Here is a 57671-nt window from a genome sequence, read left to right on the forward strand (position 1 = left end):
GTAATCGTATGAATAGTCAACTCACTACCGTACACCTCAATAGCAAGTATCTCACTCGTTTGAACCATAACGGTTCGGTCTTCCGTTGTGATTGGAATCATATCAAGCTGCTCGTTCCAATTTTCTAGTTGTTGTAGTAATTTTAAAACATCCCCGGAAAGAGAGTTAGCGCGAAGATTAATGATCACTTCATCGTTGCCTAGTTCATCATCTTGTTCAAAATTAACCTTCAAGTCGCATCCCTCTTCTCCACTAATATTCGTTAATTATACCCTACTTACAACTGACCGACGACTACTACCGGCTAAAATCAGTGCCACAATAATAAAAATCACCGTAAAAGCTCCTAAAATCAGTCCATTTTGTTGAATAGTTGTCAGTTCATTCAAATTAATGCCGATACCCATCGATTTTTTGAATTCTAATATATCAGCCACCGTTGCCTTTTGGAACGATTCATCTAATTGTTGTTTAACTAATATTTGACGGAAAATTGATGCATTATAAGGTGCTGGTGTTAACTTCATAATTAATTGGGCTGTATTGGGAACTGATCCCATTGGCATATAAACCCCCGCAAAAAAGCCAGATGCAGTTCCAATAATGGCGTTAATTTTCCCCAATGAATCAACTTTCTTCACGAATGAGAATAAAAGTAAATTAAAGGTTGTCCAAACCACACTGCTCAGTACAATAGTTCCCAGAAGTGGCAAAATGATATCTAATTGAAAGTCAATACCATCTACGGCAATAAAGTAAACTTCCATACCTAATAACATTACTACCTGCATAACAATCCCAATAATAATAGCACTCACAAAATAACTAATCTGAATGCCAATATAAGAAATATCCGTTAAATATAAATCAGATAAAGCCCCACTCTCGCGATCTTTAATCATTTGACTCAGTCCATAGGACGTCGCTGATATTGCAGTTACCACCAATGTTCCTCCGATTAACCAGGGATCCAGTAAAAGCTTTGTATCCGGAACGCTTGCCCAACTAGCTACCATATTTTGTTTCAAAAAAACAAGATATAAAATAAACGAGATAAGTGCCCCCATTAAAGAAAAAATGACCCCACTACGATTACCAAAATATAAACTCAAATGACGCTTAATTAAACTTTGCATATTAACGAATCTCCTTTCCGGTTAACGCCATAAATATATCATCCATATTGCCATGACGAAATTCAAAGTGTGTAATCATTGGTTCCACTCTCTGTAAGAAGTCAATTGCATCATGCTCATTAGGTACCTTAATTAATAAAGAGCCCTTTTCTTGTACCACACTCCAGCTTGAATCTATTTCGGCAAGTACGGCATCCTTATTCTCAGACTCAATCGTTAATAGATTTTGCGCGTAATCTTCCTTCAACTGCTTCACCGTGTCATGTGCGATGACTTCTCCGTGATCAATAACATATACAAAGTCAGCTTCCTCGGCCTCTTCTAGATAATGCGTCGTGAGTATGATGGTGAGTCCTCTTGTTTCACGTAATTTCTCTAATGTACCCCAGATAACTTTTCTCGTTTGAATATCAAGGCCCGTAGACGGTTCATCAAGAAACAATAAATCTGGTTGATGAACGAGTGCTCTTGCAATATCTACACGACGCCTTTGCCCACCAGATAAAGTATCGTATCGTTGATCCAAGATGGTGGTTAGTCCAAAATCATCAATTAATTGATTTTCAAAATCCAAATCAATATTCTTATACATTCTTGCTCGATTTTGAATATTTTGTTGTACCGTTACTTGCCCATCCAACACACTATTTTGAAAAACAACACCTATTTTGTGGTGGTATTCTTTTTGCTTTGGATCTAGCCCTGCCAGTCTAATTTCACCAGATGTTGTTTGAATTAATCCTGTCAGCATGTTAATTGTTGTTGATTTACCGGCACCATTTGGTCCAAGAAAAGCAATTAATTGTCCTTCTTTCACAGTTAAATCAATATGGTTAACAGCTACTTTTTCGCGATATGTTTTACTAATCGATTTTGCAGTTAATAATGTCATTAAAAAATCCTCCCTTACTGAATGACCTAAGTCTATTCCCAAAAGGAGGATTTGTGAGCCATATTTGGTTAAGTGGTCCTAATTCAGGGTTAAGTGGTTTAAACCGCTATCCCAAATACTAAATTAAAACGGCTCCACTGAGTTTTTTTAATTTATCAATAGACCTAAAAAAATCCTCTTAAAGTAACCAGACCTGAGCCTAGTCGCTTTAAGAAGATTACTATTGGTATTTAGTTAGTACTTTGCTTCTTTGATTTAGCTTGGATCCATAAATTAAATAGTAATCCAATAACCAATAATACTGTTGCGATAATCATAATGTTATGTAATCCTGTATACATAATTTGGCGCATTTTAGGAATTAATTGCTTCGGAAGACTTGAAACACTCTTAGAATCACTTAATTTATTTAACATATCCATTGAAATTTTCCCGTGTGACTTATTAACCCCTTCTATTAGTGCATGATTGAGAATAACCCCGTAAATTGAAGACATAAATGTTTGACTCAAAATACGTAAAAGATAGGCAAATGAAGTCGCAATTGGCACATCTCGCCCTTCGGCATCTTGCTGAACGCTCAATTGTAAGACATTGAAACACATCCCTAATCCAAATCCTTCGAAGGCGCCCATTAATAATAAATACCAAAAAGGGACGGTTATTCCAACAATTAACATCCCTGCAAATGAAATAATAAAACTAATTGTCCCAATTGTGATAACGCGATATTTCCCTAATCTGGGAATCATTGACGGACCTCCCAATGAACCTACTAAGTTAGTCAACGCACCAGGAATTTGTGTTGCTCCACCAATTAACGCACTCATACCCAATAATCCTTGCGCCCACATTGGAATATAAATATTGAATGAAATAAAGGCTCCCCATAAAAGAGCAAATAAAATGAAATCAATTATTAATTTACTATTTGTAAATAGTCGGTTGGGAATAATCGGGTCAACGGCTCTGTCTTCAACTTTAACTAAGACACCAATTAGAATGAAACCCACAACAATCAGCCCAATAACAAGTTCGATTGACCCAACACCAATCATTTGAATCCCAGTCAGTAATGTAACCAAACTAACAACCATTAGTCCAGCACCTAAGTAATCAATATTTCCTTTTTGTCGTTTTTTAACTGGTTCTTTAAAGAAAAATTGAACCGTAATAATTGAAATTAGGGCAATTGGTACATTAATATAGAAGACCCAATGCCAACTGAATGTATCAACAATCCACCCACCAACTAAAGGACCAATAATTGAAGCAATACTGTAACTGGCTGTTGCATAGCCAATTACTTGTGATCGTTTCTTAATATTTTGGTAGATATCCGCGTAGATTATAAATGGAATTGTATTCATTCCGCCCGCACCGATTCCCATAATTGTTCGTGCAATTAAAAAATAGACAATATTACTAGATGTTGCTTGAAATACTGCCCCAACCGCAAATAATAAAGTTGCTAATTGATACGCGCCACGATTTCCAACACGTTCACCAAATTTACTCCAAAGTGGTGTTGCGACTGCCATTCCTAACAGAAATACCGCGACAATCCAACCCATGTACTGAATCCCATGTAAATCACTTACAATAGCCGGTAGTGCGGTATTGATTATTGTGCCATCAAGACCTGCCATTGCATTGGAAAGTAATAATGCAACGGTCACAATCATTAAATTCTTTTTACTCACTATATATAAATTCTCCTTTTTATCAACTCATAATCATCTTGATTGTCTTTATCGTACGCCTTTGAGTGTACTCTATGACAAGGAGAATTTAAGCTCGTTTTCTTCAAATAGTAATCTATTTATGATACGGACTACCCGCATTAATCATAAATCCTCGATAAACTTGTTCTGTTAAAATCATGCGCATTAGTTGATGGGGCAGCGTAAATTTACCAAACGAAATCTGGGTATCTGCCCGTTTTAAAACGGCATCGCTCAAACCTAACGATCCACCAATCACAAATGTAATATCTGAATGTCCGTACGTCCCAAGATCGGCTATTTCTTTAGCGAAATCCTCAGATGTACGTTCCTTACCTAAAATAGCTAGTGCGTAGACATATTCTTTATCCTTAATCTTACTAAGAATTCGTTCGCCTTCTTTTCCTTTAACATCAATCATTTCTGCCGAACTTAACTTCTCTGGCGCTTTTTCATCATTTACTTCAACAATTTCAAATTTACAAAACTTACTTAATCGTTTTGCGTACTCTTCAATTCCTTGTTTAAGATACTTTTCTTTTAATTTACCGACACCAATTATTTTAATATTCATCATTTCCACCTTTTTCACAAGTTATCCACAAAGTTACGCACATATCCACATTTTAGACCACAACATATTGCGGCGAATATGTGTTCGTCACTATATTTATTTGTCACCCATTTGTCAACACTATATTAGTTATGCACAGATTTATCGCCTTTTAACGTTTCTTAATTATACGCTTTATCTACCGGTATATCAGCCTTTATTTATTTTAAAGTTTATAAAAATAAAAGTTACACACAACTTGACTACTCATTTGTGCATAACTATTTTATTAAATAAGTCCTTTTGTACTGCCCTTTTATCTTGTTACTCACACCCATCATTTTATCTGTCCACTTAGTTATACACATTCTCTAATTAAAATAAAAAGAAATATCCGTAAATAAGGAATTTACGGATATTTCTAAGTTAATTATTGTGCTGATGATGCTGATTTACTTGCTGTATCTGATCCCGTATTTGAATCAGTTGCCTCTAAGGTCAATTTAATGTTGGCTTTCTGTAACTTACCATTATGATAAAATTCAACGGCCACCGTATCACCAATTTTATGAGCATATAAAACTTCTCGTAAACTTGAAGTATCAGCCACTTTCTTACCATCTAACTTAACGATAACATCATATTTACCAATTCCAGCATTCTTAGCAGGTGAGTCACTATTAATTTTAACAGCAACAATCCCTGAATTAACACTCGTTGGTAATTTTAAAACACTCTTTTGATCACTTGCAGAAACATAGTCTAAATCAATTAGCGAGATACCCAATGCCGGACGTTTAACTTTTCCATTGGCAACTAATTGGTTAATAATTGAGACAACTTCGTTACTTGGAATAGCAAATCCCATCCCCTCTACGGAAGTTGAAGACGTTCCTGAACCAGCAGATGATTCTGTTGCTGTACTTGCCAACTTCATCGAATTAATCCCAACTACCTGTCCAGAAGTATTAATTAATGGACCACCTGAGTTACCAGGATTAATCGCTGCATCAGTTTGGATAACCGTTGCTTGACCTGTCTTAATACCTGAACTATTTGTGACATCAATTGTCCGTTTCTTGGCTGAAATAATACCTTGCGTTAATGACGTTGCATATTCAGAACCAAGTGGAGAACCAATAGCTAATGCTGTTTCACCAACAGTTATGTTATCGGAATCGCCAAATGTCGCAATTTGAGTGACGCTGTCTGCTGAAATTTTCAAAACAGCTAAATCCGTAACAGCATCTTTACCAACAACCGTGGCACTTAATTTTTTACCATTACTCAATAAAACTTCAACTTTACTTGCACCAGAGATAACGTGATTATTCGTTACGACATAAGCATTACCATCTGATTTTTTATAAATAACACCAGAACCTTCGCTCGATTCAGATTCCGTTGCGGTTGAAGAAGAATCACCCGCCGTCCCATAGATATCAGTCAGGCTATTACTTGAACTGCTTGATTTTGTATATGAAATTACTGAAACAACGGCATTTTCAACTTTAGAAAACGCCTTTGACGTTTCATTACTAGATTTAACGTTAACATTTGTTACTTTTGTTGTTCCTGACTTATTTGAAGACGTTGTTATAGCACCATTATCACCACTATTATTTTGATAAAGCTGGTAACCACCGAATGCAATTCCTCCACCGACTAAACCCGCGATAAGCGCCGTAACGATTGTTTTACCTAAACCAGATCCTGTTCTCTTTTCATCTGACATTTTTTATATACGCGACACATTTGTCGCTGCCTCCTTAAACGTAGTCTTTTTACTCTCTTAAGAATAACGATTAATTGTGAACTATTTATGAACAAATTTTGAAAAAAGATTATTTTTATAAAATAACTAATTTTGTTGCTTTTTCTGGGTCCGTATCAAAGACATTAAAGTCACTGCCAACCGCCAAATCATGTTCTTTCATCGTTGATTCTACGGTTAAATGAGCTAGTTCCTTCATATTATTATCCTTACTAAGATGACCCAAGAAGATTTTTTTCGTTCGATTACCCATGACATTCATCAACGCATCAGCACCATCTTCATTTGACAGATGACCTTTATCACCCAAAATACGTTGTTTTAACGACCAAGGATAACCACCCATCCGTAACATCTCGATGTCATGATTACACTCAAACAAGTACGCATCTGCATCAGAGATTGTCCCTTGAACGTTCTCTGAAACATATCCCGTATCCGTTAAAATAACGAATGACTTATTATTATGATGGAATTGGTAGAACTGTGGCGCAGCAGCATCGTGGGAGACACCAAAACTCTCAACGTCCAAATCATCAAATGTGATGACTTTTCCCATATCAAATATATGTTTCTTCTCGACAGGAATTTTACCAACGGTATGGGCCATAGCATCCCACGTTAACTCATTCGCGTAAACATTCATATCATACTTACGGGCCAGAATACCGGCAGCCTTAGCATGATCAGTGTGCTCATGGGTCACAAGTAATGTATCGACATCATTAATATCTCGACCAATATCAGTCATTAAACTCGCTATTTTTTTACCACTTAAGCCGGCGTCTACAAGTACCTTATGCTTCGGTGTTTCAATATAAGTGACATTTCCCGCGCTGCCACTTGCGAGAACGCTAATCTTCATGTCGTCTGTCTCTTCATTCATTACTCGTCTACGCCTCTATCCTTTAATATTCAATTAATTTAAAATACTATTACTATCCTTCATGATGGCACCAGAGAATGCGTTAACTTGTTTATACTGGATTGCGCCATTACTTGGATTCTTGATTGCCACAATCCAAACCGGAATGTAGACGCTATATTTTTTATCCAAACTCAGTAGCTCCGCATAACCCATCTCGGACCACTTCACCTTACTTGCACTGACAAATTGATTATATTGATACAATATCAGGATTGCCTGCTGTTGGCTAATAATTGACTCATTCTCACGTAATTTTTCCGTATTCGCCATATAAGTTTGCGAATATCCAACGACTTTATTTTCCTTAATTGTAAATTTTATTAAACCAACATCCGCATAGACCATTTTTCCATAAACAACTTGCGAATATACGACCTCGGTGTCCGTTGAAAGGCTGTCATTGTAACGATAATCCGCTCCGTGTAGAATCAATTTCTTATTATCTACAATTGTTTTATCAATCGTTTTATTCGGATTAACACCATCTAAAATACTGATTGGGGTCACAAAAACACTTGATAACGTATTATCTTTGTACGTTGTCACTTGCTCCTGTAACTGTGCTGTATCATTTTTTAACGAATCAGATGCCTTATTAGCAATATATACACCAGTACCAACTTTATTCGAGACACTACCATATTTAATATTATCTTCTCGCATCTCTTTAAGCGTTGTTCCCGTTTTTGTTGTCCCGGCTGAAGAGCTGCTGGATATTTCAATTTTCTGATTTTGACGCAGCGAGGTGAATAAAAAGATATTCAAACCAAGAAAAACAATAATAAAAATAATCTCAATTCGTTTAAAATCCAATTAATTCACCTCCTAGTCTATTTTTAACAACCCAGCATAATTTTTCCATTCATTTTTGTAACGGACGTACCAAGTAGGCGATAAATCAACCACTAAATCAGAATCAGAACTTGATACCCAACGATAACCTAATTGAATATCGGAAATATCCGAATCTTTATAACCCGCCGCAACCAAATCATCCAATACTTTTTCCGTACTTTGTAGCGTCACGTCTGCCTTCCCAGATGGAACGGCAATTTGTAACGTTGACAATGAAAAATTAATCTTGTTTCCACCATTGGATAATCGTTCTACTTCAATCGCACCATTCTTAGTCTGGTTGAAGATTGGAAATCCTTCAATGTAACTTCTAAATACGGTTGTCATGGTGTCACTATTAAATCGATAAAAGTGAATGTTATCTAGACCAATACCCGTATTTTTGATACTATCATAACTCTGTTCTAGCGCTTTTCCACGACCGATTTTTTGTTCTTGATTTGTATCTTTATCATCCTCAAATGACACTAAATTTGTATCATTTTGAACAGTTAATTGTCTGTCTGAACCATCGTAATAAGTACTCGTTTTTTTACTTTCCTTAATATTAACTGTTGATCCGTTTGTTTGTCCTAGTAGTTTAGCAACATACTTACTGGCCGTTTGTTTATCCACTAAGTACCGGAAGCGCGCTACTTTAAAATCTTGATTATAGTACATAAAAATATTATTATTGTGCAATTTAAATGTAACCAATAATTGCGAGAATTTCCCACTTTTTAAAACTTCATCAATCATTTTGTCTTTATTATATGATTTACTCAAAGAAATTTCGTAAACTTTTTTATCCTTGTCACTCAACAAATAAATACTGCGTTTATTATTACGAGGAATAACGATACGATCAAAAGGACGTGTTTGATAATCTTTATTTTGTTGATTAAAGACTTGATTGAACAAACTAATCGTAATCTCATCTGAATAACTGAGCATTAACTGATTTTTTTCATTCAAAAAAGAGAGGTATTCCCTTTCATCTTTAACTGGAACCTCAACAATTGAAGTTTCTTCCCATTTACGCATTTGTTTTTGAATATTGGCAATAATATTAACTTTTTCACTATATAAGACATTTTGCTCTTGATCATCATTATAAATAATCGATGTTGGTGAATAAACCTCGCTCAATTTTGCAGTTTTCGTTAAATCAGTCTGAGTTGAATTAGTCGTTCTTGTTGACTCACTTTTACCATTCCAAGTTGGATCCGTCCAAATAACCCATGATAATCCAACACTTGTCATGATTAATAAAAATAAGACTGTTGGCAAAATAAATTTACTCAATTTCATCCCACAGGTCCTCCTCATATGATTCATAAGGCAACGAGATGTAGAAGGTTGACCCTTTACCCTCTGAACTATCTAACCAAATCTTGCCCTTATGCATTTCAATCACTTCTTTGGAAATAGCTAACCCAAGTCCAGTCCCACCTTGCGCCCTTGAACGTGCTTTATCAACACGGAAAAAGCGATCAAAAATGTGAGTTAAATCTTTTTTAGGAACACCAAGACCCTCATCAGAGATACTTAAAATAACATGTTTATGCGTCTCTAATAAACGACAGGTGATTTCCCCACCGTCTGGTGAATATTTGATCGCATTATTCATAATATTATCAATTACTTGGACAATTTTATCAGTGTCCAATTCTACCCATAAATCACGTTTGGTAAAATCACGTTTAATCGTATATTTTTTACCGGTACCGTCATCAGCATTAATCATCATGTCAAATCTGTCCAGGACGTAGCCGAATAGTTCATTTAAATTAACCAATTCAAGTTCTAACTTAGATGTTCCTGAGTCCATCCGAGATAAATTAAGTAAATCATTAATCATACGCATCATACGTTCCGTCTCATTTTGTGTAACTTTTAAGAAGCCTGGTGCAACTTCTGGATCTTTCCATGCACCGTCGTTTAACGCTTCAATATAACTCTTCATACTCGTTAATGGCGTTCTTAATTCATGTGAAACATTAGAAACAAAACTTTCACGTTCACGTTCAATTTTTTGTTGTTCTGTAACATCGTGAAGTACACAAACTAGACCACTAATAAACCCAGATTCTCTCTGAATTAACGAGAAGTAAGCATTTAAAATCTGTTCGTGCTCTACGTCAGATAAATCAATCATAATTTCATCCTGATTTTCTAATAGATCACGTAACGTATATTGGTTACGTAAGTCGAGAATATCGAGGATTGATTTTCCAATTGAATCATCTTCATTCTGATCCAATAAAGTAGAAGCTGCCTCATTCATTATAATGACATTCCCACGACGATCAGTCGCAATTACACCATCCGTCATATGTGATAAAACACTATCCAAGCGACGACGTTCAGCCTCAGACGATTCTTGTGCTTCCTCAACACGAACGGATAAATTATTTACTGCATCGGCCAATTGACCCAGTTCGTCATTAGAATATACGCGGACTTTACCCGAATAATCACCACGCGAAATTCGAATCGTTTGTTTTTTCATCTCGTCAATCGGTCGAGTTATAGCCCGGGAAATAACAATCGTTATTAAAAGAACTAAAATTGCCGCAAAAAGTGAGGCGGTCACAAAAATAACGGTAATATCGTTAATATTTGAGTATAGATTTTCAAGATTGGCTTTAACGTACGTTACACCGACTGTTGTCGTGGCATTACCAGAAGTATTAACTAACGGCACAATTGAAACATAATACCGTTTATCGTTAGATTCATCATAAATCTTTTTTTCAAATGTTTTGGGCGTATATAGTACCTGTTTAATTGTTGCATCCGTTGTTTTTTGACCAACAACGGTCTGATTATTAAAGTCACTGCTCCCGCGGATGGTTCCCTTGCTATCAATGACCCGAATTTCTGTGATACTTGAATTACTAACGTCTTCCAATATCTTTTTAATATCTTTATTACCGGCAGAAGCATCCGGATTCGCTAAATCCTTTGTAATAGAATTAGTAACATAGGTTGGTAACTGCACTTGTTGCTTAAATGTGTCTAAATTCTGTTGCTCTAATTGTCTAACAAAATAAGCCCCGACAATTTCTAACGTTATTAAAATTAATAACGCAAAAATGAGGGCTATTTTAAATTGAATAGATCTAAAAAAACGAATTTTTTGATTCATTTTCATCGTTATGCTCCTGCTCTATTCTAAATCTGGATTTTTCATATAATAACCGACACCACGACGTGTTACTAACCACTCCGGATGGCTTGGATTATCTTCAACTTTTTCTCTCAAACGACGCATTGTAACATCAACCGTCCTGACGTCACCAAAATAATCGTAACCCCATACCGTTTGTAGTAAATGTTCTCTAGTCATTACTTGCCCTAGATGCTGCGCTAAATAGTGTAACAATTCAAACTCACGATGTGTTAATTCAATTTTTTCATCATGTTTCGAAACCATGTAGGCTTCAGGATGAATCGTTAATTGACCCACTTGTATTTCACTGTTTTGTGGCTGTTCCTCTGCTTGGACATTTTCAATTGTTTTTTGTCTTCTTAAGTTGGCCTTGACCCTGGCCACTAATTCACGATTTGAAAAAGGTTTCGTGACATAATCATCAGCACCTAATTCTAGGCCCAAGACTTTATCAATTTCTCCATCTTTTGCCGTCACCATAATGATTGGCATATCGTAAGTTTTTCTAACTTGGCGAGCAACTTCTAAACCATCTACCTTGGGTAACATTAAATCTAATAAAATTAAATCTGGTTCGACTTCTTTAACTTTTTCTAGGGCTTCTTCACCATCGTAGGCAGTATATACGTCGTATCCTTCTTTAGTTAAATTAAATTTAACGATATCAGAAATTGGTTTCTCATCGTCGACAACTAATATTTTCTTCATAATATGATCCTCCTTATAGGAAATCGCAAAATTAAATCCGTGTGCAACTTCTTAACCCTTCATATTATAGCCTATTCAACCGTTATTGCCAAACACGGTCATTCATCCATTAGAAGTCTTTTTTTGAAAAGTTATTGTTTTTTTCAAAAATATATGATAATATATTTAAGTTGATGAATTATTATTAACGGTTTGGGTGGTTAGCTCAGTTGGTAGAGCAACGGACTCTTAATCCGTGGGTCTAGGGTTCGAGCCCCTAACCACCCATGGGTGCCAAACCCAACATATCGCAAGATATGTTGAAGCATCTAGCTGCGGCTAGGTGCTTTTTTTGTGCCCTTTTTTATGAATGTTTCACGTGAAACAAAAGGACCATTCAATAATTGAGGTGCCTTAGAATTATCCCAACCATAGTTCTTTTTTAAAACAACTTTCCTTTAGTTAAATGACTAATCTCAAACACGTTCCGTTTCAATTTTAAATTTTTTCGCTGATATAATTAACCTATAATCTTCATACGTTATTATTGAAATGAGATAGTTCCTATCAACATAGTCAATATGAAATCCGTCCACTTGCCCTAATCCCTTTTTAAATAAAGGTTCGTTGGTCTCCTCATTCCTAAACGTATTAAGATCCATGTCATGGTTAACACCCCAAACTTCTTCAAATATTAAATTCAGGTGCTTCCCTTCAAAATCTATCATTTTAATGACTAATTTAACATTGCTTTTTTTCCTGTTATCTCCCGTATTTACATACGTCATCGCACCAATGTCAGCATTTTCTAATCCGTTCCCATAATTACGATCCAATAGATCAAACGTCTGTCTATCCAGAATTTTTTTTAACTTCATCCTAGTTTCTCCCCAAGTTATTTATTTTCTAAATGTCTCGTTTCTATTCTAAATTTTTTTGCTGACACAACTAATCGGTAGTCTCCCTGCATTCGCATTGTGACAGTATATTTTTGGTCACTGTAATCAACTCGAGAATCCATTATTTGTCCTAGTTTCTCCTTAAATACCGGCCTACCTGACTCCACATATCTGTAAGTATTAAGATCCATATTGTAATTAATACGCCAAATTTCTTCAAAGATTAAGTCAATTTTCAACTGTTCATCTTCATAATCGGTTAACTTTATAACTAATCTAATATTACTTTTTAACTCACTGTCTCCCGTATTTTCATAAGTCATCGCGTCAATATAAGCGTCATGTAATCCATATTCTCGAATCAATATCTCATAAGTTTGTTGGTCTAATAATTGCTTTAAATCCATTTTATTCTCCTCCATGAACCCCTTTTTACATCATTCATTATACTGCTAATACAGTTCAAACCATTCCAAATAGCTTTTAATATAACAAAAAAGACCTAAAAATTAATTTTAGGTCTTTCGATGATAACTTGTAATTCTCTTATGCCCAAACGTCGTCTAAAACATTTGTTTGATCACGATCGGGACCAACTGAGAATGTAGAAATTTTAACATCTACAATTTCTTCAATTCGTCTTACATAGTTTCTGGCATTTTCAGGTAATTCAGCGAGTGTTTTCATTTGAGTAATATCTTCAGTCCAGCCAGGTAACGTTTCGTAAACTGGTTTACATTGTGATAACTCTTTGAAACTTGCTGGGTAACGATGAATAATTTCGCCATTCAATTCATATGCCGTACAAATTTTAACTTCTTTTAATCCCGTTAATACATCAATACTGTTTAAACATAAATTAGTTAAACCTGAGACACGTTTAGAATGATTCATAACAACGCTATCAAACCATCCAATACGACGTGGACGCTTCGTTGTCACACCATATTCGTGACCAACTTCACGGATAGTATCTCCTATTTCATCAAGCAATTCAGTTGGGAATGGGCCATCACCTACACGAGATGTATACGCCTTGCAGACACCAACGACTGTATCAATTTGAGAAGGCCCAACTCCGGCACCAGTTGTTGCCCCACCGGCAATTGGGTTAGAAGACGTTACAAATGGATATGTCCCATGATCAATATCCAACATCACGCCCTGTGCGCCTTCGAATAAGACTTTTTTACCGGCGTCCAATGCATCATTAATAATCACTGATGTATCCGCCACATATTGTTTAAGACGTTGTCCATAAGCAAAATACGTTTCAAAGATATCATCAAATTCAAGTGGTTCATGATCATACAATTTTGTAAATTCACGATTTTTTTGTTCTAGATTAAGTTTTAATTTGGCTGAGAATGTATCTTTTTCCATTAAATCGGCAATTCTAATACCAACTCTGGCAGCTTTATCCATGTAAGCTGGTCCAATTCCCTTATTAGTTGTTCCAATCTTATCGTCTTTCTTAGCAGCCTCTTGTAGACCATCCAAAAGAATATGGTATGGAAGAATCACATGTGCACGATCAGAAATTCGTAAATTATCGCCTTTAATACCGAGCGCTTGAAGATAATCGAGTTCTTCACACAAGGCTTTAGGATTTACGACAACCCCATTACCAATCACGCTTAATTTATCTTGGAAAAAAATACCTGATGGAATCAAATGTAATTTGTAAGTGTTACCTTCGAATACAATTGTGTGTCCGGCGTTATCGCCACCTTGGTACCGTGAAATAACATCGGCATTTTGGCTCAAGAAATCTGTAATTTTACCTTTACCTTCATCGCCCCATTGGCTACCTACTACGACTACTGATGACATATTTTCATCCACCTCATAATTTATATTTTGGTAATTCATAAATACAATCCTAGGACATTGTAGCAATAAAACGATTAAAATACAAGTAAAATACGAACGTTAAGTTTTTAATAAAACATTTATAGGCTATATAACGAACTTTTATTACTTTATGCAAAAAAAATATCTCTTAACGAGATATTTTTTAACCTTCAGGTATATACGCAAGTGATGAGAATTTATTATACGATTTAACAAACAACAATTTAACCGTTCCTCGTTCACCACCACGGTTTTTTTCGATAATAACTTCAACTTCACCAACATTTTGGTCATCTTCATCCCTTGGATCAGGCAAATTTCCGTCTTCATCTTCATCTGTATCACGTTCATAATAATCGTCACGGTATAAAAATGCCACAATATCGGCATCTTGTTCAATAGACCCAGATTCACGAATATCTGACAACACTGGTCGTTTATCTTGACGTTGTTCAACGCCACGAGACAATTGAGACAAGGCGATTACCGGAACACTCAATTCTTTCGCTAACTTCTTCATTTGTCGAGAAATTTCTGATACTTCTTGTTGACGACTTTCACGACCTGAGCCTTCAATTAATTGCAAATAATCGACAACAATTAATCCCAAACCATTTTTTTCTTTCGCTAAACGACGACATTTTGCACGAATTTCAGCCATTTTTGATCCTGCAGTATCATCGATGAAAATATTTGTTTTTGATAACGAGTTCATCGCCACGATTAAGTTAGACCACTCAGATTCGTCCAGTTGTCCTGTCCGTAAATGGTTGGCATTGATACTACCCTCAGCACACAACATTCGACTTACAAGGGATTCTGCTGACATTTCCAAACTAAAAATTGCAACCGATTCTCCCGTTTTAGTTGCTACATTTTGCGCAATATTTAATGCAAAAGCTGTCTTACCAACGGCTGGACGAGCAGCTAAAATAATTAATTCATCTGCATGTAATCCGGCAGTCATCTTATCTAATTCAGGATAACCTGTCGATAATCCCGTGATCGTGTCGCCTTCTTTGGCTAACTTTTCAATATTTGTAAATGTGCTTTTTAATACATCCGCAATAGCTTGGAAGCCACTACTATTTCTTTTTTCAGAGACGCTCATAATTTCACGTTCTGCGTTATCCAAAAGTGTCGCCACATCATCGTCTTGCGATAAACCTTTTGTCGCAATTGATGTTGCCGTAGCAATTAAACGTCGAATCATTGATTTTTCTTCAACAATTTTAGCATAATATTGTACGTTAGCAGCTGTTGGGACAGATCCCGCCAACTCAACAATGTAGCTGACACCACCAACGTCATCCATTTGATTCCTGGACGTTAAATTATCTTGAATTGTAACAATATCAATTGCTTCATCCCTGTCATTTAAATCTACCATAGCGGCAAATATTAATTGATGACGTCGTTGATAGAAGTCTTCTGGCTCCAAGTATTCCATTGCTTCAATAAGGGCATCACCCTTTAAAAAAACAGCGCCTAAGACAGCTTGTTCCGCTTCAATATTTTGCGGTGGTGTTTGGTCCGTTAACAGTTCATTATTCATTGTATAGTGTTCTCCTTACTTCCAAAATCAAGAAAAAAACTGGCGCAAAATCAACTTTTGCCCAGTTTTTCAAATAAACGCTACTTTAGTTATTGGCCGAAACATGCACACGAATCATTGCTGTTACATCGACATGTAATTTCACGGGGACGTTTGTAAATCCCAAAGCGCGAATTGGTTCTGGTAGTTCAACTTTACGTTTATCAATTTTGATACCGTATTGTTTTTCCATTGCCTGAACGATTTGTTTGCTAGGAATTGAGCCAAATAAACGACCATCTTCACCGGCTTTAGCCGTTAATTCAACGATTGTTTTATCACTTTCTAAAACAACCTTTTCATCTTTAGCTTCTTGTAAAACTATTTCAGCTTTTTTTTCTTCAGCCTTTTGTTGGCCTTTTAACGAACTCATAGCTGAGTTTGTTGCCACTTTAGCTTTACCATTTTTAATTAAAAAGTTTTGTGCGTAACCGCTTGGAACTTCTTTAATTTCTCCACGTTTACCTTTTCCACGGACGTCTTCCAAAAATATAACTTTCATAATTGATCACTCCTTAATTTCATCTTTTTTTGTCGTTAATATGCTAACTAATTGTTCTGCGGCTTCGCTCACGCTCACGCCGGTTAACTGCGTTGCGGCATTTGATAAATGGCCGCCGCCACCCATTTGTTCCATAATAACCTGAACATTCGTTTCACCCGTACTTCTGGCTGAAATACTAACACGATTATCTGGTCTTTTCGTTACAACGAATGAAGCCGAGACACCCGAAACAGATAATAATGAATCTGCTGCTTGTGCTGCTGTCACAGGATCATAAATTGTATCATCCTCGCCCACACACAATGCTAAATCACTATTTATGAACTCCACTTTATCAATTAAATGATTTCTTTTCAAGTAACTATCAACATTTTCTTTCATAAAGTCTTGAACCATTGTTGCATCGGCGCCAACAGATCTTAAATAACTAGCTGCATCAAATGTTCGCGTACCCGTTCGTAATGAAAACGACTTTGTATCAATAATAATTCCGGTCAACATTGCGGTTGCCTCAATTTTATTAATTGGCTCGCTATCTTTTGATTGATATTCAAACATTTCAGTAATCAATTCACAAGTTGATGATGCGTAAGGTTCAATGTAAACCAACATCGGATTTTCGGGAAACTCTTCACCGCGACGATGATGATCAATAACCATCAAACGATTTTTAAGTTTTTCATACAGTTCTGGGCTTCCAGAAATTGACGGTTTAGAGTGATCAACCATTACTAATAAACTTTGTTCCGTCGCTTTTTCTAATGCCTCTTCAGGCGTAATAATATTATATTTAATGTCGGGATATTGATCCAACTCTTCCATTAATCGCTGTACATCGGAATGAATAGCCGTTTGATCAAGTACAATCCAACATTTCATATTATTCATTAACGCAATTCGTCTGATACCCAGACAGGCACCCACAGAGTCCATATCGGGGCTCTGATGTCCCATAACGAAAACTTGGTCCAATGGTTTCATAATTTCTTGTAAGGCTTGAGAAATCATTCTTGCACGAACTCGAGTCCGTTTTTCCATTGGGTTTGTTTTTCCACCATAAAATCTCGCTTGTTCCTCAGGTGATTTAACGACTACTTGATCGCCGCCTCGACCTAATGCCAAGTCTAAGTTACTTTGAGCCAATTTTGCGAGTGAATTTAAATCGCCATCACCATACGCAATTCCCATGCTCAATGTTAATGGGAAATTTTGTTTTGACGTTCGATCGCGAATCCGATCTAAAATTTTAAATTTTTCTTCTTCAATTTGTTGCAGAGAATGCGCATGTACTAAGATAAAAAAGCGATCTGTGTCCGTTCTTTTCAAATACATTCCATAACGACGAGCCCAGTTAGATAGCTCATTTGTGACGAAATTACTTAAATTAGAAACATTTTTATCTGACATTGATTGTGTTACTTCATCGTAGTTATCTAAGAAGACTTGTCCAATAACGACACGTTCTGCCTCAAATTCTTTCTCAATTGCCGAATAACGCGTGACATCCATCAGGTAAGCGACATGAATATCTTTTTGAATGATCATTTCAAAATCTTTTTCATGCCATGAAACCGTTGCTGCCGTTTTGTTCTCTACATTATTGGTAATAATCGTTGCCAACTCTTCATCAACGACTTCAATTTTTTTACCTAGAACATCATTTTTTTCAAAATAAGGCTGTAAGTAGGGGTTAACCCATTCTATTTCGTTTTGTTCATTGAATATTAAAATACCAATTGGCATTTTAATGAGCGCTTCTTGCTCACCACGTTTAATTCGATATGATAATTCAGATATGTACTCATTCGTATTTGCGGTAATTTGAGACATGATATAAATACTTGCACTGGTAGCACCCAATGCAATAATTAATAACATAAGTCCTAAAAAGAAATTAACCGTAAAAGACAGAACAACACTAAATAAAGATAAGATTATAATAAAAATTGCAATCCATCTTAAGCGTTCATTCTTCAAGAAGCTGGGAAGCCTCTCTTTTGAAAGGAACTTTTTCATAGTATCTCCTCATCTTTGAATCCTAGATGTTATCTATTTTATCACATTCCCCGTTTTACTGCACAAATCTTGCTAGGGCACAAAAAAAGAAGACTATTTACATAGTCTTCTTTTTTGATTACTATTCTTCTGAAACGAATGGTAATAAGCCCATAATACGTGAGCGTTTGATTGCAATTGTTAAACTGCGTTGGTTTTTAGCGCTTGTTCCCGTAACACGACGAGGTAAAATCTTACCACGTTCTGAAATGAAACGTTTTAACAAGTCTGTATCTTTGTAATCGATGTAATCGATGTGGTTAGCTGCGATGAAGTCGACTTTACGACGACGACGTGCGCCACCGCCACCACCTCTACGTTGTTGTTGTTGTGCCATGTGAGTTTCCTCCTCTAATTAGAATGGTAGATCGTCATCAGAAATATCAATTTGTTGGCCATTATTTGCAAATGGATCAACCGCTGCTGAATCGTTTGTTTGCGTTGTGTTTGAATTATTATTCGAACTTGCGCCACCGAACGGGTTAGCATTGTTATTTGATGATGAAGATGAACTTGATTGAGGAGCGCTGCTTTGATTATTAGCGTTATCTTGTTGTTGGCTTGATTGAGATTTTGATTCAAGCAACGAAAAGTTTTCTACGACAACTTCAGTAACGTAAACGCGGGTTCCTTGTTGATTATCATATGAACGTGTTTGAATACGTCCATCGACACCAATTAAAGAACCTTTATGCGTAAAGTTAGCAAAATTCTCGGCTGCTTTTCGCCAGATAACACAGCTGATAAAATCGGCTTCACGTTCGCCAGAAGCGTTCGTGAATTGTCGATTAACCGCAACTGTAAAAGTTGCAACTGCAGCACCACTAGCTGTGTAGCGTAAATCAGGGTCTCTTGTTAAACGTCCGACAAGTACTGTTCTATTAATCATAATGTATTGCTCCTCCCTGTTATTTTATTAAAAATGAATTATTTTTCATCTCTGTTAATGATCATATGACGCAAAATTCCTTCGTTGATCTTTGAAAGACGATCAAATTCGTTAATTGCGATATCATCGTTGGCTGTAGCATTAATGATATGGTAGATACCTTCATTATAACCGCTGATTTCGTATGCAAGACGACGTTTTGACCAGTCTTTTGAAGTAACGATTTCTGCACCATTACTTGTTAAGATACCATCGAAACGTTCGATTAAAGCTGCCTTAGCTGCTTCATCAAGATCGGTACGGATGATATAAGTAATTTCATATTTACTCATGACTGTTTACACCTCCTTATGGACTTTAGGTCCTTACCTCGTGGTAAGAACAAGGAAAGTTATCTATTTAATGCCATAGACACTTACGAACTAAAATTATATCACTGCCATTCGCTTAAAGCAAGAAAATCCTAATTAACTACACACTGATTAAGTACGCGGTTAATTAGGATTTTATTTTAATTTTTAAAAATTTTTATTCTGGATCAATTGTTTCGGCTTCGACATTTGGCACATCTTCATCCAAAACGACTGTTGTTTCTTCAGGAGCGGCCTCTACTTTGGCCATTGTTGCAACTTTAGCATTTTCATCAATTCGAATTAAATGAACCCCTAAAGTAGCGCGACCCGTTTTCGAGACATTTTTCACATTAAAGCGAATCATAACGCCTTGATCAGTGATTAACATAATATCTTCATCACCTTGAACGGTTTCTAATCCAGCAATTGGTCCATTCTTTTCAGATATATTGGCTGTCTTAATCCCTTTTCCACCACGCCCTTTAATTGCGTAAGCAGAAGCAGGTGTTTGTTTACCATATCCTTTTTCAGAAATAATAAAGACGTGACTATCAGCAGCTAATAAATCAGCGCCAACAACGTAATCGCCTTCTCTTAAACGAATACCACGAACACCAGAAGCAGAACGACCCATTGAACGAACATCATTCTCAGCAAATGATACAGCATACCCTAGATGCGTTCCAATAATCATATTCTGCGTGCCATCCGTAATTGCAACGTTGATTAATTCATCTTCGTCATGCAATTTAATCGCTTTTAGCCCATTATTTCTAATGTTAGAGAATTCCGAAACCGGTGTCCGTTTAACCGTTCCGTTAAGCGTTGTAAAGAAAAGATAACGTTCATCATTTTCTTGTTTGCTTACGTTAATAACGGCTTGGATTTTTTCACCAGAATTAACCCCTAATAGATTAATAACGGGAATCCCCTTAGCTGTACGACCATATTCAGGAATTTCATATCCCTTCATACGGTAGACTTTACCAGCATTGGTAAAGAAGAGTAACGTATCATGCGTTGATGTCGACACGAGATGTTCAATAAAGTCATCATCGTGAACACCCATCCCTTGAACGCCACGTCCGCCACGGTTTTGTGCCTTAAACTCATCCGTTGGAAGTCGTTTAACATAACCATTATGCGTCAATGTAATCATCACTTCTTCTTCTTCAATCAAATCTTCATCTTCAAGATTTAACACCTCGCCAATTAATAGCTCAGTACGACGTTCATCGCCAAATTTGGCTTGTAAATCTAACAATTCTTGATAGATAATGTCATGAATTCGAGAATCATTGGCCAAGATATCTTCAAAATCGGCAATTGAGGCCATTAAGTTTTGATATTCTTCTTCAATTTTTTCACGTTCCAAGCCAGTTAAACGCACCAAACGCATATCTAAGATAGCTTGGGCTTGTTTATCTGATAATCCATAGTTGCCCATCAATTGATTCTTAGCAAGCTCACCCGTATTTGAACTACGAATAATTCTGATAATTTCATCAATGTGATCAAGCGCAATTCGTAATCCTTCAAGGATATGTGCACGGGCACGAGCCTTTTTCAATTCAAATTGCGTACGACGACGGATAACTTTTTCTTGATGTTCAAGGTAATAAACAAGCATTTCCTTTAAACTCAAGACTTTAGGAATACCATTAACAATTGCCAACATGTTAAAACTAAATGATGTTTGTAATAACGTTAATTTATAAAGGTTATTCAACACAACTGAGGCGCTCATATCACGACGAATATCAATCACAATTCGTAATCCTTCACGATCGGATTCATCATTAATATCAGTAATGCCTTCAATTTTTTTATCACGAGCTAAGTCAGCAATTCGTTCAATTAAACGTGCCTTGTTGACCATGTATGGTAATTCATCAACGATAATACGTTCCTTACCATTTTTTTGTTCTTCAATTTCAACTTTTGAGCGAATTGTAATTGTGCCTTTACCTGTTTCATAAGCTTTACGAATACCAGATTTACCTAAAACGGTTGCTCCAGTAGGAAAATCAGGTCCGGGAATAGCTTCCATTAAATCAGCCACAGTTGCATCAGGATTATCCATTAAGATATGTAATCCAGAAATAACTTCTGACAAATTATGTGGTGGAATATTCGTTGTCATACCAACGGCAATACCCGTAGCACCATTGACTAGTAAATTAGGAAAACGCGCAGGTAAAACAACTGGTTCATGTTCACTACCATCGTAATTATCCATGAAATCAATCGTATCTTTATTGATATCACGCATCATTTCAACGGCAATCTTACTCATTCTAGCTTCGGTATAACGCATAGCAGCGGCGCCATCACCATCGACAGAACCAAAGTTACCATGACCATCAACCAACATATAACGATAACTAAAATCTTGAGCCATACGAACCATCGCTTCATAAATCGATGAGTCACCATGAGGATGATACTTACCCATAACATCCCCAACGATTCTAGCTGATTTTTTGTATGGTTTATCAGGCGTGATACCCAGTTCACTCATACCATATAGAATACGACGATGAACAGGTTTCAACCCATCACGAACATCGGGAAGCGCACGGGCAACAATAACACTCATAGCGTAATCCAAGAACGATTTTTTCATTTCTCCGGAAAGATTAACATCTGTTATCCGGCTTGTAGTTGGTAGTTCTTCTGCCAAAATACTCGACCTCCTTTACGACTAAATTGTTAAATATCTAAGTTTTCTACATAAGTAGCATTATTTTCAATAAATTCACGTCTAGGTTCTACACGATCGCCCATTAACATATTAAAGACATCATTGGCTTCAATTGCATCTTCAACGTTAACACGCAATAAACGACGTGCATCTGGATCCATTGTTGTTTCCCATAGTTGAGAAGCATCCATTTCTCCAAGACCTTTGTATCGTTGAATAACAGGTTTTGGTGTTGGTGATAATTGACCCTGAATTTCTTCTAATTCTTCTTCAGTATCAACATAACGAATCATTTTACCCTGACGAATTTGGTATAAAGGTGGTTGCGCGATGTACACAAATCCAGCTTCAACAAGTGGACGCATATAACGGTAGAACAGCGTTAACAATAATGTTCTAATATGCGCACCATCGACATCGGCATCTGTCATGATAATTAATTTGTGGTAGTTCGCCTTTTCGACATTAAATTCGCCACCAAATCCCGTACCCATGGCTGTAAATAATGACCGAATTTCTTCATTAGCCAAAATCTTATCTAAACTTGCCTTTTCAACGTTTAAAATCTTACCACGGATGGGTAAGATAGCTTGCGTTAAACGAGCTCGACCCTGTTTAGCAGAACCACCGGCTGAATCACCCTCAACGATGAATAATTCGCTAATTGCGGGATCTTTACTTGTATTATCAGCCAATTTACCAGGTAAATTACTAATTTCAAGTCCACTCTTTTTACGAGTTACTTCACGAGCATGCTTAGCGGCAACGCGAGCTCGAGCAGCTAATAAGCCCTTTTCAACAATGATCTTAGCTTCCTTAGGATTTTCCATTAAGAACTTAGTAAAATGTTCAGAGAAAGTTCGATCAGTCACCGAACGTGCATCGGAATTTCCTAATTTTGTTTTTGTTTGACCTTCAAATTGAGGATCAGGATGCTTGATGCTGACAACGGCCGTTAGTCCTTCGCGGACATCTTCACCAGAAAGGTTCGCATCATTTTCCTTCATCAGGTTATTTTTACGGGCATAATCATTTATAACCCGGGTTAAGGCTGTCTTAAACCCAGACTCATGCGTTCCACCTTCATAAGTATGAATATTATTTGTAAAAGTTAATAAATTACTATGATAATCGTCAGTATATTGTAAAGCGACTTCTACAATAATCCCTTTTTGTTCACCTTCAACATAAATAGGTTCAGGGAAAATGACATCTTTATTTTTATTTAAAAATTCAACATAATGCTTAATACCGCCGGCATAATGGAATTCTTGTAATCCAGGTCCACCATCACGTTTATCATCAATCGTAATTTTAAGTCCCTTATTCAAAAATGCTAATTCACGAATTCGTGTTGTTAAGATTTTAATATCGTAAACGGTTGTTTCCGTGAAAATATCAGGATCTGGCACAAAATGAACAATTGTTGCATGTTCATTCTCAGGTGCTTCACCAACAACAGACATTTCCTTCGTGACTTTACCACGAGCAAAGGCCATACCGTAAATCTTTCCCTCACGGATTACTTGAACATCCAATTCAGTTGACAATGCATTAACAACTGAGGCACCAACACCATGAAGTCCACCGGAAACTTTATATCCGCCACCGCCGAATTTACCACCGGCATGTAAGATTGTGAAGACGGTTTCAAGTGCTGGACGACCCGTTTTTTCTTGAATATCTACGGGAATACCACGGCCATTATCGCGAACCGTAATACTATTATCTTTTTCAACAACGACATTAATTTCATCAGCGAAACCAGCTAATGCCTCATCAATACCATTATCAATAATTTCCCAAACCAAGTGATGAAGACCTTGTGAGGCCGTCGTTCCGATATACATACCGGGACGTTTTCTAACAGCTTCAAGTCCTTCTAAAACTTGAATTTGACTCGCATCGTATTCTTTTGCTTTTTCTTCATGTAATTCTTCAGCTATTTCAGCCTGTTTTTCTTGATCAGTCAACTGTGTGTTCCTCCTCTTCGAGTAAATTACCTTGATTAATATGAAAAATCTTTGGCTCATTAATTAACGTTCTGGCAATACCGCTGAGATTAGGCGTTGTTAAAAACGTTTGAACCTTATTTTGAATTGTTTTTAAAAGGTGAGTTTGGCGCATGTCATCCAATTCAGACAACACATCATCCAAAAGAAGGACCGGGTATTCACCCGTTTCTTCTTTCATTAATTCAATTTCGGCTAATTTAACCGATAATGCAGTTGTTCTTTGTTGCCCTTGCGATCCATAAGTCTGGACATTTTTGCCATTAATCAAAAAACGCACATCATCACGATGTGGTCCAGCTAAGGTTGTCCCTTGAAATATTTCTTTTTTCGTTGCTTTTTTTAAATCGTTTTGGAGTTGCGCATATAATTGCTCAATCGTCTGATCTGCGGCATCCTCTAAATGAGTTGCGTACTCAAACGTTAAGGTTTCAGCTGATTGTGTAATTTCTTCTTGCAATTGGTTAGCCCAAAATTCAAGTTGTTTCAAAAATATCAATCGTTGATGCACGATCTCGGCGCCAAAAGCGGCTAATTGATCAGATAGTACATCTAAAAAAACTAAATCTTGATTTTTTTTATGTTGCAGCTGTTTCAAATATTGATTGCGTTGTTTCAAAATTGTTCGATACTGGCCTAAATTATACAAGTATCGGGCATTAATTTGACCGAATTCCATATCAACGAAGCGTCTTCTAACCGCTGGTGCCCCTTTGACAAGGGCTAAATCCTCTGGTGCAAACAAAATCACATTGAACTGACCAATGTATTGTGATAATTTAGCCTGCTCAAGGTGATTAACTTTAGCTTTTTTTCCCTTAGAATTAACTTGAATTTCAAGTGGAACGGCGCCTAATTGTTTATTCACTCGACCCTGAATGATTGCCGCCGTCTTATCCCATTTAATTAACTCTTTGTCATTGTTCGTTCGATGACTCCGAGTCATTGATAGTACATAGATGGCTTCCAACAAATTGGTTTTACCTTGAGCATTTTCACCAAGTAAAATATTGATTGCTGGAGAAAATGAGACATTTAAGTCTTCATAGTTACGATAATCCCTCAAGGTCAGACTTTCTAAATACATGGATAAGCCTACTTTTCGTCCATTGAATGCATCGTAATAATTGCAATGCCTGGTACTTCAATGACATCCCCGGGATATAACTTACGTCCACGTCGATCTTCTAATTCGCCGTTTACAAGCACTTCATTCTCACGTAAAAACCATTTTGCTTCGCCACCAGAATTAATAATTGTTTCTGATTTTAAGACCTGTTGCAACATCATATAAGGTGTTTCTAAATAAATATCTGATTTCAAATCGTCGTCAACCTCCATTTTCTTCTTTTTTCATTATACCTTTTTTTATGCAAAATTACAATTTGACATCTCATTTTAAGGCGATTTAAGCGATTTAATTTTTATTTAGTCCTTTTACTCTCAAAATGCTAAAAAGGCCGTATTTTTAATTAATTGACTAAAATCCGCTATCAGTTCTTTTTTTTTAGTAAAACCAAACTCTAAACGCTATTTCTATCAATTTTTAGGTTTAAGGTTTAATTGACAAAAAAATAGAGTGAAAAATCGTTAAATAAAACGACTTTTCACTCTATTTTCATAAATTACCGCTATCTAACGGACAATTAGAATGTACGAACGGGTGTAATTAATTGAATAAATTGTGTTGTATCTTCAGTTGGTACCAAAGTAAAAGGTCTCAATGGTTGCGTGAAGGCAACTTTAATCTCAGTTTGGCCAAATGAACGCAATGCGTCTTTCATATAATCTGGATTAAATGAAATTTCGAGATCATTTCCTGATAAGTTACTGAACTCCAATGCTTCTTCAACATTACCAACATCAGGTGAATTACTATAAATAACAACTTTTTGTTCTGCAGCGTTAATCGCAAGTTTAACAACATTATTACGACTCTCATGTGATAACAATGAAGCACGTTCAATTGCTGATAACAGTTTTGGCGCGCTAAATTCAATACCTGTAGCAGATTCATTAGGAATTAAACGACTTGTATCGGGATAATTACCTTCTAATAAACGCGAATAGAATGAAGTGTTACCAAGAATAAAGAGTACTTGGTTTTCCGAGATGCGCATTTCAATATCTGGATTTGAATCATCAATCATTCGTGATAATTCAACCAATGACTTCCCTGGAATAATAACATCATACTTAGCATCATTAGCGCCTTCTAATGTAATTTTACGTTGGCTTAATCGATGACTATCCGTTGCCACAGCTAAAAATTCACCATTTTCGATTACAAAATGGACACCCGTCAAAATAGGACGACTTTCTTGGTTTGAAACTGCGATAACGGTTTGACTAATAATCTGTTTTAAAATTGAACCAGAGAAGATTAAATTATCATCTGTATCAATTTCTGGTAAATGAGGATAATTATTAGCATCTAATCCATTAATATTAAAAGAAGCTGATCCTGAAGTGATTTCAGTTTGGTAACCATCAGTTACCGTTAATGAAAATGTATCTTGTGGTAATTTTTTAACAATTTCACTGAAAAAACGAGCGGGTAATACAATTTCGCCAGTTGATTCAATCGTTAAATTATTAGATTCATCTTCGACAGATAAAAAAGTTTCGATTGAAACATCGGCATCGCTTCCTGTTAGAAGTAATCCAGAAGCAGTTAAAACGACTTTAATACCCGTCAATATAGGAATCGTTGTTTTTGAAGAAATGGCTCTTTGAACATCTGTTAATTGTTTAATAAAAGCTGATCGATTAATTGTAAATTCCATAGTGAAACCTCCGGTGAGTTTAGTTATTAATTAAGTAATAAAAGAATAGAAGCAGTAGTAGGGCCTGTTAATCATGTTAAGAAATAGGTTGGGACCGTATGAATAAAAGCATCCACATGTGGATAACCTGTGAGTAAATAAACTGTTTTATCCACAGTCATCCACAAAATAGATTAGTTAAGTTCACTCTTAAGATCCGAAATTTGACGTTGTAATTTGTCATCTGTTTCCAACATTACGGCAATTTTTTCGTGAGCATGGATAACGGTCGTGTGATCCTTACCACCAAATTCAGATCCAATTTTTGGTAAAGAATTTTCAGTTAGTTCACGGCTTAAATACATGGCAATCTGGCGAGGCATAACAATCGCTTTGACCCGTTTCTTACCTTTTAAGTCGCTTACGGTTACATGGAAATATTTGGCAACGCGATCTTGAACGATGGCAATTGAAACCTCGTTTGATTTGTCCTTTAAACTCAAGTTTTTAAGGGCATCAGCGGCTAGGCTAGTTGTAATTTCTGAATTTGATAAGGTCGCATAAGCTTGAACCCTTACAAGCGCACCTTCAAGTTCACGAATATTTGAATCAATCTGACCGGCGATATAACTTAAGGTATCATCCGGTATCTCAAGGTTTTCGGCATCAGACTTGTTTCTTAAAATAGCAATTCGAGTTTCTAAATCGGGCGGTGTGATATCAACCGAAAGTCCCCATTTAAAGCGAGAAATTAGACGTTTTTGCAGTTTCGGAATTTCATTTGGTAAGCGATCGGATGATAAAACAATTTGTTTTTTATCATCATATAATGAATTAAACGTATGGAAAAATTCTTCTTGAGTTGATTCTTTGTCAGCAAAAAATTGAATATCATCTACTAATAGAAGATCAACGCTTCGATATTCCTTCCGGAAATCTTCCGGTGTATTATTTCGAAGTGAATTTATAAAGCCATTTGTGAAAGCCTCACTGGTAACGTACTTCACTTTAGCATCAGGGTTATTCAGCAACATTTGATGACCAATGGCGTGCATCAAATGGGTCTTACCTAAACCAACACCACCATAGAAGAATAGTGGATTATACAGACGACCTGGTTCCTCAGAAACAACTAAAGCAGCAGCATGTGCCATCTGGTTGCCTTTACCAGTAACAAAAGTACTAAAGGTGTAGCGATCGTTTAACTTAGCGTCACGCATAAAGGTAGGAACGTTGTCGTTATTTGATTGCGCGGTATTTGCTAGAGACATTTTCGTTTGTGCGCTAGCAGTGATTTCACCCTTTATCTGTAAAACGGGATTGATCTCTTCACCCGTTGTTTCATAAAGAAAAGCAACAACTTTTGGAGCTAAGTGTTGTATCCAATATGTTTTGTGCAGTTGGGAGGGTAGTTCGATAATAAGATCGTTATTAATAAATTGCTTTGGTTCAGCTGATGAAATCCAAGTTTCGTAACTAACAGGATTAAGTTGCGTCTTGAAATAATCTGTCAGCGAAGTCCATAAATTTTCGAGAGTAAGCACAAAAAGCCTCCTTGTTTAAATAAATCGTAACTTTAGTTTAGCATTTTAAGGCAGAGTTTTCCACAGGTTTAAAAAATTGTGTAAAAAAGAATAACAGGGGTATTAATAAGTTTTCCACAGGGTGGGAGTAAAAGTGAAAGTTGGCTCAAAATGAGAAGGTTATCCACAAAAGTAGAGTGAATACAAGTGTTATGTTAACAGCGTTTATACTAGTTGTTAACAATTTTTAGTTAAGGGTGTGTATAACTTGTTAACAGGGTGTTCATTGTGAAAAAGCCTGTGACCCGAACTGTGGAACGCAAGATGTGTTTCACAAGTCATCCACAGCAAAAAAATAATCATCTTAAAAATGTGGATAACTAATTTACAGTGAATTTTAATAAATTTCTTTCATAGAAGAAAGAAGTATGGTATTATATTCCGGTAAGTGAAATTGACGTCACTGGTGTCTTATTTTATAAGATACCGATTAGTTGAAACATTAAGTATTTAAGGAGGTGCCTAAATTATGAAAAGAACATACCAACCTAAAAAACGTCACCGTGAACGCGTACATGGTTTCCGTAAACGCATGAGCACAAAAGGCGGACGTAACGTCTTAGCACGTAGACGCCGTAAAGGTAGAAAAGTATTGTCTGCATAGACCACTGATTTCAGTGGTTTTTTTTATTACAAAGATACGAGTACCTATTTAACTGGAGATATCACATGAGAAAATCATATCGCGTTAAAAAAGAAGCAGAGTTTCAAACCGTCTTTAAAAAGGGTCAGTCTTGTGCAAACCGGAAATATGTTATTTATATGATGGAAAAACCAGGACAGGTTCATTTTAGGGTCGGTATTTCAGTTGGAAAACGTATTGGGAATGCGGTTGCCCGTAATTGGGTTAAGCGTCGTATTCGTCAATCGCTATTAGAATTGAAACCAGATCTTAAACAAGATTGTGATTTCTTAGTGATCGCTAGACCATCAGTTGCCTGGTTATCGCAAGAAGAATCAAAAAAGCAATTAACACACGTCTTGAAAATAGCCAAAATTTTAGACTAATAAAGTGAGCGAGGGTATTCTTGTGAAAAAGAAGAGTAAGCGATTTTTAGTCCTATTCAGTATGTTAGGGTTAATGTTAGTCCTAGCGGGATGTAGCACAACACCAATAACGGAAAATAGTACAGGTATCTGGGATGGCGGGATTATTCTTAGTTTCTCTAGAGCAATTATCTTCCTATCAAACTTATTCGGTGGGAACTATGGTGTTGGTATTATTGTCTTTACCATAATCATTAGAGTTATTTTATTACCATTAATGATTTATCAAACAAAAAGTATGCGCAAAACGGCTGAAGTACAACCTCAATTAAAGGCACTTCAAGCTAAGCATTCTGGTAAAGACGCTGCCACGGTTCAAAAATTACGTGAAGAACAACAAAAATTGTACGCAGAAGCGGGTATTAATCCAATTGCTGGGTGTTTACCATTGTTGGTACAAATGCCAATCTTATTGGCTCTTTACCAAGCTATCTTAAGAACCAATGTTTTGAAAACTGGTGAATTTTTGTGGTTACAACTTGGAGACAAGGATCCATACTTCATCTTACCTATCTTGGCCGCAATCTTAACTTACTTTGTTTCTAAATTGGGCGTTATGGCGCAACCAGAGGCAAATTCAATGTCAACAATCATGGTTTATGGAACACCTATCATGATTCTTGTTACGGCTATTAATTTACCGTCTGCTTTATCATTATACTGGGTTATCACTAACGCATTCTCAGTTGGACAAACATTATTAATCAATAATCCGTTCAAGATCACACGTGAACGCGAAGAAAAAGTTCGTCTTGAAAAAGAAAAAGCGCAAGCTATTCAAAAAGCTAAAAAGAAAGCCTATAAGGGCCGTAATAAAAAATAGTAAAATGAAGCCAATCCCGTTTAGTGGAATTGGCTTTTTATTTTGGCTATAATTAAGGAAAGAAGTAGGAAAGGGGATGTTAAAGATGAAAAAATTAACAAAATCTAATAATAAGGTTATTGCTGGGGTTGTCGGTGGAATTGCCGAATACTTTAACTGGGACCCTACGTTGACAAGAATAGGTTATATTATTTTAAGCGTCATGAGTGTCGCGTTTCCTGGTATTATTGTGTACATTCTTTGCGCCATAATTATGCCTGAAGCACCTTCAAAATATAGATAAATAAAAATGCGCAACCAGAACGTCTGGTTGCGCATTTGTTTCACGTGAAACAATTTAGAAAGTTGCTGTATCTGGATCTTGAGCATAACCAACGACGCCTTCAAGCGCGTTAATCTTCGCCATATCTTCATCTGATAATTCGAAATCGAATAAATGAGTATTTTCTTCAATTCGATCAGCATGCACAGATTTTGGAAGTGGTAAGAAACCATTTTGTAGTGACCAACGTAAGGTAACTTGCGCTACAGTACGGCCAACACGTTCAGCAATTTCAACCATTGTTGGTTCTGCAAAAATGGCACCTGTACCTAAGGGGCTGTATGCCTCTAATTGAATATTATGGTCATGAGCGTAATCAATCGTTTCTTTATTAGTGTCACCAGGAGCTAATCTAATTTGATTAATCATAGGCATAATTGTTTGTGTTTCTTCTAAAACTTTAAAATGACGAGGGCGGAAGTTAGAAACGCCGATTGCTTTGATCTTACCTTCATTATAAAGGTCTTCAAATGCACGCCATGTTTCTTGAAGATGGTTCTCCCAATTATCTTCACGGTAAGCGGCAGGATTTGGCCAATGAATCAAGAATAAATCAAGATAATCAACGTCTAAATCTTTTAACGTTTGAGCAAAAGCAGCTTGTGCTTGATCATACGTATGTTCTGTATTAGCTAACTTACTTGTTAAGAAGATATCTTCGCGGGCAATGCCACTTTCAGCAATTCCTTCACCAACACTGCTTTCGTTATGGTACATTTCTGCGGTATCTAAATGTCTGTAACCTGCAGCTAGGGCTGATTTTACAGATGCTTTAGCGACATCACCGCTGGGTGTTTGCCATGTTCCAAAACCAACAACTGGGATTTGAACGCCATTTGATAATTCATATGTATCCGTTAATTTATTCATAGAATTGAACCTCCAATTATTTTTACTTACTTTATGTGTTCCATTATAGCCCGGGTCCTATAGACCTTGTCAAATGAAAGACCTTTTCAAAAAAATGGTTCTGAAAAAGGGTTTAGGTGAAGACTCATTTAGTGCTATAATACAATGATGATAACTATACTTGGAGGATGAACATGCCCATATTTACTGGAAAAAATGTTGATCAGGCTGTAACTAACGGTTTGGCTACATTAAAGCTTGAAAAATCGCAGGTTGAGATCAAAATAATCAATGAAGGTAAGTCTGGATTTTTATTTTTTGGTCGTCAAAAAGCAGAAGTTGAATTAATTGAAAAAATAGTAACAAAAAAATCAACAAGTAAAAAAACCGTTGATGAGAAAAAAGAAGAAAATGTTGTGTCAAAACCACTTACTGCAGAAGAAAAAGCTGCTAGAAGTCAGCTTAATGAAAAGGCAGTTCATGACGTTGGTTATTACTTAGCCGATATTACTGAATTAATGGGAATTGATACGGAAATTAACGTTCAATTTGAACGTCGTCAAGTTACATATGACTTTAATACGAGTAAACAAGGCTTATTAATTGGTAAACATGGTAAAAGTTTAAATGCACTACAGTACTTAGCCCAGGTTAATATGAATCAAAAAGCGGTTAGTCGAATGAATGTCATATTAGACGTCGGGGGCTATCGTAAACGCCGCGAGGAAACTATTGAACGCCTCGCAATTAAGGTTGCTAAAGACGTCATCAGAACGGGTGAAACAATTCAATTAGATCCTATGCCAGCGAATGAACGTAAACAAATTCATTTCTATCTAGCACGGAACAGTCGTATTAAAACAACCTCTATTGGAACTGAGCCTAAACGTTCAGTCGTGGTTGCACCAAAGAAGAAAACACATTAGTCAATAATGGAAGGAAGTCCCCCACATGACCTTAAATCATAATCCTAACAAGTTAGAAGATGAACTTTGCTTCTCAATTTACACGGCACAAAAAGATTATAATAAGTTTTATACGGAATCACTGAAGGAATTCAGTTTGACGTATCCACAATATATTACTTTGCTCTCACTATGGGAAAAATCTCCAGTGATGGTGAAAGAACTAGGTGCAAAGTTACACTTAGATAACGGAACCCTAACGCCTCTTTTAAAACGAATGGAAAAAGACGAGTGGGTTGAACGAACGAGAGATCCAGAAGATGAACGTCGCGTGAACGTGTCGTTAACTGAAAAAGCAAAGAAGAGTAAGACCAAGATTATTAAACAAATGTCTAATTGTTTTGCTTCATTTGATATGACTGAGGAAGAATATCTTGGTTACGTTAACGAATTAAAAATGATTACTAGTAAATTAGAAAATCGAGTTAATCGCGACTAGTTAAACAGACTTATTGACAAATGTCGGTAAAAAAAGTATATTATTGGCATTGAACTTAATATTAGATAAAGTAGTGAAGGTGCTTTATCCACGTCTTTTTTAAGGCGTGGAGTGGGCCCTTTTTTTGTTTGAAAAAATTTAGAAAATAAGGTTACCCGAGTAATAATTCAAAATCGAAGGGAGTATTTAAAGACATGCCAGAACTAACAGAATTTGATACAATTGCCGCTATTTCAACACCACCTGGTGAAGGTGCTATCTCGATTGTTCGATTAAGTGGGGAAGACGCTGTCCAAATTGCTAACAACGTGTTTAAAGGGAAAAATTTAGCGAATGTTGATAGTCATACCATTAATTATGGTCATATTTTAAATCCTAAAACGGATGAAGAAGTTGATGAAGTAATGGTTTCCGTTATGCTAGCGCCTAAAACATTTACCCGTGAAGATGTGATTGAAATTAACTGTCATGGTGGGATTGTGCCAACGAACCAAATTTTACAGCTACTATTAAGTAACGGCGCTAGACTGGCTGAACCCGGAGAATTTACAAAACGGGCCTTCTTAAATGGTCGAATTGATTTATCTCAAGCTGAGGCTGTCATGGACTTAATCCGCGCTAAAACGGATCGCTCGATGAAAGTTGCTTTGAATCAGTTAGACGGAAATTTATCACGTTTAATTCGTAATTTACGTAAAGATATCGTGGATGTTTTAGCGTTAGTTGAAGTTAATATTGATTATCCAGAGTACGATGCTGGCGAAGAAATGACGACTAAATTATTACTTGAAAAAGCGCAAGATGTTAAGCAATATGTTCAAGAATTACTAAAAACTGCGCAACAAGGTAAAGTGTTAAGAGAAGGATTAGCTACGGCTATTATCGGGCGTCCTAATGTGGGTAAATCAAGTCTTTTGAATCACCTATTACACGAGGATAAAGCCATTGTAACCGATGTTGCCGGAACAACGCGTGATGTCATTGAAGAATACGTTAATGTGATGGGTGTGCCTTTAAAGTTAGTGGATACGGCCGGTATTCGTGATACAGAGGATAAAGTTGAAAAAATTGGGGTTGAACGTTCTAAAGAAGCCATTGTTCAAGCTGATTTAGTCATGCTTGTCTTAAATAGCAACGAACCTTTATCTGCTGAAGATAAGCAGCTCATTAAATTAACGCAAAATGATAAACGAATTGTTATTTTGAATAAAACTGATTTACCTGAGAATTTAGATCGTAAAGAGTTAGAAAGCATGGTTGATCCGGCTGAGATCATTTCAATTTCTGTCTTAAAACATGAGGGAATGAAGCAGCTTGAAGAAAAGATTGCTAACTTATTCTTTGGTGGTATTGAAAACAGTCAAACAACTGTTATGATTACAAATTCTCGCCATATTGGGTTGTTAAACCAAGCTGAAACGTCTTTAGATGATGTTATAACGGGAATTGCTGCAGGGATGCCAATCGATTTAGTGCAAATTGATATGACCAGAAGTTGGGAACTACTTGGTGAAGTCACCGGTGATAGTTACAAGGATGAATTACTCACGGAATTATTTAGTCAATTCTGTTTAGGCAAATAATGATTAACAAATAGGAGAATATAAATGGATTTTAAAACTTATAATGGTTCGGAGTACGACGTCATCGTTGTTGGTGCCGGGCATGCTGGTTCAGAAGCTGCACTTGCCGCTGCGCGAATGGGTAACAAAACATTACTTATTACAATTAGCTTAGACATGGTCGCATTTATGCCATGTAACCCCTCAATTGGTGGTCCGGCTAAAGGAATTGTTGTCCGCGAAATTGACGCCTTAGGTGGCGAAATGGGACGGAATATCGATAAAACTTACGTCCAAATGCGGATGTTGAATACTGGTAAAGGCCCAGCTGTTAGAGCGTTACGGGCACAAGCTGATAAGCATCTTTATTCCAGTGAAATGAAACATACGATGGAAAAAGAAGAAAATTTAACGTTACGTCAAGGAACAGTCGACAGCTTAATTGTTGAAGATGGCGAATGCCGTGGTGTCGTAACAAATACTGGCGCAAAATACCGTTCTAAAAGTGTTGTTTTAACGGTTGGGACGGCTGCTCGAGGTAAAATTATTATTGGTGAATTAAGTTATTCATCAGGTCCTAATAATTCTCAACCTGCTATTAAACTTTCTGAAAATCTTGAAGCACTTGGTTTTGATTTAGAACGTTTCAAAACAGGAACACCGCCTCGTGTCGATGGTAATACCATTGACTACAGTGTAACTGATGAACAACCTGGTGATATCGAACCTAACCACTTTAGTTTTGAAACACCTGATGAAGACTACATTGATGTTAAAAACCAACTCTCTTGTTGGTTAACTTACACTAACTTGAAAACACATGAAATTATTAATGCTAATCTTGATCGGGCACCAATGTTCTCAGGGATTATTAAAGGTGTGGGACCACGTTACTGTCCATCAATTGAAGATAAAATTGTACGTTTCTCGGATAAACCTCGTCACCAACTCTTTTTGGAACCAGAAGGTCGTTCAACAGACGAATTCTACGTTCAGGGGCTTTCTACGTCAATGCCAGAAGAAGTTCAACAAGAGATCATTCATTCAATTAAGGGCTTAGAAAATGCCGAATTGATGCGTCCTGGATATGCAATTGAATATGATGTTGTGGCACCTTACCAATTACGTCCAACACTTGAAACAAAATTAGTGAAGAACTTATATACTGCTGGTCAAACTAACGGAACTTCTGGATATGAAGAAGCTGCTGGACAGGGTTTAATAGCGGGAATTAACGCCGGATTACGTGCTCTTGGTCGCGAAGATTTTACGTTGAACCGTAGTGATGCTTATATTGGCGTTATGATCGATGATTTAGTAACAAAGGGAACAAATGAACCTTATCGTTTATTGACGTCTCGTGCTGAATATCGCTTAATTTTACGTCATGATAATGCCGACTTACGTTTAACTGAAAAAGGGTATGATATTGGATTAATTTCTGAAGACCGTTTGGCTATTTTTGAAGCTAAAAAAGCAGAAATAGAAGCAGAAAAAGCTCGATTACAAGCATTTCGTATTAAACCAACTGATGATGTGAATGCTTTCCTAGCTGAACATGAAAGTGCTGCTTTGAAAGATGGTGTGTTGGCTAACGAATTCTTACGTCGCCCCGAAGTAACTTATGCGGATGTTGCGAAATTTATGCCGGGTCCTGATCATGAATTGGATCATCGAATTATTGAACAGGTTGAAATTCAATTTAAATACGAAGGCTACATCAAAAAAGCGCAAGAAAAAGTTGCGAAATTAAAACGTATGGAAGCTAAAAAGATTCCAACGAATATTGATTACGATTCAATTGAAGGAATTGCGACGGAAGCTCGTCAAAAATTCATTAAAATCCAACCCGAAACGTTGGCACAAGCTAGTCGTATTAGTGGTGTTAATCCCGCTGACTTATCAATTCTCGCTGTTTATATTGAACAGGGTAAAATTGCTAAGGTTAACAGTTAGTATTACGGGGATGTAAAAAAGGTGTCAATTAAGTATGTTTTTCATACTTAATTGACACCTTTTTATTTTATATTATGTGTATAATAATTTTACAGTCCAGCTGCGTGCATGATTGAAGTTAGGTTTGAAGCCAAGCTAACGGCAAATACGGTCATAATAACGAAGACCACAAATGCTAATAGAAGTTGACCAATTACGACACCGTAAAGACGATCAATTTTGACAGGATTTGTATCAATCACAATTGCTAGGATGAATGCAACACTCATGATAAGCGCCATTAAGAAGTAAATGAAAACGGCAGCACCTTTCATACCAGACAACATTAAAACCATGCTGATAACGGATAGTCCAAGATTAACCATTAAGTAATGCGTAAAACGGTTTGTGAATGACATTAGTGTATCAGTTTTATCACCTAATACGACGTTTCGAACAAAGAAACCGATTAATACGTAAATGGCGAAGACGATTAACGTTAAGAAAAATAATTTTGCGTAAAGACCGCTCTCAAGCGTTGCTTGTCCTGCACTCACGGCATCACTGCTGCTACCTGTCGTCGTTGATTCACCAAAGGCACTAAGGAATGACTTCGTAGAGTCTACAGCTGAAGTAACTGATCTTGCAACACTGTTCATTAATAATTTTACAAAAAGGTCATTGAATAGTGCAAATAAGATAATTGTGGTGAAGCCAAAATATTTATGACCATTTTCTAAAATAGTTGGGTGTTTTACAGCATTTAAGAAGTAAAACCAGTAGTTCTTTGCAAATGATTTAGCTTGTTCAACGTTTTCGTTTTGGCTCTTTGTTTCTTGTGGTTCTGCGTATTGTTGTTGGAACTTAGTTGGTTCTTGTTCATTTTGTGGTTGTGTTTTGATTGCTTCTTGAACGGGTGCTCTGCCTGGTTCAGCCGGAAAGGCGAATCCACAGTTTGTACAAAATTTGACGTTTTCTGGTTGTTGAGAACCGCAGTTAGGACATGTTTTCATTATTATTTCCTCCAAAGGTTAGTTGTCTTCGATTTTTTCGCTAATTTGTTTACCTGGTGAAATTGAATCAATTAAGAAATCATCGTTGTTAGAATAATTAGTTTTAGCAGTAAATTCGAAAACTTGTGTCTTAGTTGAGCTCTTATCGTCATCATCGGTAATATGGAAAGTATAAGTAACATCGTAAGTCACGTTAAATTTATTTTTAGCTGTAGGCGTTACCGTTTTTACTTTAGCTTCGTAATCGACGCCTGTAAGTAAGTGATTATCATGGTATCCCATAGCAATTTTGACCCATTTTTTAGCATCTTCATTACTTTTACCATCAACGAAGAAGCTATCAATTGAACCGTAACTTTCATTTGAATACTCATCAGAATCGTCACCCTCTGAAGTATAATTATCGATATGGGTAAATAATTTGTCCATGTAGCTCTGGGCATCATCCGTCGATAACATATCTGGGAAGGCAATAGTGAATAGGTTACTATCAGAATTATCCTGAGAACCATTTTCATCAGTGTTATCTAAAGTCACGTTATTATCGTCATCATTACCTGAAATTTGGTATTTACTTGTAACAAGTGTGTTGTTGCCAACCTTTTCTTTAAGTTGTAAAAGGTTATTCCCAGAAGAAGCAATGGGGCCAATTGTGGCAGATCCAGAATCACTGGTTGTACCGACCTTTTTTGAGTTAACAAAAATATCGGCGTTTGCAATACTTTTAATTCTAAAAGTAATTGTGCTTAAATCTAGGTTCACTTTAGAAGTTGAACCACCGATAAATTGGGTTGATTTATTAGTTAATTTGGTACCATCAATGGAGCCAACGGATTCTAGTGTATAGCTTCCGGGAACTAATCCCGAGATTGTTTTGTTGTAGTCATCGGAGGTTGCTGTTGCAACTTTTTTCCCGTTTAACTTAATGTCGGCACCGGAACTATTCGTTGATAGTTTAACGGAAGCGGTTGAAAAGTCGGCCGTATATTTAGGGAATAGCAACCAATGTTTACCATTTTCTTTTAAACGGAAATAGGTTGAAGTATCCTTATTATCTGTTAGACCAGTTTTAAAGTATTTAAGTGAGCTCGCACTGTGCCAAGCGTCGGATGCGGGTTTCATGTTTGAATCAGTAATTTTGAATGACGTATCTGACGTCGAAAAATAGCTCTCCATATTTTTATTATCTTTAAGAGAATCAGTAATACGATTAATTTGATTGTCTTTTGAGTAATATTTAGTGCCAACGTAGTAACCGCCTGCAATAACAAGGACAAGAATACCAATTAAAATTCTGATAAATTTAGTCTTACCTGAAATTGGTTTTTTTGGAGCCGTTGTTCGTGTTTGTTCAACTGGCATTTCTTGTTGAACAGGCGCTTTACTTTGCGCCGGAGTGACAGAGTTTGGTTGTTGCGGTGTAACAGGACTCACCCGTAAATCGAAGTTACAGTTAGGACAAAAATTAGCACCTTGGGGCACTTTAGACCCACAATTAGGGCAAAATTTTTGCGCTGATCCGCCAGCTGTATCATCTAAAGGAGCATGATAGATATATTCTTTTTTGATCATTAGTTCCCCTTTTTAATTATTATTTGAAGCTATTTCGTAATACTGTGTTACCTATGTACCCCCGTAAGACACCCTCTTTAAACCAGATTTAATGGCTAAAATCAATAAATAGAATCTGAAACTTAATTGAAACTTAACTTATTTTACCAACGATACAAGTTATTGTATACATGTATTTTTAAAAAACGAATAACTTGTAGTCTGTTTGAATGATTTTAAATCCTTTACCATAAAGAGATAACGTTTCTGCTTAGGAGTTTAATATGCTTAAGAAAATAGGAATTTTAATTCGTGCCAAACGAAAATTATTAAATATGACCATTGAGCAGTTGGCTGAAAAGTCAAAATCCTCTGTTAGTTTAATCTCCTTGATAGAACGAGGGAGATTAGACAATATTAAGATGAAAAAATTATCAGATATTGCTGAAGCTCTGAACATGACACTAGCCGATTTTTTTACTAATCAAAATTTAAAAGGTGTTGCGACACTGGATTTAATTAACTATCTTGCTTCATTACCAGAAGACAAACGTGAAGCAACTGCTGAATTATTGCTCAAAGTTATTCGGTTATAATTGATTATCATTAATGATAGACCATGCTATTTCTTCAATAGTGTGGTCTTTTTTTTGTAATTGATAAGTTCCCGCTAAATCAATTTGCTTGGTAGGTAAGTCCAGAGTTAAAATATCAAAATTGTGAAAATCAATCCGATGATTACTCAGATCATAGATTAAAAATTTTAAATCCTGTAATACCTTCAAGTTATCGTGTAAATCTATCCCATTCATAAATAAAATCTCCCTTGTAAAAAAATGATATAAAAAAAGCATTAGCTTTTATTAGCTAATGCTTAGATTACAACAAAATTATGTAATTTAATATGACTGACGCTTGCAAAAAATTAATTTTAACGATAGTCAGCAATTTTGTCAACAAGACATATAATACCCAGTCTTGTCAATAAGGTATTTATAAGAAAATACCTGAGTCATGCTAAGGTTAATTTAAAAGCTGTTGGGTAATAGAAACTAGGAGAAGAAGTAAAATAACAACAACGTGTCGGGTCTTGTTAAGCATTAATATGGCAATAAATTCACGTAAAAAAGCGTTAGGTAAAAAATACCAAGCTGTTTTACCGCCGATGCCTTGAGCGTTGACACCAACCATCCGTGCGAACAGTCCTGCGCGGAATATATGGTAGTTATTGGAACTGAATAAAATATTAGTCCCTCCATTATCAAGATCAATTATTTTTTTTGAAAAGAGCATGTTTTCAAAGGTAGTTGTCGATTTATCTTCTAATAATGTAGACGCTTCGGGATATCCATTTTCAATCGCCCATTTTTGCATTGCGAGTGCCTCTGAAGTGGCTTCATCATGACCTTGACCACCTGAAAAAACAAGGATTGGCCGTTTTCCACCCAGTGAAACCTGTTTATCCGCAAATTTGATGGCGCGTTGGATTCGATTGGAAAGCAATCTACTAACCTTATGCCCATTAAGTAACCCCGCGCCTAAAACAATAATATAGTTTTGATTATATTTAGGACGACGAAGGTTATATAAGATGCTGGCGGATAAAAAATTTAAAAAGGCTAACATAAAATAAATACCAAGCCATGAAGCGAAAGCAAATGGGATTTGAACGTACCAAGGCCACGTTGGAACTAAGGATTTTGTGAACCATTGGACAATAAGCACAATAGCGAGTATTAAACCCAACATATTGGCTAATGAGTGACTTTCCCGTTTAAAGACCATGCGCGCATTAATTAAAAGAAAAGGAATAGTACTAATGGATATCAAGAACACGCCCAATACGCCAACAGTGATAACAATAAGTGCGACTGTTTCTACAAAACTATTAGAGATACCAGCAAGAGCCCCCATTAAAGAAATAAGAAACGCGTTGAATAAAAATCCATTGAGTAATCGACGCGGTTCGGTATGAAAACTAATGTACCAAGATAATAGTATTAAAAATGGTAATAACAGAATTAAATAGCTCATAAATTACCCTCCAAATGAAAGAATATCTCAAGTTTAGCACATTATTTATAGGTAAAGAACTGGAACGTCCCCTTAGTATGAGAAAAATATAAATTATTTTAACATTTTAAATATTGCCGAATTTATTAAGTAATATAAAGAATTTAGGCAAGTGATACGGGTATGTAATCCTTCCCCAAATGATAAAAAATATGGTTCGATTATACTATTGATAAGTAATTTAAGTTGTACGCGATTAAGTTGGCTTTTTGTGTCAGACGTGTTATTATGTTAGGGACATAAACAATCAGAATAGTTTAGATTAGGTGAAAATTCTTCGGGGGAAGGAAGCAACTTATTATGAAAAAGAAAATATTATTGTATGTAATTAGCGGACTTCTTCTGTTTTTCTTGGGTGGATTAAAAGCAGAAGCAGCAAAGACAATCAGCGGGTGGCCATCAAGTGTGCCAGCTCCTCCGGCGTCAACATTGAAAATTGCCGGTTACTTTGGAGCTCCGGATAGTTTGAATTTAGATTCAGGTACAAGTACTAAATATCCACAAACGGTTATCATCACACCGTACGCTAAGGATCAATTAGGTGGTATTTGGTCGACATCAAGAATAGATTTAAACAATAGTTTTTCATACAGCATGTGGTTATGGCTAGGTGCTAAAAATGGATTATACGATGTTCCTGACGCGGCATCCGATGGGATAGCCTTCCTTTTACAAAATGATTCTAAGAGGGATGGGTCTATAGGAACAAACGGTGGTGGTATTGGTGCCTATTCATATGGGAACCAACAAAGTGGGAAAACCAATTATGTTAAGGATTCCTTGGCTATTGAGATGGATAGTTGGTGGAATAATATTGCTAACCTTCCGGCTGAACATTTTGATGAAGATATCCCATATGCGGCAAATTCAAATGGTCATACAGCATTTGTTCAGCCGAAAGATCTTGGTAAAAATTCAAGACTGGGGCATATTAAGTATTGGTACGAAAAAAATCCGACAAATGATAATAATAAGGACCCCAAGTACATGTTAGCCAATAATCATTGGCGCTTATTCAACATTAATTGGGTACCTAAAATTACTTGGGAAAATGGAAAAAGAATTCTAGGTGGGAAGTTATCGTACACATTTGGTGATAACTATGACCCTAAAACAGGGACAACAGATCATAGTACCGTTATGCCCGGAGATATGTCATTAGATATTCCAGATGTCAATAAGTACTTTGGTGCCGACTCTTCAACAGCTGACCCTTTAAATCAAAGTGTTCTATATGGATTTACGGGATCTACGGGTGGGGCTAACAATTTTCAAGCTGCCAGTATGAATAAATTACCTCAAACGGTAAGCCCAATTACGTTGAATTTTGTGATTGATGGGACTAACACGAAGTTGATTGATCCAGTTTCTTTAAATGGGGAGGTTGGCGAGACTTGGAATGGTGCCGATCGAAGACAAGAATGGATTCAATATAAAAATGAATGGTACCAATATACCGGTAACTATACGGCCGATACCCCCGATTCAAAAGATAATGGAACCTTCTCGGCAACAACTGGCTACAATGTAACGTATAAATACAAAAAACAGACGCCGCCAGAGAATTACGCGCTTAAAAAAGCGGTTAAAAATGTTACCGCCAATGATGCAAATTGGGTGACGGATACGACTGGTAAAACGGGAGATAACATTAGTTACGAGTTAACGTATACCAATTTAACTAATATTTCTTCTGGTGACATCACGGATAAATTACCAAGTAATATCACGTATACCAAAGGTAGTTTACAAATGGCGAGCCCTGATAGTAATTGGGAATATAAAACGATTGACGATAGTATTTTTATTAGTAATCAAACAGTTAAATTTCCGTATGTCATTCCCGCCGGTGGCTCATTTAAATTGAAATTAAATGGCGCAATCAATTCAGGCGTCTCTCCGGGAGATAAAATTATTAATAACGCAACAGCTGGTACGTCTAGTTCAAGCGTTAAGAGTAATGATGCGATAGTGACCATTAACAAGCTCCCCTATAAGGGAAGTATTGAAAAAGGCGTTCTTAATGAGACAAATAAAGAAACAAAATATCAGTCCAAAACAAGCGGACAGGTTGATGATTTAGTTAAATATCAAATTAAAGTGAAGCCGGATGCAAACTCGGCTGATAAATTAACAACTATTGATTTAAAAGATGTTGTTAGTGATCCGACAAGTGATTTAGACATTGATAATAACTCAATTTTAGTGACTTATGCGGATGGTTCAACTCAAAAAGAAAGTTCAATTGCTGATATCAAACTTAAAGATATGGTGAAGGGCGACAGTGCAACAATCACTTACTCAGGAACGGTTAAACGAACAACAGTTGGAGAAATTGAAAATAAAGCATTGGTGACTGCTAAAACAAGTGGGAATGAAACGTATTCTGATTCTAGTAAAGCAGATGTCGAAGTGACAGAGCCTCGTAATACCAATATGACGATTCGTTATGTTGATCTCGACGATAATCTAGCGAGTCCAACATATATTAGTACTGAAGTTAGTGCGGCGGGAAAACCTAAAGCAGCATTATCAACAGTTATTTCTGACAGAGTTGCACCTAAAGTGTTGAATGATTACACGGTTATCTCAGTTACTAATGACACTGATTTAACAAAGGCCAACTGGTCAGATGCTTATAAAGATGATCCTTTGTTCGATTATAAAGATAAGGTGATCACGTATGGGTATAAGAAGGCCATGATTTCGATTGACGCACCTAAGTTATGGGATTTCGGTACAAATGATCCGGCACAATCTGATACAACTTACTATCTAAAGACTGCCGAAAATAAACCGCAGAAAATTTCTGTAGTAGATAACTACGGCGTTCAATCATGGCAATTAAAAGTTCAACAATCAACCGCGTTTATCAGTACTGATACAGATAAACATGAGTTAACTGATGCACAACTTAGAATTACTAACGGAAATGTAATTGCCAATAAAGACAATACTGCTAAAGGGAATATTAATTCGAAAGATAAATTTAATATTGATACTGGTAGTGAGATTGATCAATTGATGACTTTTACTAAGTTAGGAACTTATCAAGACAACGACGAGAAAAAAGATCAAAGTAGTAAAGATAATCCATATACCAATCCCGGAAAAGGGGCTTGGGATTACCAATTTGGAGATGACAAAACGGCCAACTACAGTGTTGGGTTACATGTTCCAGCAACAACTAAGAGATACAAGACGCATTACCAGACAGAGTTAACATGGTCATTAACGGTTGCGCCGTAGGAGGAAATGAAAGATGAGTAAGAAACAACGATTGGGGCAATTTGGTCTTAGTTTGGGATTACTATTATTTGGATTTATGATGTTGAGCCGGCCAGTACAGGCTGCTGCACAGACACAGAATGCAGATTTTGAAATTCAACCAGTGTTACCTAGCGAACAAGTGGATAATAGCTTACATTATTATGACGTTAACTATGAACCGGGAACAACTCATGTTATTAAAATGAAGGTTCAAAATTTTACGGATCACGAAATGACGCTTAAAAGCGATTTCCAAAATGGAATGACGCAAGATGGCGGTGGTATGAAATTTCAACAATCTATTAAAAACTTAGATGTGAGTTTAAAAATTCCGTTCACAACCGTGGCAAGCATAAAAAAAGCGGATCAAACCATTAAATTAGGGCCAAAAGAGGCTACAACTATTTCGGCAACTATCAAAATGCCTAAACAAAAATTTGACGGCATGATTGCCGGTGGTTGGCATTTTATCGAGTATGTAAAAAGTACCGGAAATGCAAAACAATCGGTTTCTAGTAACTATGCTTACATGGTGAGCGTTAATATCAGGGGATCGAAATATGAGGTCTATCCAAAATTAGCCTATGATTCAACAAAACCAATGTTATTCAATAAGCATCCTGCTATGGGAATTAAACTTAGGAATACAGAACCAATGGTCTTGAAGAATGTTACATTCCAAGCAGTACTCTACAGGGATGGACAGTACAGTAGTCGACGCGTGTTTAATAAAACACAATCAAGTATTGCGCCGAACTCATCAGTCACGCTGCCTATTTCATGGCAATATGAGACGATGAAGCCGGGTAAATATCATGTAGAAGTTAAAGTGAATGGTCAAAATCTGTGGGATTTAAAGAAAATGAATTGGTCATTTAAAAAGACATTTAACGTTACGGGCAAAGAAGCTGATGATATCAATAGTGAAGCAATTAAAAGACCCATTAATTTCTGGTTCTATATTGCAGCAGCTAGTGGGGCAATGATGTTAGCAACGTTAGGTGGCGCAATCTTCGTTCTACGGATGACAGTCTAATGAAACGTAATCACTTTAAATTTCTAATGGGCATTATATTAATTATGTTTAGCGTGATAACTGTTGGTAGATTGTCACAAGGAAGCGTCTCTGCTCAAAAAATCGTTAATGACGAGAGTAAGGCAACGTTTATGCTAATGCCGGAATTACCTAAGGATAACATTGGCGGGAATCATCTCGGTTATTTTAATCTTAAGTTAAGCGCGGATAAAACGCGTCAAATTAGGATTAAAGTCTATAATCCGACTGATAAGGTGCTGTCTATCACGAGTGAAGTGAAGGACGCAACGACAGACGATAACGGAGGAATTGACTACCTCGGACTACATAAAATTGATCGTAATTTATTGCCTGAGGTAGGAAACGACATCGTTAAGATGCCAAAGAATCTTAAACTTAAACCGAATGAAACCAAATGGGTAACTGTTAAGATTAATCCAGGAAAGACCCTGTTTGCGGGTCAAAAGTTAATGGCTTTGAATCTTGGCTCGGCTGAAACAGATACTAAATCAAGTATTAATAATAAATTTGTGTACGCAATAGGTCTTGTATTGAATGGGACTGATTTAAAGAAAAAAGAGTATAAAACAATGTTATCGGATGGTATTAAAACGCGAATTATTAAAGATCATAAAGCCGCAATCAGTATTAAACTTAAGAATCCAGATCCAAAATTTTTAAGTAATGTTAAGGTGACTGCGAGTTTACAAAATGATAAGTGGCATATGATTCATTATGATAATGAACTTAAAAATATTAAAATTGCGCCAAATTCGAGTTTTTATGATGATCTTTTATTAAGCGAATTGCGCCTAGTTCCGGGTCTATACAAAATGACGTTAAATGTGAAGACTGATGAATATACAAAAACGATTCATAAGTACGTCAAAATTACGTCGTCAGATGCATCATATATTAATCGAAATAACTACGAATATTTAAAATTTAGAAATATTATTTTAGGTGTTTTGGGTGGTTTAATTTTAATAATAATTGTTACTTGGTTATTAATTAGAAGAAAACGAAAGAGGAGATTAAATGCGAAAATTAGTTAATCGTTTTGGAAAAAAATGGGTGATAACAAGTATGACGATCCTGATGATCGTGTTCTTAATTGTATTCGGGGTAAGTTTAACCTTGGGACTCATTACTTATCATAATTACGATGTCTACACAACGGTAACAATGTAAATCTACGGGATATGATTGCGCTAGTTGTACACTTAATTAACAATCATAAGTAGTGGCGCTTATAGTAATTAACTATAAGGGTTTTGGAGCACCAACTTTAAAAATGGTTATAGGTTACATTATAACACCGCACAATTTGTGCAAAAAAAATATAGGGGGAATTTCTCATGAAATTCAATAAATTAACTGGTTCAGTTTTAGCAGGGGCAACTTTATTATCATTGCTTGCACCAGCAACAGTATCTGCTGCTACAGAAAATAACGACGCTGCAGCAAATGGGGGAACAGCATTACCACAAACAGATAATACTAAAGTTGGTATTTCTTTTGGTGATAATACACATAACTCAAACACTGGCTACCTACGTCTTCAAATGGTACCTCATATCTTAGATTTTGGTAACCATACGTTACTTGATGCTGCATATCCTACATTTACAGCTGACGGTATGAATGAAGGTAAGAAAGATAACACACGTTACCCTAACTACGAAAACGGTGATACAAATAAAACAGCCGTTTTAAATACTAAGGGTGATGCTGCTTTATCAAGTGTTGATGGTAAAGCTTGGGCAACTGTTGTTGATAAACAAATCACACGTACAGCTGCAGAAGAAACTGGTAAAAATACAGCTGCTTCAGGTGACTGGACATTGAGTGTTAAATCAAACAATGAATTAACAGCTGTTGATTCTCAAGGTAATGCAATGCCAAATGATAGCATTTCAGATGCAACATTATCATTTAAAAACACTGCCTCAGCTCAAACACAAGATGTTTACGGTTTAACACAAGAAGGACAAGATAAAACTTGGACTGACGATGTTGCCGCATTAAAAGCAGCAAATCCAGCACTTGAAACACCTGCTGCCGTATCAACTGTTACACCAAATATTGGTTTAACTTTAGCTAAAACTGCTGGTACAGATGTTACTGTAGCAACAGCTAAAGCTGCTGAAGGACAAGGTGCTAACGTCTTTGGTTGGAATACTAATGATATTAAATTAACAATGCCTAAATCGGCTTCTGTTGATAATGCAGTATACCAAGCAGATTTAACATGGACATTGTCATCAACTGTTGCTTAATTTAATTAAGTAATAGTGACATCTTTTAATAATCATGTAAGAGATCATCCTACGGGGTGGTCTCTTTTTTTGTTTTGATATGTTACAAAGTGGTGTACATTGATATAAACATATGATATATTATTCATATGAAAAAAGTTTCACGTGAAAAATAGTTCATATATAGGAGATGTTACAATGACAGCATTAATAGGATCTACTGTACTTGCATTTATTTCAACAAATATCGATTATTTGTTAATTTTAATTATTATTTTTGCGAAGTATAAGAATAAACATGATGATAAACTAATATTCATAGGTGAGTTATTGGGTAGTGGAACACTGATAGTGGTAAGTCTGATCGTCGCATTCTGGTTAAAGATGATTCCGGAAGAATGGATTTTAGGATTTTTAGGAATCATTCCAATTGTTATGGGAATAAAAATGTATTTTGGTGACGAAGATGAAGGCAATGAAGTTCGTGAAAAATTAGGGAAACCACAGCGTAGCATCATATTAAGTGTTATTATGATAACTATTGCAACTTGTGGTCCTGATAATCTTGCCATCTATGTACCCTTTTTCACAACGTTAAATACTGGAGATATACCAATCGTGTTGGGACTATTCTTTATATTCTTGTGCATGATTACTTGGTTAAGTAAAATGATTACTAATTTGCCAAAGATCCAAGTATTTTTTGAAAGATTTGGCGATTTAATTACGTTACTTGTTTATGTCTTCTTGGGGATTTATATCTTACTAGAGAGCGGGACCATTCAACACTTTATTTAGGAGGAAAATGATGCAACCGTATAAAGAAATTCCGGCGGATGAACTTGATGAATCAATCATGTTAACTAAATTATTGAATAATCGAATCAGATTACAATTAATCTATTTGCTGGAACAACATGAATACAATGTGACTGAATTATCTAAAATATTGGATATTGAGCAAACAAATTTATCGCATCAATTAAGTTTATTAAAAACACATCAAATCATTAGCCAACGACGAGAAGGTAAACTGATGTATTATCGAATTGACGATCCACATATCATAGAAACGATGACGGCGTTACTACAGCATGCTAAACACGTCGCTCATGGAAAAACTTGTGATGGTAAAATATGATAGAAAAAATGACTAACTTCGTTTATTTGAAGTTAGTCATTTTTTCTATATCAGTTGACGTTGAAATGGACCCTAACGGATTTGAACCGTCGACCTTCTACTTGCGGAGCAGACGCTCTCCCAACTGAGCTAAGGGCCCGAATAGCTTTATAATACACTAAATATATGAAATTAAAAGTAAAAAATGACTTTTTAAGTGATTTTTTCTAAATAATAATAGTTCTCAATTAAATAGTGCGCGGTTAAATTCTTTTTTGAATAAATAATGTTGCCACAAAGGGATTACCAGGGGGTCAGAAAAGTATTGCTTTTGATAGTTTTGACTGTGAATGAGAACGGACCTAAACTTAATGACTAGAGAGTATTTAACTTTAGATAGTTTATAAAATGAATAAGGGGGATGTAACTATGCTACAGAAAATAACATTGGCGGAAAAAATTAACATACTGCGTGCGGGTGTGATGGGTGCTAATGATGGCATTATCTCAATTTCCGGGATTGTGCTTGGTGTTGCGGGTGCTGCCGTGAATAATTTTGGAATCTTTATTGCAGGAATTGCAGGAATGTTTGCGGGAATGTTTGCAATGGCTGCTGGGGAATACGTATCCGTGAATACGCAAAAAGATACGGAAAAAGCGGCAACAGACGTGCAGGCAAAAAATATAAAAACGCATTTTAATGATGAAAGAAATGACTTAGTGGACTATTATCAAAAACAGGGTATTTCTGAGGATGTCGCTGTAGATATTGCAGATGAGCTGATGAGAAAAGATGCCGTTTTAGTAACGGTAAAAGAAAAATATGGGATTGATCCAGATCACTACACGAACCCCTGGCATGCAGCAGTTGCTTCGATGTTATTATTCCCGGTTGGTGCCGCTTTACCTTTATTGGCGATAACGTTATTCCCTAAACAGATTAGGATTTCAATGACAATCATGGCGGTGATTTTTTCTTTGATATTGACGGGTTACGTCAGTGCAACGCTTGGGAACTCCAGTCGCAAATTAGCCATAATGCGCAATGTCATTTCTGGACTTTTAACGATGGCAATGACTTATTTTATTGGACACTTATTCGCGTAGAAGGAGAAAATAATGACAGATAGAAAGAAAATATCATTAGGCGCAGAATTAAATATATTACGTGCTGGAGTATTAGGATCAAATGACGGGATTTTAACTGTTGCGGGTGTAGTCTTCGGAGTGGCAGCAGCAACGTCAAGTCCATTTGCTGTTTTCATCGCAGGGATATCAGATTTGTTGGCAGTCGCGTTTTCGATGGCATCCGGCGAATATGTTTCTGTTAGCACACAAAAAGATACAGAAAAGGCGGCTGTCGAAACACAAAAGCGCAGATTAATTGAAGAACCTGAGGAAGAACGTCAAATGGTAATCGCTGCTTATTTGGAAAAAGGTGTCTCAAAATCTTTGGCAATTAAGGCGGCGGATAATATTATGGAAAACAATGCATTAGAAGGAACCGTCAAAGAAAGATATGGAATTGAAATTGGCGATTACGTAAATCCGTGGGATGCCGTTTTCTCATCAATGCTTGCGGCGTCGTTAGGTGGTGTGTTTCCATTGCTTTCGATGACCTTTTTACCCGAAAATATTAAAATGTGGGGAACAGTTGTAGTTGTTACCTTTGCGTTAGCGTTAACAGGCTTTATTAGCGCGTCGTTAGGAAGTGCGAGAAAAGGACCAGCAATATTACGTAACGTTATAGCGGGGTTAGTAACGATGCTTGTAACGTATTATATTGGATTACTATTTGCTTAAAATGTTTCATGTGAAACATCGATAATGATGGGGTATAAAAAAAGCGTAAACCGTTAGGTTTACGCTTTTTCATTTATTTAAGAATTATTTGTTAACAGTACCAGCAAATGAAGCAGGGAAGTATGCTAATGTACCAACTTTAACATTTTGACCAGGTTCTGGAGCAGCGATGTATTGGCCACCACCTAAGTAGATACCAACATGGTATGTAGAACCTTGTGCTCCCCAGAATAATAAGTCTCCAGGTTGAGCAGCAGCAGTTGATTTCTTAGTAACATTTGATTCTTGTCCAATAGTATTACGGTTTAAGTTGATACCAACTTTAGCGAATACATATTGTGTGAAACCTGAGCAATCAAAACCTGAAGGAGTTGATCCGCCCCAAACATAAGGAGTACCTATGTATGATTTGGCAACAGAGATAACTTTGCTTGCTGAGTAACTTGCTGTTTGTGTTGTAGAACTTTCAGCAGTATCAGTATTTGAAGTAGCAGCATCGTTATTACTTGTTGAAGCTGTATTTGTGTTAGTAGTTGTGTTGTCAGTAGCAACATTTGTTGTTGAAGTAGTGTTTGAACTAGCAACAGTGTTGTTGGTAGAAGGTTTAGCTACTTCAGCAGCAGGAGCTGCAGCTGGGTTTTCGGTAACAACTTTTTCAGGAACAGCTTTTTTTGCAACTGAGCCAGTTAGGTTCAATGTTTGACCAGGATTGATCATTGAACCTGAAGTTAAACCGTTAGCATCAAGTAATGCTGAGATAGTAATACCATTTGCTTGAGCGATTGACCAGAATGAATCACCATTCTTAACTGTTACTGTTTTACCATCTGCAGAAACTGCTGATTCTGTTGCTTTAGGTGCTGTTTCAACAGGTTTAGCAGCAACTTCTGGTGTAGCTGTCTTAGCTGGTGCTGGAGTAACTGTTTCAGCAGGTTTAGCGGCAACTTCTGGTGTGGTTGTCTTAACTGGTGCTTGAGTAACTGTTTCGGCAGGTTTAGCAGTCGTTACGACTGCTTTTGATCCAGTTAATGTTAATTTTTGGCCAGGTAAGATAAGTGCTGAGTTGTCAGCAAATCCATTAGCTGAGCGAAGAGCTGCGACTGAAATGCCATTTGCTTGAGCAATTGACCATAATGAATCGCCACTTTTAACAGTAACTGATGTTTTGTTTGCTGAGTTATCAGCAGGAAGTGTAGCAACAACGCTTGTTTTTGTTGAGTTCGTGTCAGCATCGCTATCTTTTGTAGGGATGTTTAATGATTGACCCATTGTAATAATATGAGAATTTGAGTCAATGTTGTTTAAAGTTTCGATTGTTTTGATTGAAACGCCGTACTTTTGAGAAAATGCCCAAACGGTATCGTTTGTTTGAACTTTAACTGTTGCTGCATCAGCACTTGCATTAGATGCAAGAAGGAGGCCGGCGGTACCAACTGTACCGAGTAATAATGATTTAATTGTGTTATTCAAATTGAGTCACATCTACTTTCTTTTTTTATTGGTTTTATACTATAGTAACCATTGTAACTGGTTCGTGTTGCAGTTAAATGCGAAAACTATTACAATTCGGGGAAATACTGTAATAAACACTAACAAACGCTTACATACACGTATTTTAAATGTTTTATGTAATTATAATGAATTTTGATTATTGATAAAACACGTTATTTATATTGATTTAAAGGCAATCAACGTATTGTCCCACTAAAAACAGATTTCTATAAATATTACAAAAATGTTACGAAAATCTTATGTTTTAACTACTAGAACTAAATAAAACTATACCAGTCGTTTTACATAGTTGCAAATGAAATTTTTAATTTAAATAGAAAGGGATTTCATTGTCTGGTATCATATGAATTATTAGACGTTGAAAGTTCGTAAATAGTTGGCGTATAATTAACCATAATAAAGGGATAAAAATACGTAACGATTGGGTGGAATTATGAAAAGAATAGGTAAAGAAATAATGAGTTGGATCATACCAATCGCGGTAGGACTAATAATTGCAATGCTCTTAAAAACATTCGTTGTCACAATGGTGCGCGTTGATGGACCATCAATGCAACCAAACTTGGTTAACAACGAACATGTAGCAGTTGTTAAGGTAATTGATATTAAGCGCTTTAGCACGGTTGTTTTTGATGCATATGGTGTGGATCCGGACGCAACAGACGGTCAAGAGTATGTTAAACGTGTCATTGGCATGCCTGGTGATACGGTTGCATTTAAAAATGATCATGTCTACGTCAATGATAAGGAGATTTCTGAACCATATATTTCAACCTATCAAAAGACAACGGGAACAAGGGTTCAGGGGATAAATGCTAAGGACTGGTCATTTAAAACATTAGCTGCGGATAACCAATGGACTAAAGATAGTTCGGTCACTAAAGTCCCAGCAGGAAAATATTTTGTTTTAGGGGATCATCGTTCAGTATCCAATGATAGTCGTTACTGGGGATTCGTTGACAAGTCGAAAATTCAGGGTGTCGTAAAAGTCCCATTCTGGAATTTCAACAAGTCCGAACATAAATACATTTACTAACTTGCATTAAAAATGCAAAAAAATAATTCGATTGAAGAGGAGATTTTATTATGACAAAAACACCAATTATTTTAGATTGTGATCCAGGACATGATGACGCATTAGCATTAATGATGGTCATTGCTTCGCCAGAATTTGATTTACGTGCAGTGACAACATCTGCCGGGAATCAAACGCCTGATAAAACATTTGATAATGCTTGTCGACTGCTAACATTAATGGAACGAACGGATATTCCGGTTGCTAGTGGTAATAAAAAACCTTTACTTCAAGAATTAATGATCGCTGATGCCGTTCACGGTGATACTGGGGTTGATGGAACAGTATTGCCTAAATCAGAGATTCCAGCAACTAACTTAACGGCAATTGAACTAATTGCTGAGACGCTTTCTAAGAGTGCTGAAAAAGTCACAATGGTTGTAACGGGTCCAATGACAAATATGGCTTTATTCTTAGCCGTATATCCTGAATTAAAAAGTAAAATTGAAAAAATTGTCTTCATGGGTGGCTCAACTGATGTAGGAAATGTTAAGCCTGGTTCAGAATTTAATATCGCTGTAGATCCAGAATCAGCAAAAATGGTTTTGAATGATTCAATTCCATTAGTTATGGCCGGCTTGAATTTAACGCATCAAGCACAAATTTTGGATGCAGAAATTGAAGAAATTGGTAAGATTAACAACAAAGTAGCACAATCAGCATACGGATTATTGAAATTTTACGGTATTTATTATGGCCAAGAAAAATGGGGATTCCAAGGCATTCCTTTACATGATCCTTGTACAATTGCTTGGATGCTACAGCCAGAACTATTCACGAGTGGTCACTACCATGTTGATGTTGAAGTTAACGGCGATCTTACTCGAGGTGAAACAATTGTCGACAAATTTGATTTGTTAGGTCTTGAAAAAAATACAGAGGTTCTGTTATCTATTGACCGTACAAAATTTGTTGAATTATTAATTTCAAAACTTAAAAAATTTGATGAGTTAGTAGGATAGTAAATCTTACAGGTGGCTTGTATTTCTGGATTAAATACGTTAAAGTTAAACAGGACGTGAAACATCGTTTTGTTTCACAAATAACGGAGGGCCAGTCATATGAATCCAGAAGAATTTCGTCAATCATTAGCTGAAAAAGGTATCAATTTAACAGACAGACAAATGGCACAATTTGAAACTTACTATGAATTTTTAGTAATGACAAATGAAAACCTTAATCTGACTGCTATTACAGAAAAGTCAGACGTTTATTTGAAGCATTTTTATGATTCTTTAACGCCTGCTTTTTATTCAAAAGAAATACAAAGCGAGCCCTTATCTATTTGTGACGTCGGCGCTGGTGCCGGCTTCCCTTCAATTCCATTGAAGATTGCTTTCCCGCAATTAACGGTGACTATTGTTGATTCGTTGAACAAGCGTATCAACTTTTTGAATGAATTGGCGGACAAATTAGATATTACAGGGGTTGCTTTTTTTCATAATCGTGCAGAAGAATTTGCGGGTAAGAAAAGCTTATACAGAGAGCAATACGATATTGTAACGGCACGCGCAGTTGCCAGATTGAGCGTGTTATCTGAATTATGTTTACCGTTAGTTAAGTTAAATGGTCAATTTATTGCATTAAAAGCGCAAAAAATGGATGAGGAACTAGCCGACGCCGAATATGCTATCAAGCTTTTAGGCGGTCAGGTTAAAGTTAATCATGAATTTAATTTACCAATTTCTAATGACGAACGTCATTTATTGGTAGTTGATAAAATTAAATTAAGTCCTAAGAAATACCCTAGAAAGGCGGGCGTCCCTGGACGGACACCGCTTGTAGCTAAGTTATAGTCAGGAGGTCGTCAGAAAATGGCATTTTCATTTTTAGGAAATCGTAAAAATCAACAAGAAGATGAAACGAATCAAAAGAAGGTTAGTGACATTTCTATTGCGGCCATTATTCCCAATCGATTTCAACCTCGTCGAGTCTTCGATGATCAAAAAATTGAGGAATTAGCACAAACCATTAAAGAACATGGTTTGTTGCAACCTATTATTTTACGAGAATATGAGACGGGAAAATATGAAATTATTGCTGGGGAACGTCGTTTTCGAGCGGTAATTTCATTAGATTGGAAAGAAATACCGGCAATTATTCGCGAGATGAATGACGACCAAGCGGCATCAATGGCACTGATTGAAAACTTACAACGAGAAGAGTTAACTGCGATTGAAGAAGCGGAAGCATACAGTAAATTAATGAACTTGAACCACCTATCGCAGTCTAAATTGGCTGAAAACATGGGTAAGAGTCAGGCGTTTATTGCGAATAAATTACGGTTGCTAAAGCTAGAACATGAAGTGCAGACAGCAATTATGTCACAACAAATATCCGAGCGTCATGGTCGGGCGATGGTTAATTTAGAACCTACCGCACAAAAGAAATTACTAAAACGTATTTTAAAAGAAAAATTAACAGTTAAAGAAACTGAATTACTCATTGCAGAGGATAAAGGTAAACCAGAACCAAAAGAAAATGAAAAAAAAGTTACGAAAAAAGCTAACCCTGATAAACGATTAGTTCTTAACACATTGAAACAGGCCGTTAAAGTTATAGAAGATAACGGTGTTACCATTAAATCAAAACAAGAAAAAACTGATTCAGGATATCGCGTCATTATTGATGTGGTTGAATCAAAAAAGGAGGGTTAATCAAATATGGGAATTGTTATTTCATTAGCGAACCAAAAAGGCGGCGTTGGTAAAACAACAACAAGCGTGAACTTAGGCGCCTGCTTGGCCGAATTAGGTCAACGAGTCTTATTAATCGATACAGATGCCCAAGGAAATTCAACAAGTGGTGTTGGTATCGAAAAATCAACCATTAAAAAAGATATTTACGATGTTTTAGTTAATGAATTTCCAATTAAGGACACTATTCTTCCTACGAATCATAAGGGGTTAGATATTGTTCCCGCAACAATTCAATTAGCCGGTGCCGAAATTGAATTAACACCACAAATGGCGCGTGAAACACGCCTGTTGGATGCCATCAAAACAATTGAAGATCAATATGATTATATTTTAATTGATTGCCCGCCATCACTTGGCTTAATCACAATCAACGCTTTTACGGCCAGCAAATCAATTTTAATTCCTGTTCAAAGCGAGTATTACGCTTTGGAAGGTTTGAGCCAATTATTGAATACAATTCGCTTGGTTCAAAAACATTTTAATCCAGATTTAGCCATTGAAGGCGTTCTGATGACAATGTACGATGCGCGAACGAATTTAGGCGCAGAAGTTGTTTCTGAAGTTCAAAAATATTTTGCAGAAAAAGTTTACAAAACGATTATTCCGCGAAATGTCCGCTTGTCCGAAGCACCTAGTCATGGGATGGCAATTATCGATTATGATCCTAAGTCAAAGGGTGCTCAAGTTTATATGGAATTGGCAAAGGAAGTGTTAAAGGCGCATGGCAAATAATAAAAAAGGTCTTGGAAAAGGCATCAACGCATTATTTCAAGATGAGCTTGACCAGTATGATGACACAAAAGAATCCATTGTCCGTCTGAATTTAGATGAGATTCGGCCCAACCCATATCAACCGCGTAAAACATTTAATGAGGATGCGTTAAAAGAATTAGCAGCTTCAATTAAAAAATCGGGTGTCTTTCAACCGATTATTGTTAGAGAATCGGTGATTAAAGGTTACGAAATCATTGCCGGGGAACGTCGTTTTCGTGCTTCTAAATTAGCTGGTGTGGCTGATGTTCCAGCAATCGTTAGAACAATGACCGAAGAATCAATGATGGAAGTTGCGATTTTAGAAAATCTACAGCGTGAAGAGTTATCTCCTTTAGAAGAGGCAGAAGCTTATAACACGTTGATGGAAAAATTAAATCTAACACAATCACAAGTTTCAGAACGGTTGGGCAAAAGTCGCCCATATATCGCTAACTATTTACGTTTGCTAGGGTTGCCTCATGCGGTCAAAGAATTAATTCAGGCTGACCAATTATCAATGGGTCAAGCGCGAACATTGTTATCACTTAAAGACAAACAAAAAATTGGTACATTAGCTAAAAGGACGGTTAAAGAAAATTTAACTGTTCGTGAATTAGAAAAAGTAATTGCTCAAATGAACGGCGAGAGTA

56 protein-coding genes and 2 tRNA genes (2 of these 58 cut by a window edge) are annotated in these 57671 nt (G+C 36.4%); 25 read left to right on the forward strand and 33 right to left on the reverse strand.

Annotation, left to right across the window (positions count from 1 at the left end; genetic code table 11):
• The 11 genes from N0K80_RS03275 to yycF all read right to left on the reverse strand — a co-directional run.
• Positions 1-233 carry the 5' portion of a LytTR family DNA-binding domain-containing protein gene (locus N0K80_RS03275; protein ID WP_269023767.1) on the reverse strand. It extends 220 nt beyond the left edge of the window, so 233 of the gene's 453 nt are visible here — the first part of the coding sequence; the start codon lies at positions 231-233; the stop codon falls past the left edge of the window.
• A 33-nt stretch (positions 234-266) separates the two neighbouring features.
• On the reverse strand, positions 267-1136 hold the full coding sequence (locus N0K80_RS03280) for an ABC transporter permease (RefSeq protein WP_269023768.1): 870 nt from the start codon (positions 1134-1136) through the stop codon (positions 267-269).
• A gap of 1 nt (position 1137) precedes the next feature.
• Positions 1138-2028 carry an ABC transporter ATP-binding protein gene (locus N0K80_RS03285; protein ID WP_269023769.1) on the reverse strand — a complete coding sequence of 297 codons (891 nt, stop codon included), beginning with the start codon at positions 2026-2028 and terminating at the stop codon, positions 1138-1140.
• A 230-nt stretch (positions 2029-2258) separates the two neighbouring features.
• Positions 2259-3713, reverse strand: a complete 1455-nt coding sequence (locus N0K80_RS03290; protein ID WP_269026203.1) for an MFS transporter — start codon at positions 3711-3713, stop codon at positions 2259-2261.
• A gap of 133 nt (positions 3714-3846) precedes the next feature.
• Positions 3847-4326, reverse strand: a complete 480-nt coding sequence (gene rlmH, locus N0K80_RS03295) for a 23S rRNA (pseudouridine(1915)-N(3))-methyltransferase RlmH (RefSeq protein ID WP_112249514.1) — start codon at positions 4324-4326, stop codon at positions 3847-3849.
• A 409-nt stretch (positions 4327-4735) separates the two neighbouring features.
• Positions 4736-6040 (reverse strand): S1C family serine protease, encoded by a 1305-nt coding sequence (locus N0K80_RS03300; RefSeq protein ID WP_057974137.1) that lies wholly within the window; start codon positions 6038-6040, stop codon positions 4736-4738.
• 115 nt (positions 6041-6155) lie between these two features.
• Complete coding sequence (locus tag N0K80_RS03305) at positions 6156-6965, reverse strand: MBL fold metallo-hydrolase (protein WP_112249510.1); 810 nt, start codon at positions 6963-6965, stop codon at positions 6156-6158.
• Positions 6966-6998: 33 nt separating this feature from the next.
• Positions 6999-7820 (reverse strand): two-component system regulatory protein YycI, encoded by an 822-nt coding sequence (locus N0K80_RS03310; RefSeq protein WP_146302243.1) that lies wholly within the window; start codon positions 7818-7820, stop codon positions 6999-7001.
• A gap of 12 nt (positions 7821-7832) precedes the next feature.
• Positions 7833-9152: a YycH family regulatory protein gene (locus N0K80_RS03315; protein ID WP_269023770.1), complete on the reverse strand. Its 1320-nt coding sequence runs from the start codon at positions 9150-9152 to the stop codon at positions 7833-7835.
• Complete coding sequence (gene walK / locus N0K80_RS03320; RefSeq protein ID WP_269023938.1) at positions 9139-10992, reverse strand: cell wall metabolism sensor histidine kinase WalK; 1854 nt, start codon at positions 10990-10992, stop codon at positions 9139-9141. Before walK ends, N0K80_RS03315 begins: the two co-directional genes overlap by 14 nt.
• Positions 10993-11013: 21 nt before the next feature.
• Positions 11014-11724 carry a response regulator YycF gene (gene yycF / locus N0K80_RS03325; protein WP_057974141.1) on the reverse strand — a complete coding sequence of 237 codons (711 nt, stop codon included), beginning with the start codon at positions 11722-11724 and terminating at the stop codon, positions 11014-11016.
• Between the two features lie 194 nt (positions 11725-11918).
• Here yycF and N0K80_RS03330 point away from each other — a divergent pair.
• Positions 11919-11991: transfer RNA gene (locus tag N0K80_RS03330), tRNA-Lys, on the forward strand.
• A gap of 188 nt (positions 11992-12179) precedes the next feature.
• On the opposite strand, the gene N0K80_RS03335 is transcribed toward N0K80_RS03330, so the two are convergent.
• The 15 genes from N0K80_RS03335 to dnaA all read right to left on the reverse strand — a co-directional run bounded on the left by N0K80_RS03335 (position 12180) and on the right by dnaA (position 28877).
• A complete protein-coding gene (locus N0K80_RS03335) occupies positions 12180-12581 on the reverse strand; it encodes a hypothetical protein (RefSeq protein ID WP_269023771.1) in 402 nt (133 codons plus the stop codon).
• A gap of 17 nt (positions 12582-12598) precedes the next feature.
• Positions 12599-13009, reverse strand: a complete 411-nt coding sequence (locus N0K80_RS03340) for a hypothetical protein (RefSeq protein WP_269023772.1) — start codon at positions 13007-13009, stop codon at positions 12599-12601.
• A gap of 139 nt (positions 13010-13148) precedes the next feature.
• Entirely contained in the window at positions 13149-14435 is a 1287-nt protein-coding gene (locus N0K80_RS03345) for an adenylosuccinate synthase (RefSeq protein ID WP_146343139.1), read from the reverse strand.
• Positions 14436-14619: 184 nt separating this feature from the next.
• Positions 14620-16011: a replicative DNA helicase gene (gene dnaB, locus N0K80_RS03350; RefSeq protein WP_146343140.1), complete on the reverse strand. Its 1392-nt coding sequence runs from the start codon at positions 16009-16011 to the stop codon at positions 14620-14622.
• Positions 16012-16096: 85 nt separating this feature from the next.
• Complete coding sequence (rplI, locus tag N0K80_RS03355) at positions 16097-16552, reverse strand: 50S ribosomal protein L9 (protein ID WP_057974146.1); 456 nt, start codon at positions 16550-16552, stop codon at positions 16097-16099.
• 6 nt (positions 16553-16558) lie between these two features.
• Positions 16559-18571, reverse strand: a complete 2013-nt coding sequence (locus tag N0K80_RS03360) for a DHH family phosphoesterase (protein WP_269008409.1) — start codon at positions 18569-18571, stop codon at positions 16559-16561.
• Between the two features lie 121 nt (positions 18572-18692).
• Positions 18693-18947 carry a 30S ribosomal protein S18 gene (gene rpsR, locus N0K80_RS03365; protein ID WP_057974148.1) on the reverse strand — a complete coding sequence of 85 codons (255 nt, stop codon included), beginning with the start codon at positions 18945-18947 and terminating at the stop codon, positions 18693-18695.
• 18 nt (positions 18948-18965) lie between these two features.
• Complete coding sequence (gene ssb / locus N0K80_RS03370) at positions 18966-19499, reverse strand: single-stranded DNA-binding protein (protein ID WP_269023773.1); 534 nt, start codon at positions 19497-19499, stop codon at positions 18966-18968.
• Positions 19500-19537: 38 nt separating this feature from the next.
• Positions 19538-19831, reverse strand: a complete 294-nt coding sequence (gene rpsF, locus N0K80_RS03375; protein ID WP_057974150.1) for a 30S ribosomal protein S6 — start codon at positions 19829-19831, stop codon at positions 19538-19540.
• A gap of 196 nt (positions 19832-20027) precedes the next feature.
• Positions 20028-22478, reverse strand: a complete 2451-nt coding sequence (gene gyrA, locus N0K80_RS03380) for a DNA gyrase subunit A (RefSeq protein ID WP_407932687.1) — start codon at positions 22476-22478, stop codon at positions 20028-20030.
• Positions 22479-22564: 86 nt separating this feature from the next.
• Positions 22565-24502 (reverse strand): DNA topoisomerase (ATP-hydrolyzing) subunit B, encoded by a 1938-nt coding sequence (gene gyrB, locus N0K80_RS03385; RefSeq protein ID WP_225428600.1) that lies wholly within the window; start codon positions 24500-24502, stop codon positions 22565-22567.
• Positions 24503-24521: 19 nt separating this feature from the next.
• Entirely contained in the window at positions 24522-25655 is a 1134-nt protein-coding gene (gene recF, locus N0K80_RS03390) for a DNA replication/repair protein RecF (RefSeq protein ID WP_269023775.1), read from the reverse strand.
• A gap of 8 nt (positions 25656-25663) precedes the next feature.
• Positions 25664-25891 carry a S4 domain-containing protein YaaA gene (gene yaaA / locus N0K80_RS03395; RefSeq protein ID WP_057974154.1) on the reverse strand — a complete coding sequence of 76 codons (228 nt, stop codon included), beginning with the start codon at positions 25889-25891 and terminating at the stop codon, positions 25664-25666.
• Positions 25892-26214: 323 nt separating this feature from the next.
• Positions 26215-27354, reverse strand: coding sequence for a DNA polymerase III subunit beta (gene dnaN / locus N0K80_RS03400; protein ID WP_112249499.1), 1140 nt, complete (start codon positions 27352-27354; stop codon positions 26215-26217).
• 173 nt (positions 27355-27527) lie between these two features.
• Complete coding sequence (gene dnaA, locus N0K80_RS03405; RefSeq protein ID WP_146343146.1) at positions 27528-28877, reverse strand: chromosomal replication initiator protein DnaA; 1350 nt, start codon at positions 28875-28877, stop codon at positions 27528-27530.
• A 508-nt stretch (positions 28878-29385) separates the two neighbouring features.
• On the opposite strand from dnaA, the gene rpmH reads away from it, so the two are divergent.
• The 4 genes from rpmH to N0K80_RS03425 all read left to right on the forward strand — a co-directional run bounded on the left by rpmH (position 29386) and on the right by N0K80_RS03425 (position 31069).
• Complete coding sequence (gene rpmH, locus N0K80_RS03410) at positions 29386-29520, forward strand: 50S ribosomal protein L34 (protein WP_057974157.1); 135 nt, start codon at positions 29386-29388, stop codon at positions 29518-29520.
• Positions 29521-29585: 65 nt separating this feature from the next.
• The gene (rnpA, locus tag N0K80_RS03415; RefSeq protein ID WP_057974158.1) at positions 29586-29924 is read left to right on the forward strand and encodes a ribonuclease P protein component; all 339 of its coding nucleotides are present in this window, start codon (positions 29586-29588) and stop codon (positions 29922-29924) included.
• A gap of 22 nt (positions 29925-29946) precedes the next feature.
• On the forward strand, positions 29947-30786 hold the full coding sequence (gene yidC, locus N0K80_RS03420; protein ID WP_057974159.1) for a membrane protein insertase YidC: 840 nt from the start codon (positions 29947-29949) through the stop codon (positions 30784-30786).
• An 85-nt stretch (positions 30787-30871) separates the two neighbouring features.
• Positions 30872-31069, forward strand: a complete 198-nt coding sequence (locus tag N0K80_RS03425; protein WP_225416502.1) for a PspC domain-containing protein — start codon at positions 30872-30874, stop codon at positions 31067-31069.
• A gap of 54 nt (positions 31070-31123) precedes the next feature.
• Here the strand turns inward: N0K80_RS03425 and N0K80_RS03430 are convergent, their stop codons facing one another.
• Positions 31124-31978 (reverse strand): aldo/keto reductase, encoded by an 855-nt coding sequence (locus tag N0K80_RS03430; RefSeq protein ID WP_269023776.1) that lies wholly within the window; start codon positions 31976-31978, stop codon positions 31124-31126.
• A 173-nt stretch (positions 31979-32151) separates the two neighbouring features.
• On the opposite strand from N0K80_RS03430, the gene jag reads away from it, so the two are divergent.
• The 4 genes from jag (at position 32152) to mnmG (ending at position 36879) form a co-directional block, all read left to right on the forward strand.
• The gene (gene jag / locus N0K80_RS03435) at positions 32152-32883 is read left to right on the forward strand and encodes an RNA-binding cell elongation regulator Jag/EloR (RefSeq protein ID WP_112251068.1); all 732 of its coding nucleotides are present in this window, start codon (positions 32152-32154) and stop codon (positions 32881-32883) included.
• 25 nt (positions 32884-32908) lie between these two features.
• Positions 32909-33361, forward strand: coding sequence for a MarR family winged helix-turn-helix transcriptional regulator (locus N0K80_RS03440; RefSeq protein ID WP_057974163.1), 453 nt, complete (start codon positions 32909-32911; stop codon positions 33359-33361).
• 194 nt (positions 33362-33555) lie between these two features.
• Entirely contained in the window at positions 33556-34944 is a 1389-nt protein-coding gene (gene mnmE / locus N0K80_RS03445; RefSeq protein WP_057974164.1) for a tRNA uridine-5-carboxymethylaminomethyl(34) synthesis GTPase MnmE, read from the forward strand.
• A gap of 24 nt (positions 34945-34968) precedes the next feature.
• The gene (mnmG, locus tag N0K80_RS03450; RefSeq protein WP_146343149.1) at positions 34969-36879 is read left to right on the forward strand and encodes a tRNA uridine-5-carboxymethylaminomethyl(34) synthesis enzyme MnmG; all 1911 of its coding nucleotides are present in this window, start codon (positions 34969-34971) and stop codon (positions 36877-36879) included.
• An 89-nt stretch (positions 36880-36968) separates the two neighbouring features.
• Here mnmG and N0K80_RS03455 read toward each other — a convergent pair whose 3' ends face one another.
• Both N0K80_RS03455 and N0K80_RS03460 read right to left on the reverse strand, forming a co-directional pair.
• Positions 36969-37871: a zinc ribbon domain-containing protein gene (locus N0K80_RS03455; protein WP_269023777.1), complete on the reverse strand. Its 903-nt coding sequence runs from the start codon at positions 37869-37871 to the stop codon at positions 36969-36971.
• An 18-nt stretch (positions 37872-37889) separates the two neighbouring features.
• Positions 37890-39443: a zinc ribbon domain-containing protein gene (locus tag N0K80_RS03460; protein ID WP_269023778.1), complete on the reverse strand. Its 1554-nt coding sequence runs from the start codon at positions 39441-39443 to the stop codon at positions 37890-37892.
• Between the two features lie 263 nt (positions 39444-39706).
• On the opposite strand from N0K80_RS03460, the gene N0K80_RS03465 reads away from it, so the two are divergent.
• Positions 39707-40018 carry a helix-turn-helix domain-containing protein gene (locus N0K80_RS03465; RefSeq protein WP_083478962.1) on the forward strand — a complete coding sequence of 104 codons (312 nt, stop codon included), beginning with the start codon at positions 39707-39709 and terminating at the stop codon, positions 40016-40018.
• Here the strand turns inward: N0K80_RS03465 and N0K80_RS03470 are convergent.
• Positions 40013-40234, reverse strand: a complete 222-nt coding sequence (locus N0K80_RS03470; RefSeq protein ID WP_269023779.1) for a hypothetical protein — start codon at positions 40232-40234, stop codon at positions 40013-40015. The two genes, N0K80_RS03465 and N0K80_RS03470, sit on opposite strands and share 6 nt — an antisense overlap.
• Before the next feature lie 211 nt (positions 40235-40445).
• Positions 40446-41456, reverse strand: coding sequence for a YdcF family protein (locus N0K80_RS03475; protein WP_269023780.1), 1011 nt, complete (start codon positions 41454-41456; stop codon positions 40446-40448).
• Between the two features lie 339 nt (positions 41457-41795).
• On the opposite strand from N0K80_RS03475, the gene N0K80_RS03480 reads away from it, so the two are divergent.
• The 7 genes from N0K80_RS03480 to N0K80_RS03510 all read left to right on the forward strand — a co-directional run bounded on the left by N0K80_RS03480 (position 41796) and on the right by N0K80_RS03510 (position 49200).
• The gene (locus N0K80_RS03480; protein ID WP_269023781.1) at positions 41796-44744 is read left to right on the forward strand and encodes a lectin-like domain-containing protein; all 2949 of its coding nucleotides are present in this window, start codon (positions 41796-41798) and stop codon (positions 44742-44744) included.
• 13 nt (positions 44745-44757) lie between these two features.
• Entirely contained in the window at positions 44758-45801 is a 1044-nt protein-coding gene (locus N0K80_RS03485; protein WP_057974171.1) for a DUF916 and DUF3324 domain-containing protein, read from the forward strand.
• Positions 45802-45827: 26 nt separating this feature from the next.
• Positions 45828-46856, forward strand: a complete 1029-nt coding sequence (locus N0K80_RS03490) for a WxL protein host-binding domain-containing protein (protein WP_269023782.1) — start codon at positions 45828-45830, stop codon at positions 46854-46856.
• On the forward strand, positions 46840-46992 hold the full coding sequence (locus N0K80_RS03495) for a hypothetical protein (RefSeq protein WP_157051989.1): 153 nt from the start codon (positions 46840-46842) through the stop codon (positions 46990-46992). Before N0K80_RS03490 ends, N0K80_RS03495 begins: the two co-directional genes overlap by 17 nt.
• 167 nt (positions 46993-47159) lie before the next feature.
• Positions 47160-48080, forward strand: a complete 921-nt coding sequence (locus N0K80_RS03500) for a WxL domain-containing protein (protein WP_269023783.1) — start codon at positions 47160-47162, stop codon at positions 48078-48080.
• Positions 48081-48257: 177 nt separating this feature from the next.
• Positions 48258-48857: a cadmium resistance transporter gene (locus N0K80_RS03505; RefSeq protein WP_269023784.1), complete on the forward strand. Its 600-nt coding sequence runs from the start codon at positions 48258-48260 to the stop codon at positions 48855-48857.
• A 7-nt stretch (positions 48858-48864) separates the two neighbouring features.
• Positions 48865-49200 carry an ArsR/SmtB family transcription factor gene (locus tag N0K80_RS03510; protein ID WP_057974175.1) on the forward strand — a complete coding sequence of 112 codons (336 nt, stop codon included), beginning with the start codon at positions 48865-48867 and terminating at the stop codon, positions 49198-49200.
• A 66-nt stretch (positions 49201-49266) separates the two neighbouring features.
• On the opposite strand, the gene N0K80_RS03515 is transcribed toward N0K80_RS03510, so the two are convergent.
• A tRNA-Ala gene (locus N0K80_RS03515) sits at positions 49267-49339 on the reverse strand.
• A gap of 269 nt (positions 49340-49608) precedes the next feature.
• On the opposite strand from N0K80_RS03515, the gene N0K80_RS03520 reads away from it, so the two are divergent.
• Positions 49609-50286: a VIT1/CCC1 transporter family protein gene (locus N0K80_RS03520; protein WP_269023785.1), complete on the forward strand. Its 678-nt coding sequence runs from the start codon at positions 49609-49611 to the stop codon at positions 50284-50286.
• Between the two features lie 12 nt (positions 50287-50298).
• On the forward strand, positions 50299-50982 hold the full coding sequence (locus N0K80_RS03525; RefSeq protein WP_112251040.1) for a VIT1/CCC1 transporter family protein: 684 nt from the start codon (positions 50299-50301) through the stop codon (positions 50980-50982).
• Positions 50983-51066: 84 nt separating this feature from the next.
• On the opposite strand, the gene N0K80_RS03530 is transcribed toward N0K80_RS03525, so the two are convergent.
• The gene (locus N0K80_RS03530) at positions 51067-52452 is read right to left on the reverse strand and encodes a C40 family peptidase (protein WP_269023786.1); all 1386 of its coding nucleotides are present in this window, start codon (positions 52450-52452) and stop codon (positions 51067-51069) included.
• Between the two features lie 475 nt (positions 52453-52927).
• Between N0K80_RS03530 and lepB the strand changes: the two genes are divergently transcribed.
• The 6 genes from lepB to N0K80_RS03560 all read left to right on the forward strand — a co-directional run.
• Positions 52928-53530, forward strand: coding sequence for a signal peptidase I (gene lepB, locus N0K80_RS03535; RefSeq protein ID WP_146302257.1), 603 nt, complete (start codon positions 52928-52930; stop codon positions 53528-53530).
• Between the two features lie 50 nt (positions 53531-53580).
• Positions 53581-54531, forward strand: coding sequence for a pyrimidine-specific ribonucleoside hydrolase RihA (gene rihA / locus N0K80_RS03540; protein ID WP_057974180.1), 951 nt, complete (start codon positions 53581-53583; stop codon positions 54529-54531).
• Positions 54532-54630: 99 nt separating this feature from the next.
• The gene (rsmG, locus tag N0K80_RS03545; protein WP_146302258.1) at positions 54631-55365 is read left to right on the forward strand and encodes a 16S rRNA (guanine(527)-N(7))-methyltransferase RsmG; all 735 of its coding nucleotides are present in this window, start codon (positions 54631-54633) and stop codon (positions 55363-55365) included.
• Between the two features lie 18 nt (positions 55366-55383).
• Entirely contained in the window at positions 55384-56226 is an 843-nt protein-coding gene (noc, locus tag N0K80_RS03550; RefSeq protein WP_269023787.1) for a nucleoid occlusion protein, read from the forward strand.
• A gap of 6 nt (positions 56227-56232) precedes the next feature.
• A complete protein-coding gene (locus N0K80_RS03555) occupies positions 56233-57000 on the forward strand; it encodes a ParA family protein (RefSeq protein ID WP_057974183.1) in 768 nt (255 codons plus the stop codon).
• A protein-coding gene (locus N0K80_RS03560) for a ParB/RepB/Spo0J family partition protein (RefSeq protein ID WP_057974184.1) crosses the window boundary here: on the forward strand, positions 56990-57671 show its 5' portion. It continues 200 nt past the right edge of the window; the window shows 682 of its 882 coding nt (coding positions 1-682); it begins with the start codon at positions 56990-56992; its stop codon lies beyond the right edge, outside the window. The genes N0K80_RS03555 and N0K80_RS03560 overlap by 11 nt, the downstream gene beginning before the upstream one ends.

The organism is Dellaglioa carnosa (genome assembly GCF_026948345.1).
Taxonomy (GTDB): domain Bacteria; phylum Bacillota; class Bacilli; order Lactobacillales; family Lactobacillaceae; genus Dellaglioa; species Dellaglioa algida.

Bases quoted from the DNA above. Each gene is read 5' to 3' on its own strand.
- N0K80_RS03280 (WP_269023768.1), bottom strand. From the start codon at position 1,136: ATGCAAAGTTTAATTAAGCGTCATTTGAGTTTATATTTTGGTAATCGT.
- N0K80_RS03285 (WP_269023769.1), bottom strand. From the start codon at position 2,028: ATGACATTATTAACTGCAAAATCGATTAGTAAAACATATCGCGAAAAA.
- N0K80_RS03290 (WP_269026203.1), bottom strand. From the start codon at position 3,713: ATGATTGTGACCGTTGCATTATTACTTTCCAATGCAATGGCAGGTCTT.
- rlmH (WP_112249514.1), bottom strand. From the start codon at position 4,326: ATGAATATTAAAATAATTGGTGTCGGTAAATTAAAAGAAAAGTATCTT.
- N0K80_RS03300 (WP_057974137.1), bottom strand. From the start codon at position 6,040: ATGTCAGATGAAAAGAGAACAGGATCTGGTTTAGGTAAAACAATCGTT.
- N0K80_RS03305 (WP_112249510.1), bottom strand. From the start codon at position 6,965: ATGAATGAAGAGACAGACGACATGAAGATTAGCGTTCTCGCAAGTGGC.
- N0K80_RS03315 (WP_269023770.1), bottom strand. From the start codon at position 9,152: ATGAAATTGAGTAAATTTATTTTGCCAACAGTCTTATTTTTATTAATC.
- walK (WP_269023938.1), bottom strand. From the start codon at position 10,992: ATGAATCAAAAAATTCGTTTTTTTAGATCTATTCAATTTAAAATAGCC.
- yycF (WP_057974141.1), bottom strand. From the start codon at position 11,724: ATGAAGAAAATATTAGTTGTCGACGATGAGAAACCAATTTCTGATATC.
- N0K80_RS03335 (WP_269023771.1), bottom strand. From the start codon at position 12,581: ATGAAGTTAAAAAAAATTCTGGATAGACAGACGTTTGATCTATTGGAT.
- N0K80_RS03340 (WP_269023772.1), bottom strand. From the start codon at position 13,009: ATGGATTTAAAGCAATTATTAGACCAACAAACTTATGAGATATTGATT.
- N0K80_RS03345 (WP_146343139.1), bottom strand. From the start codon at position 14,435: ATGTCATCAGTAGTCGTAGTAGGTAGCCAATGGGGCGATGAAGGTAAA.
- dnaB (WP_146343140.1), bottom strand. From the start codon at position 16,011: ATGAATAATGAACTGTTAACGGACCAAACACCACCGCAAAATATTGAA.
- rplI (WP_057974146.1), bottom strand. From the start codon at position 16,552: ATGAAAGTTATATTTTTGGAAGACGTCCGTGGAAAAGGTAAACGTGGA.
- N0K80_RS03360 (WP_269008409.1), bottom strand. From the start codon at position 18,571: ATGAAAAAGTTCCTTTCAAAAGAGAGGCTTCCCAGCTTCTTGAAGAAT.
- rpsR (WP_057974148.1), bottom strand. From the start codon at position 18,947: ATGGCACAACAACAACAACGTAGAGGTGGTGGCGGTGGCGCACGTCGT.
- ssb (WP_269023773.1), bottom strand. From the start codon at position 19,499: ATGATTAATAGAACAGTACTTGTCGGACGTTTAACAAGAGACCCTGAT.
- rpsF (WP_057974150.1), bottom strand. From the start codon at position 19,831: ATGAGTAAATATGAAATTACTTATATCATCCGTACCGATCTTGATGAA.
- gyrA (WP_407932687.1), bottom strand. From the start codon at position 22,478: ATGAAAAAATCGTTCTTGGATTACGCTATGAGTGTTATTGTTGCCCGT.
- recF (WP_269023775.1), bottom strand. From the start codon at position 25,655: ATGTATTTAGAAAGTCTGACCTTGAGGGATTATCGTAACTATGAAGAC.
- dnaN (WP_112249499.1), bottom strand. From the start codon at position 27,354: ATGGAATTTACAATTAATCGATCAGCTTTTATTAAACAATTAACAGAT.
- rpmH (WP_057974157.1), top strand. From the start codon at position 29,386: ATGAAAAGAACATACCAACCTAAAAAACGTCACCGTGAACGCGTACAT.
- rnpA (WP_057974158.1), top strand. From the start codon at position 29,586: ATGAGAAAATCATATCGCGTTAAAAAAGAAGCAGAGTTTCAAACCGTC.
- N0K80_RS03425 (WP_225416502.1), top strand. From the start codon at position 30,872: ATGAAAAAATTAACAAAATCTAATAATAAGGTTATTGCTGGGGTTGTC.
- N0K80_RS03430 (WP_269023776.1), bottom strand. From the start codon at position 31,978: ATGAATAAATTAACGGATACATATGAATTATCAAATGGCGTTCAAATC.
- jag (WP_112251068.1), top strand. From the start codon at position 32,152: ATGCCCATATTTACTGGAAAAAATGTTGATCAGGCTGTAACTAACGGT.
- N0K80_RS03440 (WP_057974163.1), top strand. From the start codon at position 32,909: ATGACCTTAAATCATAATCCTAACAAGTTAGAAGATGAACTTTGCTTC.
- mnmE (WP_057974164.1), top strand. From the start codon at position 33,556: ATGCCAGAACTAACAGAATTTGATACAATTGCCGCTATTTCAACACCA.
- mnmG (WP_146343149.1), top strand. From the start codon at position 34,969: ATGGATTTTAAAACTTATAATGGTTCGGAGTACGACGTCATCGTTGTT.
- N0K80_RS03455 (WP_269023777.1), bottom strand. From the start codon at position 37,871: ATGAAAACATGTCCTAACTGCGGTTCTCAACAACCAGAAAACGTCAAA.
- N0K80_RS03460 (WP_269023778.1), bottom strand. From the start codon at position 39,443: ATGATCAAAAAAGAATATATCTATCATGCTCCTTTAGATGATACAGCT.
- N0K80_RS03465 (WP_083478962.1), top strand. From the start codon at position 39,707: ATGCTTAAGAAAATAGGAATTTTAATTCGTGCCAAACGAAAATTATTA.
- N0K80_RS03470 (WP_269023779.1), bottom strand. From the start codon at position 40,234: ATGAATGGGATAGATTTACACGATAACTTGAAGGTATTACAGGATTTA.
- N0K80_RS03475 (WP_269023780.1), bottom strand. From the start codon at position 41,456: ATGAGCTATTTAATTCTGTTATTACCATTTTTAATACTATTATCTTGG.
- N0K80_RS03480 (WP_269023781.1), top strand. From the start codon at position 41,796: ATGAAAAAGAAAATATTATTGTATGTAATTAGCGGACTTCTTCTGTTT.
- N0K80_RS03485 (WP_057974171.1), top strand. From the start codon at position 44,758: ATGAGTAAGAAACAACGATTGGGGCAATTTGGTCTTAGTTTGGGATTA.
- N0K80_RS03490 (WP_269023782.1), top strand. From the start codon at position 45,828: ATGGGCATTATATTAATTATGTTTAGCGTGATAACTGTTGGTAGATTG.
- N0K80_RS03495 (WP_157051989.1), top strand. From the start codon at position 46,840: ATGCGAAAATTAGTTAATCGTTTTGGAAAAAAATGGGTGATAACAAGT.
- N0K80_RS03500 (WP_269023783.1), top strand. From the start codon at position 47,160: ATGAAATTCAATAAATTAACTGGTTCAGTTTTAGCAGGGGCAACTTTA.
- N0K80_RS03505 (WP_269023784.1), top strand. From the start codon at position 48,258: ATGACAGCATTAATAGGATCTACTGTACTTGCATTTATTTCAACAAAT.
- N0K80_RS03510 (WP_057974175.1), top strand. From the start codon at position 48,865: ATGATGCAACCGTATAAAGAAATTCCGGCGGATGAACTTGATGAATCA.
- N0K80_RS03520 (WP_269023785.1), top strand. From the start codon at position 49,609: ATGCTACAGAAAATAACATTGGCGGAAAAAATTAACATACTGCGTGCG.
- N0K80_RS03525 (WP_112251040.1), top strand. From the start codon at position 50,299: ATGACAGATAGAAAGAAAATATCATTAGGCGCAGAATTAAATATATTA.
- lepB (WP_146302257.1), top strand. From the start codon at position 52,928: ATGAAAAGAATAGGTAAAGAAATAATGAGTTGGATCATACCAATCGCG.
- rihA (WP_057974180.1), top strand. From the start codon at position 53,581: ATGACAAAAACACCAATTATTTTAGATTGTGATCCAGGACATGATGAC.
- rsmG (WP_146302258.1), top strand. From the start codon at position 54,631: ATGAATCCAGAAGAATTTCGTCAATCATTAGCTGAAAAAGGTATCAAT.
- noc (WP_269023787.1), top strand. From the start codon at position 55,384: ATGGCATTTTCATTTTTAGGAAATCGTAAAAATCAACAAGAAGATGAA.
- N0K80_RS03555 (WP_057974183.1), top strand. From the start codon at position 56,233: ATGGGAATTGTTATTTCATTAGCGAACCAAAAAGGCGGCGTTGGTAAA.